53 protein-coding genes, 1 pseudogene, 2 riboswitches and 1 other annotated feature (1 of these 57 running past the window's edge) are annotated in these 57671 nt (G+C 36.0%); of the genes and pseudogenes, 30 read left to right on the top strand and 24 right to left on the bottom strand.

All coding sequences use genetic code 11. The features are described 5' to 3' along the window. Positions 1-12: the 3' end of a lactate/malate family dehydrogenase gene (locus EDD71_RS06305; RefSeq protein ID WP_133627903.1), read on the top strand. 1233 nt of this gene lie to the left of the window's left edge; the window shows 12 of its 1245 coding nt (coding positions 1234-1245); its start codon lies beyond the left edge, outside the window; the stop codon is at positions 10-12. A 107-nt stretch (positions 13-119) separates the two neighbouring features. Here EDD71_RS06305 and zwf read toward each other — a convergent pair whose 3' ends face one another. The 4 genes from zwf to queG form a co-directional block, all read right to left on the bottom strand. After that, positions 120-1601, bottom strand: a complete 1482-nt coding sequence (zwf, locus tag EDD71_RS06300; protein ID WP_133627902.1) for a glucose-6-phosphate dehydrogenase — start codon at positions 1599-1601, stop codon at positions 120-122. A gap of 232 nt (positions 1602-1833) precedes the next feature. Further along, complete coding sequence (locus tag EDD71_RS06295) at positions 1834-1977, bottom strand: NAD(P)-binding domain-containing protein (protein ID WP_207669295.1); 144 nt, start codon at positions 1975-1977, stop codon at positions 1834-1836. Positions 1978-2212: 235 nt separating this feature from the next. Next, positions 2213-2413 (bottom strand): DUF4250 domain-containing protein, encoded by a 201-nt coding sequence (locus EDD71_RS06290; protein ID WP_133627901.1) that lies wholly within the window; start codon positions 2411-2413, stop codon positions 2213-2215. A 187-nt stretch (positions 2414-2600) separates the two neighbouring features. Then, entirely contained in the window at positions 2601-3500 is a 900-nt protein-coding gene (gene queG / locus EDD71_RS06285; RefSeq protein WP_133627900.1) for a tRNA epoxyqueuosine(34) reductase QueG, read from the bottom strand. A gap of 223 nt (positions 3501-3723) precedes the next feature. Between queG and pulA the strand changes: the two genes are divergently transcribed. Beyond that, on the top strand, positions 3724-5865 hold the full coding sequence (pulA, locus tag EDD71_RS06280) for a type I pullulanase (RefSeq protein ID WP_133627899.1): 2142 nt from the start codon (positions 3724-3726) through the stop codon (positions 5863-5865). A gap of 30 nt (positions 5866-5895) precedes the next feature. Here the strand turns inward: pulA and EDD71_RS06275 are convergent. Then, positions 5896-6462: pseudogene (locus EDD71_RS06275) on the bottom strand (nicotinamide-nucleotide amidohydrolase family protein); the annotation flags it as partial. Positions 6463-6541: 79 nt separating this feature from the next. Between EDD71_RS06275 and EDD71_RS06270 the strand changes: the two are divergent. Next, positions 6542-7222, top strand: a complete 681-nt coding sequence (locus EDD71_RS06270; RefSeq protein WP_166636362.1) for a manganese efflux pump — start codon at positions 6542-6544, stop codon at positions 7220-7222. Between the two features lie 47 nt (positions 7223-7269). Here the strand turns inward: EDD71_RS06270 and EDD71_RS06265 are convergent, their stop codons facing one another. Next, the gene (locus tag EDD71_RS06265) at positions 7270-7584 is read right to left on the bottom strand and encodes a nucleoside triphosphate pyrophosphohydrolase (RefSeq protein ID WP_133627896.1); all 315 of its coding nucleotides are present in this window, start codon (positions 7582-7584) and stop codon (positions 7270-7272) included. A gap of 245 nt (positions 7585-7829) precedes the next feature. Here EDD71_RS06265 and EDD71_RS06260 point away from each other — a divergent pair, with 245 nt between their 5' ends. The 6 genes from EDD71_RS06260 to perR all read left to right on the top strand — a co-directional run bounded on the left by EDD71_RS06260 (position 7830) and on the right by perR (position 14870). After that, positions 7830-8984 carry an aminotransferase class V-fold PLP-dependent enzyme gene (locus tag EDD71_RS06260; RefSeq protein ID WP_133627895.1) on the top strand — a complete coding sequence of 385 codons (1155 nt, stop codon included), beginning with the start codon at positions 7830-7832 and terminating at the stop codon, positions 8982-8984. A 172-nt stretch (positions 8985-9156) separates the two neighbouring features. Next, positions 9157-9741, top strand: coding sequence for a glycerol-3-phosphate 1-O-acyltransferase PlsY (gene plsY, locus EDD71_RS06255; protein WP_133627894.1), 585 nt, complete (start codon positions 9157-9159; stop codon positions 9739-9741). A gap of 47 nt (positions 9742-9788) precedes the next feature. Further along, positions 9789-10014, top strand: a binding site (T-box leader). A gap of 62 nt (positions 10015-10076) precedes the next feature. Further along, a complete protein-coding gene (gene argS / locus EDD71_RS06250) occupies positions 10077-11765 on the top strand; it encodes an arginine--tRNA ligase (protein ID WP_133627893.1) in 1689 nt (562 codons plus the stop codon). A 170-nt stretch (positions 11766-11935) separates the two neighbouring features. Further along, positions 11936-12751: a GTP diphosphokinase gene (yjbM, locus tag EDD71_RS06245; protein ID WP_133627892.1), complete on the top strand. Its 816-nt coding sequence runs from the start codon at positions 11936-11938 to the stop codon at positions 12749-12751. Positions 12752-12963: 212 nt separating this feature from the next. Then, positions 12964-14385, top strand: a complete 1422-nt coding sequence (locus EDD71_RS06240; protein ID WP_133627891.1) for a zinc-binding metallopeptidase family protein — start codon at positions 12964-12966, stop codon at positions 14383-14385. A gap of 65 nt (positions 14386-14450) precedes the next feature. Beyond that, entirely contained in the window at positions 14451-14870 is a 420-nt protein-coding gene (gene perR, locus EDD71_RS06235; RefSeq protein ID WP_133627890.1) for a transcriptional regulator PerR, read from the top strand. Between the two features lie 17 nt (positions 14871-14887). On the opposite strand, the gene EDD71_RS06230 is transcribed toward perR, so the two are convergent. Further along, positions 14888-16141, bottom strand: a complete 1254-nt coding sequence (locus EDD71_RS06230; RefSeq protein ID WP_166636361.1) for an ABC transporter substrate-binding protein — start codon at positions 16139-16141, stop codon at positions 14888-14890. Between the two features lie 195 nt (positions 16142-16336). Between EDD71_RS06230 and EDD71_RS06225 the strand changes: the two genes are divergently transcribed. The 5 genes from EDD71_RS06225 (at position 16337) to EDD71_RS06205 (ending at position 20660) form a co-directional block, all read left to right on the top strand. Further along, on the top strand, positions 16337-17227 hold the full coding sequence (locus EDD71_RS06225) for a hypothetical protein (RefSeq protein WP_133627888.1): 891 nt from the start codon (positions 16337-16339) through the stop codon (positions 17225-17227). Between the two features lie 41 nt (positions 17228-17268). Further along, the gene (locus EDD71_RS06220; protein ID WP_133627887.1) at positions 17269-17940 is read left to right on the top strand and encodes a hypothetical protein; all 672 of its coding nucleotides are present in this window, start codon (positions 17269-17271) and stop codon (positions 17938-17940) included. A gap of 669 nt (positions 17941-18609) precedes the next feature. Then, complete coding sequence (locus EDD71_RS06215) at positions 18610-18978, top strand: DUF7670 domain-containing protein (protein WP_133627886.1); 369 nt, start codon at positions 18610-18612, stop codon at positions 18976-18978. Between the two features lie 199 nt (positions 18979-19177). Beyond that, the gene (locus EDD71_RS06210; protein ID WP_133627885.1) at positions 19178-19915 is read left to right on the top strand and encodes an NAD-dependent protein deacylase; all 738 of its coding nucleotides are present in this window, start codon (positions 19178-19180) and stop codon (positions 19913-19915) included. Between the two features lie 154 nt (positions 19916-20069). Beyond that, positions 20070-20660 carry a DUF4397 domain-containing protein gene (locus tag EDD71_RS06205; RefSeq protein ID WP_243116415.1) on the top strand — a complete coding sequence of 197 codons (591 nt, stop codon included), beginning with the start codon at positions 20070-20072 and terminating at the stop codon, positions 20658-20660. A gap of 47 nt (positions 20661-20707) precedes the next feature. Here EDD71_RS06205 and EDD71_RS06200 read toward each other — a convergent pair whose 3' ends face one another. Beyond that, complete coding sequence (locus EDD71_RS06200) at positions 20708-21883, bottom strand: aminotransferase class I/II-fold pyridoxal phosphate-dependent enzyme (RefSeq protein ID WP_133627883.1); 1176 nt, start codon at positions 21881-21883, stop codon at positions 20708-20710. Positions 21884-22106: 223 nt separating this feature from the next. Between EDD71_RS06200 and EDD71_RS06195 the strand changes: the two genes are divergently transcribed. The 3 genes from EDD71_RS06195 (at position 22107) to EDD71_RS06185 (ending at position 26015) form a co-directional block, all read left to right on the top strand. Beyond that, positions 22107-22943: an SDR family oxidoreductase gene (locus EDD71_RS06195; RefSeq protein ID WP_166636360.1), complete on the top strand. Its 837-nt coding sequence runs from the start codon at positions 22107-22109 to the stop codon at positions 22941-22943. 387 nt (positions 22944-23330) lie between these two features. Further along, positions 23331-25604 (top strand): ABC transporter permease subunit, encoded by a 2274-nt coding sequence (locus EDD71_RS06190; protein WP_133627881.1) that lies wholly within the window; start codon positions 23331-23333, stop codon positions 25602-25604. Positions 25605-25748: 144 nt separating this feature from the next. Then, positions 25749-26015: a DUF3243 domain-containing protein gene (locus tag EDD71_RS06185; RefSeq protein ID WP_133627880.1), complete on the top strand. Its 267-nt coding sequence runs from the start codon at positions 25749-25751 to the stop codon at positions 26013-26015. Between the two features lie 36 nt (positions 26016-26051). Here EDD71_RS06185 and EDD71_RS06180 read toward each other — a convergent pair whose 3' ends face one another. The 7 genes from EDD71_RS06180 to EDD71_RS06150 all read right to left on the bottom strand — a co-directional run bounded on the left by EDD71_RS06180 (position 26052) and on the right by EDD71_RS06150 (position 32153). Beyond that, positions 26052-26879 (bottom strand): RnfABCDGE type electron transport complex subunit B, encoded by an 828-nt coding sequence (locus tag EDD71_RS06180; protein ID WP_133627879.1) that lies wholly within the window; start codon positions 26877-26879, stop codon positions 26052-26054. Between the two features lie 12 nt (positions 26880-26891). Further along, entirely contained in the window at positions 26892-27470 is a 579-nt protein-coding gene (rsxA, locus tag EDD71_RS06175) for an electron transport complex subunit RsxA (protein ID WP_133627878.1), read from the bottom strand. 56 nt (positions 27471-27526) lie between these two features. Next, positions 27527-28177: an electron transport complex subunit RsxE gene (gene rsxE / locus EDD71_RS06170; protein ID WP_133627877.1), complete on the bottom strand. Its 651-nt coding sequence runs from the start codon at positions 28175-28177 to the stop codon at positions 27527-27529. Next, positions 28177-28749 carry an RnfABCDGE type electron transport complex subunit G gene (locus EDD71_RS06165; protein WP_423244802.1) on the bottom strand — a complete coding sequence of 191 codons (573 nt, stop codon included), beginning with the start codon at positions 28747-28749 and terminating at the stop codon, positions 28177-28179. The genes rsxE and EDD71_RS06165 overlap by 1 nt, the downstream gene beginning before the upstream one ends. Next, positions 28749-29681 (bottom strand): RnfABCDGE type electron transport complex subunit D, encoded by a 933-nt coding sequence (locus EDD71_RS06160; RefSeq protein ID WP_133627875.1) that lies wholly within the window; start codon positions 29679-29681, stop codon positions 28749-28751. The genes EDD71_RS06165 and EDD71_RS06160 overlap by 1 nt, the downstream gene beginning before the upstream one ends. Positions 29682-29692: 11 nt before the next feature. After that, positions 29693-31015 (bottom strand): electron transport complex subunit RsxC, encoded by a 1323-nt coding sequence (rsxC, locus tag EDD71_RS06155; protein ID WP_133627874.1) that lies wholly within the window; start codon positions 31013-31015, stop codon positions 29693-29695. A 517-nt stretch (positions 31016-31532) separates the two neighbouring features. Then, positions 31533-32153 carry an SOS response-associated peptidase gene (locus EDD71_RS06150; protein ID WP_133627873.1) on the bottom strand — a complete coding sequence of 207 codons (621 nt, stop codon included), beginning with the start codon at positions 32151-32153 and terminating at the stop codon, positions 31533-31535. A gap of 233 nt (positions 32154-32386) precedes the next feature. Between EDD71_RS06150 and EDD71_RS06145 the strand changes: the two genes are divergently transcribed. After that, positions 32387-32965, top strand: coding sequence for a protein kinase (locus EDD71_RS06145; RefSeq protein WP_133627872.1), 579 nt, complete (start codon positions 32387-32389; stop codon positions 32963-32965). A gap of 344 nt (positions 32966-33309) precedes the next feature. On the opposite strand, the gene EDD71_RS15255 is transcribed toward EDD71_RS06145, so the two are convergent. Beyond that, positions 33310-33477, bottom strand: a complete 168-nt coding sequence (locus tag EDD71_RS15255; RefSeq protein ID WP_166636359.1) for a hypothetical protein — start codon at positions 33475-33477, stop codon at positions 33310-33312. A 222-nt stretch (positions 33478-33699) separates the two neighbouring features. Continuing rightward, a riboswitch (Lysine riboswitch) is annotated at positions 33700-33872 on the top strand. A gap of 78 nt (positions 33873-33950) precedes the next feature. Between EDD71_RS15255 and EDD71_RS06140 the strand changes: the two genes are divergently transcribed. Together EDD71_RS06140 and lysA are read left to right on the top strand one after the other, a co-directional pair. Next, complete coding sequence (locus tag EDD71_RS06140; protein ID WP_133627871.1) at positions 33951-35150, top strand: aspartate kinase; 1200 nt, start codon at positions 33951-33953, stop codon at positions 35148-35150. Positions 35151-35168: 18 nt separating this feature from the next. Beyond that, positions 35169-36467 (top strand): diaminopimelate decarboxylase, encoded by a 1299-nt coding sequence (lysA, locus tag EDD71_RS06135; RefSeq protein ID WP_133627870.1) that lies wholly within the window; start codon positions 35169-35171, stop codon positions 36465-36467. A 45-nt stretch (positions 36468-36512) separates the two neighbouring features. Here lysA and EDD71_RS06130 read toward each other — a convergent pair whose 3' ends face one another. Continuing rightward, the gene (locus EDD71_RS06130; RefSeq protein ID WP_133627965.1) at positions 36513-36743 is read right to left on the bottom strand and encodes a DUF3892 domain-containing protein; all 231 of its coding nucleotides are present in this window, start codon (positions 36741-36743) and stop codon (positions 36513-36515) included. Positions 36744-36993: 250 nt separating this feature from the next. Here EDD71_RS06130 and EDD71_RS06125 point away from each other — a divergent pair, with 250 nt between their 5' ends. From EDD71_RS06125 to queF, 4 genes are all read left to right on the top strand, one after another. Beyond that, the gene (locus EDD71_RS06125) at positions 36994-38103 is read left to right on the top strand and encodes a DUF3810 domain-containing protein (protein WP_133627869.1); all 1110 of its coding nucleotides are present in this window, start codon (positions 36994-36996) and stop codon (positions 38101-38103) included. A 115-nt stretch (positions 38104-38218) separates the two neighbouring features. Next, positions 38219-38343, top strand: a riboswitch (cyclic di-AMP (ydaO/yuaA leader). Between the two features lies 1 nt (position 38344). After that, entirely contained in the window at positions 38345-39115 is a 771-nt protein-coding gene (locus EDD71_RS06120; protein WP_133627868.1) for a cell wall hydrolase, read from the top strand. 317 nt (positions 39116-39432) lie between these two features. Beyond that, a complete protein-coding gene (locus tag EDD71_RS06115; RefSeq protein ID WP_133627867.1) occupies positions 39433-39945 on the top strand; it encodes a QueT transporter family protein in 513 nt (170 codons plus the stop codon). A 25-nt stretch (positions 39946-39970) separates the two neighbouring features. Then, positions 39971-40468: a preQ(1) synthase gene (gene queF, locus EDD71_RS06110; RefSeq protein WP_133627866.1), complete on the top strand. Its 498-nt coding sequence runs from the start codon at positions 39971-39973 to the stop codon at positions 40466-40468. A 29-nt stretch (positions 40469-40497) separates the two neighbouring features. Here the strand turns inward: queF and EDD71_RS06105 are convergent, their stop codons facing one another. Both EDD71_RS06105 and EDD71_RS06100 read right to left on the bottom strand, forming a co-directional pair. Further along, positions 40498-41361, bottom strand: coding sequence for a 2-oxoacid:ferredoxin oxidoreductase subunit beta (locus tag EDD71_RS06105; RefSeq protein WP_133627865.1), 864 nt, complete (start codon positions 41359-41361; stop codon positions 40498-40500). After that, a complete protein-coding gene (locus EDD71_RS06100) occupies positions 41362-43041 on the bottom strand; it encodes a 2-oxoacid:acceptor oxidoreductase subunit alpha (protein WP_133627864.1) in 1680 nt (559 codons plus the stop codon). 275 nt (positions 43042-43316) lie between these two features. On the opposite strand from EDD71_RS06100, the gene EDD71_RS06095 reads away from it, so the two are divergent. Both EDD71_RS06095 and pdaA read left to right on the top strand, forming a co-directional pair. Continuing rightward, positions 43317-43811, top strand: a complete 495-nt coding sequence (locus EDD71_RS06095; protein ID WP_133627863.1) for a dihydrofolate reductase — start codon at positions 43317-43319, stop codon at positions 43809-43811. Between the two features lie 185 nt (positions 43812-43996). After that, positions 43997-44914, top strand: coding sequence for a delta-lactam-biosynthetic de-N-acetylase (gene pdaA, locus EDD71_RS06090; RefSeq protein ID WP_207669294.1), 918 nt, complete (start codon positions 43997-43999; stop codon positions 44912-44914). A gap of 142 nt (positions 44915-45056) precedes the next feature. Here pdaA and EDD71_RS06085 read toward each other — a convergent pair whose 3' ends face one another. Then, positions 45057-46577: an ArnT family glycosyltransferase gene (locus EDD71_RS06085; RefSeq protein WP_166636358.1), complete on the bottom strand. Its 1521-nt coding sequence runs from the start codon at positions 46575-46577 to the stop codon at positions 45057-45059. Positions 46578-47269: 692 nt separating this feature from the next. Here EDD71_RS06085 and adhE point away from each other — a divergent pair. Then, a complete protein-coding gene (adhE, locus tag EDD71_RS06080; RefSeq protein ID WP_133627861.1) occupies positions 47270-49882 on the top strand; it encodes a bifunctional acetaldehyde-CoA/alcohol dehydrogenase in 2613 nt (870 codons plus the stop codon). Between the two features lie 55 nt (positions 49883-49937). Here the strand turns inward: adhE and EDD71_RS06075 are convergent, their stop codons facing one another. Both EDD71_RS06075 and EDD71_RS06070 read right to left on the bottom strand, forming a co-directional pair. After that, complete coding sequence (locus EDD71_RS06075; protein WP_133627860.1) at positions 49938-50807, bottom strand: tRNA 2-thiocytidine biosynthesis TtcA family protein; 870 nt, start codon at positions 50805-50807, stop codon at positions 49938-49940. An 86-nt stretch (positions 50808-50893) separates the two neighbouring features. Continuing rightward, positions 50894-52264 (bottom strand): MATE family efflux transporter, encoded by a 1371-nt coding sequence (locus EDD71_RS06070; protein ID WP_133627859.1) that lies wholly within the window; start codon positions 52262-52264, stop codon positions 50894-50896. 348 nt (positions 52265-52612) lie between these two features. Here EDD71_RS06070 and greA point away from each other — a divergent pair, with 348 nt between their 5' ends. From greA to aspD, 3 genes are all read left to right on the top strand, one after another. Continuing rightward, a complete protein-coding gene (greA, locus tag EDD71_RS06065; RefSeq protein ID WP_479724194.1) occupies positions 52613-53089 on the top strand; it encodes a transcription elongation factor GreA in 477 nt (158 codons plus the stop codon). A gap of 179 nt (positions 53090-53268) precedes the next feature. Then, positions 53269-53583 carry a hypothetical protein gene (locus tag EDD71_RS06060; protein WP_133627857.1) on the top strand — a complete coding sequence of 105 codons (315 nt, stop codon included), beginning with the start codon at positions 53269-53271 and terminating at the stop codon, positions 53581-53583. A gap of 44 nt (positions 53584-53627) precedes the next feature. Beyond that, on the top strand, positions 53628-55283 hold the full coding sequence (gene aspD / locus EDD71_RS06055) for an aspartate 4-decarboxylase (RefSeq protein ID WP_133627856.1): 1656 nt from the start codon (positions 53628-53630) through the stop codon (positions 55281-55283). A gap of 179 nt (positions 55284-55462) precedes the next feature. Here the strand turns inward: aspD and EDD71_RS06050 are convergent, their stop codons facing one another. Continuing rightward, a complete protein-coding gene (locus EDD71_RS06050) occupies positions 55463-56818 on the bottom strand; it encodes a DUF711 family protein (protein ID WP_479724195.1) in 1356 nt (451 codons plus the stop codon). Between the two features lie 15 nt (positions 56819-56833). Beyond that, on the bottom strand, positions 56834-57103 hold the full coding sequence (locus EDD71_RS06045) for an ACT domain-containing protein (RefSeq protein WP_133627854.1): 270 nt from the start codon (positions 57101-57103) through the stop codon (positions 56834-56836). Between the last annotated feature and the right edge of the window lie 568 nt (positions 57104-57671).

The raw sequence follows: 57671 nt of genomic DNA, 5'->3' as shown, positions 1-57671 counted from the left end.
GGTATTTTATGAATGAAATTTCCTCTAAACCGTATAATATGGAAGCTTCATCCCTTAATATCGTTTGTGCATAATTTATAAAAAATATGGTAACCTTATAAAAGTTACCATATTTTAAATTAAATATTTTTAAAGCTAACTTCCCCAATGTTCCACCATTTCCTATTATCTCTGGCTAAAAGCTCATCTGCCTCCTTAGGTCCCCATTTTCCTGATTCATACTTTGAAATCTCGGTATTCTCGTCATTCCATACCTGTGCAATATTATCAACAAACCTCCAGGAATGCTCCACTTCGTCCCATCTAGTAAATAGAGTGGAATCTCCCCTCATCACATCATATAGAAGCCTTTCATATGCCTCTGGTGAGTTGCTTCCTGCGTGGCAGTTTTGGCAGAAATCCATCTGTACAGGTACAATTATGTTTGAAGTACCAGGACGTTTTGCATTAAACTGTAAAAATATCCCCTCCTGGGGCTGAACTTTAATAACCAGCAGATTAGGCTCCATTATGCCATATTCTTTAAAGTAAAGTATTTCCGGCAGTGGCTTAAATTGAATGACTATCTCAGTGGATTTAGCCGGCATTCTCTTACCCGTTCTAATATAAAATGGAACACCGCTCCATCTAAAATTCTCGACATAGGTTTTAAGGGCTATAAAAGTTTCTGTTTTAGAATCCGGACTTACTCTCTCCTCTTCTCTGTATCCAGGAACCCCTCTTCCTTCAATTTTTCCCGGACCATATTGCCCCCTTACAACGTTTTTCTTTACAAGTTCTGGAGTTAGGACTTGAAGGGACCTCAAAACCTTTACCTTTTCATCCCTTATGGACTCAGTTTCAAGGTTAACAGGAGGTTCCATAGCTGTTAGCGTTAAAAGCTGAAGCATATGATTTTGAACCATATCCCTTAATGCTCCGGCTTTTTCATAATATCCTCCTCTGTTTTCAACCCCTACCATCTCACTTGATGATATCTGAATATTATCTATAAACCTGTTATTCCATATAGGCTCAAAGAATGCATTGGCAAATCTAATAACCATAATGTTTTGAAGCATCTCTTTACCAAGATAGTGATCGATTCTATAGATATCCTTTTCTGCAAATGCTTCATTTATCTTTTGATTTAGAAACTGTGCTGATTTTAAATCCCTTCCAAAGGGCTTTTCTATAACTACCCTTCTCCATGAATTGCTATTGTCAGCCATGCAGTGTTTATGAAGCTTTCCTACAATTGTTTCAAAACTTTCCGGAGCAACGGCAAGATAATAAACTCTGTTTCCATTTGTATTATACTTCTTATCCAATTCATTTAAAAAATCATTAAGCCTGATGTAACCATCATCATCTGAAAAATCCTGTCTGTGGTAGTATATTCTTTCAGAAAGCTCCTTCCATTTTTCATCATCCATTTTAAATCTGGAAAAGGATTTCACCGATTCATATATTTCGTTTCGATATGTTTCAGTTGTTTTTTCTCTTCTTCCAACGGATATCACCGCAAAATTATCCGGAAGTATGCCTTCATACTTTAAGTTATAAAGTGCAGGTATAAGTTTTCTGTGTGTTAAGTCCCCTGTTCCACCAAAAATAACCATAACACATGATAAATTTAGATTAGTACTCAACAATATCACCCTCAATCTACGCCAAGCAGCTTATTTAGTTTCAACAGCATGACCATCGAACTCATTTCTAAGAGCATCAACCACTTTCCCTGAGAAAGTTTCTTCCTGTTCTGATTAGTTTACCATTACATCTATAGGCTTTACCGCAGGAATCATAAGCCATATAGCTTATTTTTCAAATTTTTGAACAAGCTCTTCTACGTTATATGCTACTATTAGCCCCCTTTTCAGCTTTCTTCATCTTTTCCGGCGATCTATTGTAAGCTACTACAATATGCCCATGGTCTCGCATATTAAATCCAAGGCTGAAACCCATACGTCCAAGACCAATGAGTCCAATTTTCATTATTACCATTTCCTCCTAAAAATATTTTAAATATAGTTTTCCTATTAAATATTATGTGTATTCCATTTTATTCGCTAAATGCAAATATTTTTCATTTAATGTTATTTATCATTATATATCCTATTATATCTTAAGTAAAGAAATAAATGTATCAATTTTAGCTAATTTTACTAATTTATCTTAAAATATATAGTAATATAATGAACGAACACAACGGAATAATTCGATACATATACTATGCATCTTCACTAATAAATTGATTGGTAGTTCTATTATACCTGTACCCTATTTTATGGAGTTTCTCCACCAAATCATCAGCATCTACACCAAATTCCTCGCATAGAAGTTCAAGACTGTCAAACTCATCTCTAAGCTTCATGTTAAGCCAGCTAAGCAATATATACGAATCCATAGCAAGAATTGTTTCTCTATCCATTTAATCAACATCTCCTTTTTCCAAATATAACAGCACTACGAAAAAATTATAAATATGATATGTATATATTGAATATACAATTACCATATATCTCTAGTCAACCGGCTTATACAAATAAGAATTTCATTTTATACATCAGGTTCAAGTGGAATGAAATAGTTAAAAACCCGGAAATCCGGGTTTTTAACTATTTATCATCCATTAAATATTCAAAATTCCTTACAATAATAGTTCTGCCTCTCCAGCTAAATGCCCTGTCTCCATATCTTCTTTTAAACTCTTTATTAGAAATAGAATTTAATTCATCATAGTTGAGCTTATAAATTAAATCCTTTTTAAACTCTTCCATGTTTGTATGTTCCTTATTCATGTTATGAGGACAAACCTTCTGGCATATGTCACATCCAAATACAGAATGTCCATTGTTTCTTATACACCCCTTTTCCTCCTCTGAGAGCTCCCCCTTCTTCTGGGTTAGATAGGATACACATCTTCTCGGATCAATCTCAAACCCACCGAGGATTGCTCCTCCAGGACAATTTCTAATACAACTCCCGCATTGTATGCAGGTCCTGTCATGAGGAGTATCAAACTCAAATTCGTAGTCTACCATTAAATAACCAATAAATACGTAGGAACCATATTTATCATTTATTATATGTGTGTTTATTCCCCAAAAGCCAAGCCCGGCAAGGTACGCTAGATATCTATCTACAAGTGGACCTGTATCAACAAAAGCCATATAGTTAAAACCTTCTATGTTTTCTCTAAGAAATTCTCCGATATTTATCAACTTTTCCTTTACAATTAAATGGTAGTCCCTGGCGTATGTATAATTCGATATATTGGTATCGTTGGAATACCCTACATAATACGGGAATAAACATACAATTATAGATTTAACATCCGGCATTGTAATTTCAGGGTATATCCTCTTTTTAAGCTCCTTCTCCTCAAAGCCGGTATAAAACCCCTTGTTGATCCTGTCCTCTAATATCTTTTGAAGTTCCAAGTATGGACCAGGCGATGCAATGCCAACATACTCAATTCCTATACTTTTGCAGAAATTCTTAAGTTTTTCCTTCACCCTTCTCTCCCCATTCGATAAATTAATCCTTTTTTTATTATCTCCATATTAAGTCCTATATATGAAGCTTGCATTTGTTATATTTATAAGTATAATAAAAAAATCAAATATATGGAATAAATTTAGAGCTACACATAAAGTTTTGAGAAGAATAACAATTATCTTTCTATGGGCATATTTAATATAATAGGCTTATATTATTGGTAATTTGAGGTGGATATAGATGAGGATTTTATGGGCTTCAGTGTTAGATTTTAAGCATATAAATGTCCATTTTGATCATTTAGGAGTAGATTTGTCAGAGATTAAAGTAATGAATGGAAGTAATTACTTAAAGGTAGATAGTTTTACTATTTATGGTAACTATATGGATTTTACTTTAAAGGATGAAATCAACATCAAAGATGAATGTTTCATATGCCTGAATGGAAACTGTGTTAAAGCATCCTATAACCCATTGTATAAAAGCAAAACCTTCAATGATAGATATTATTATGATGGCAAACTTGGTGCTTTATACAGCAGGGAGCGCACTGTTTTTAAAGTTTGGTCCCCTGCGGCCTCATCTGTGACGCTTCTACTTTACAAAAATGGCGATCCATCAATACCTGAGGAACCCACAAGAATACCTTTAAAGGAAACCTCAGGTTTATGGAGCATAAGTGTAAATGGAGATTTAAAAAACATGTTCTATACCTATGAAGTGAAAGTTTACGGTAGAATAAACGAAGCAGTGGATCCATATTCGAAGTCTTGTGGAATAAATGGACTAAGGGGTGCAATAGTAGATTTGCTGGAAACCAACCCTGACGGCTGGCAGCAGGATAGATCTCCATATTTTAAAAATTATACCGATGCAATCATATATGAGGCGAGTATAAGGGATATGACTATGCACCCTGACAGCGGCGTACTCAACAAGGGCAAATATCTAGGCCTTACTGAGAAAAACACTGCTTCAAGCGGAGGCGTTTCCACAGCTTTAAGCCATATAAAGGAACTTGGAGTTACACATGTACAATTTATGCCCATATTTGATTTCAGCTATAAGAGCATTGATGAAGTGAATCCTCATTTAAAATATAATTGGGGATATGATCCGCAGAACTGCAATGTGCCTGAGGGAAGCTACTCCACTAACCCCTATGATCCGATATGCAGAATCAAAGAATTAAAACAGCTTATTTATCTCCTCCATAAGGAGGGAATATGTGTAAATATGGACGTTGTATATAACCATATGTATGACAGCATTAATAATAACTTTGAAAAAATTTTTCCTGGATATTATTTTCGTTTTAATGAAAAAAATGAGCTGTTTAACGGAAGCGGATGCGGTAACGATACAGCATCTGAACACAAGATGATGCAAAAGTTCATAGTTGATTCTGTATTATATTGGGCACAGGAGTATCATATAGATGGGTTCAGGTTTGATTTAATGGGGCTTCACGATATAGAAACTATGAATAAAATTAGGGATAAATTGAATACCCTTGAAAGGCCAATAATGCTTTACGGGGAAGGCTGGAATTTAAATACAGGCTTACAGGATGAGGATAAAGCAACCCACTACAATTCATACAGGCTTCCCGGAATAGGATTTTTTAACGACAGCATAAGGGATTCCATAAGAGGAGGAGTATTTAATGCCTCAGAAAAAGGATTTGTAAGTGGAAGGCCTGGCCTAGAAAGCAGAATAAAAGTATCGGTTGTTGGCTGCATTTTTTATAGCGATGATATAAAAGGATTATACACTTCGCCTGTTCAGTCGATTAATTATGTATCTGCCCACGATAACAACACCCTTTGGGATAAGCTTGAAAAATGTGCAGGAGAGTTCAGCCTGGAAGACAAAAAGGCAATGCAGAAACTGTCAAATGCCATAGTATTAACAAGCCAGGGAATCCCCTTCATACATTCAGGAGCAGAGTTTTGCAGGACTAAATACGGTGTAGAAAACAGCTACAACTCTCCTGACAATATCAATTGGATGGACTGGAATAGAAAGCTGGAATTTCTGGATGTTTTTGAATATTATAAAGGGCTTATAGAAATCAGAAAAAATCATCCTGCCTTCAGACTGTCTTCTCCAGAAGCTATTAGAGAGAATGTATCTTTTATCGATAATGTACCACCTAATGTTGTGGCTTTCATGATAAATGGCGATAATGCAGGTGACACATGGAAAAAAATATTTGTCATTTATAATGGAAACATGAATTCTGTATCAATACCTGCTCCAGATGGAATTTGGCATCTTGCCGCCAATAAAAACCAGGCCGGCAATAGGTCAATTAAAGCCATAACAGAAGGCATGATTGAAGTTGAAGGAATAAGCATGAACCTTTTATTTACACTGTAAAACGTCCTCCTGAAATTACAGGAGGACGTTTTACCTTTTTCCTGTATATTCAATCAATTCCCTTCTGAGCCAATCAAGAGCCTGCACAACCGTTCTGTTTCTAATATACTGCCTATCCCCTCCTACAATCCTAAGTTCCTTTGTCTTAACCATACCCTTTAAATACAGTCCAAGATACACAAGTCCAACTGGTTTTTCCTCAGTTCCTCCCGAAGGGCCTGCAATTCCCGTTACTGACATACCTATGTCTGTCCCTGCAGCTTTAGCAATGCCTTCTGCCATCTCGGCTGCCGTCTTACTGCTCACCGCCCCATACTTTTTAAGTGTTTCCTCTTTTACATTAAGCCTTTTCATTTTGGACTCGTTGCTGTATGTTATTACTCCTTCCAGATAAACTGAAGATATCCCAGGGTAATTTATGAGCCTTCCTGCCAAAAGTCCGCCTGTACAGGATTCAGCAGTCGAAATTGTAAGTCCTGAATCTATCAGCATTTTACCAACAACATCTTCAAGAGTTGTTTCATCGATACCGTAAACATGCTCTCCAAGCAAAAGCTCAGTACCAACAGAAAGTATTTCAGCCTTCATATTAATCCTCCCGTACACGTTAAATTACAAATAAATTATATACCCTGTTGCTTATATGGTAAAACAAAATTTATGCCAATACCCGAATGTGTCATTTCACATCGCTAAGACATATTCTATTATAGATTTTAAAACAGGGGTGATACTTGTGGATTTTCTAAATCTTATTCTAGTTGCTATAGCTGTCAGCATTGATGGATTCTGGGGCGGGTTTGCATTTGGCCTTAGAAAAATTAAAATAACTCCTATCTCACTTATAATAATATCATCATGGTCGGTACTATGCACTCTGATTGCAATGGTTATAGGATATAACCTTAAAAACATTATATCCATCAAAGCTGCAAAATATATAGGTGCTGCTCTCCTATTTTTATTAGGTCTTTTCACTTTCATATCTGAATATAAAGAGTCTAGAAACAGAAGTAATATCAATAATGGCAATATAAAATTTAAGATAAAAGATTTAATAAAAGTATTAGGGGACCCTATCCTTGCAGATTTCGATAAAAAAAATGATATAAAACCTATAGAAGGCTCTATACTTGGCCTTGCTGTTGCGATGGATGCATCAATTGCAGCCTTTACCCTTTCACTTATGGGCTTTAATCCTTTTATAACTCCGTTTTTATTTGGATTGACCCATTTCATTCTAATAGGTCTTGGAAACATACTTGCAAGGCAAAATCTGATTAAAACAATTGGCGAAAAAATTTCCATACTTCCAGGCATGATACTGATAATCCTTGCACTGCTTCGTCTTGTCTAAAGAAAGAGCTGTGGCAGAAGTATCCATATACTCCTGCCACAGCTCTCCTATTCATCAACATATTCAAGGAATATACCCTTTTGAAATCCTCCCTTTTCTATAAGTTTTTTTCTTCTAAATTCCTCAAATTCAAAAAGGCTGATTCCCTTTGATTTTAAGATTCCATATATAACTTCTATTATATCCACAAGTTCTTCTATGCTGCCGCTTTTCTTATATTCCTCAAGCTCCTCGCAGAGCTTTTCATTTAACGATTTTAAGAGTCTGTCACCGGATAATATCTTTGTTTTATACTGTTTACCCTCCGCTTCAATGATATTAGGAATCCTGTCCCTTATTATCTTATAGTATTCTTTTCTCATCGACATCACTCCATATAGATAGTTTTAAAAATGTAATGCGGTATTATACAGAAATATTTTTTTCAATATTTGGATATTCATTTTTAATATTAAGGACTTTGCCATAAATCCCACACCCGGTATAATAAAAAACACAAATAGTGCTGAAATTCTCAACCTATTTTTAAAATAGATTATATTATATTGTACATAATTATACAACATACCATTATAATATTTGATATAATGATTACGGAGGGAAAAGTATGAAAAGAGTTTATTTAGATAATGCTGCAACTTCATATCCTAAAGCACCGGGAGTTGCACAGGCTGTTTATAATTACATAGAAAACATCGGCGGAAACGTCGGAAGAGGGACTTATAAAAATGCATATTCTGCAGGCCAGATGGTTTATGAAACCAGAGAACTAATATGTAATTTATTTAACTTCGACAATCCTCTGAATTGTGTTTTTACTTCCAATATAACTCAAAGCCTTAATATACTATTAAAAGGTTTTTTAAAAAATGGTGATCACGTAATAGTATCATCAATGGAACATAACGCAGTTATGAGGCCGCTCAATTCATTAAAAAAATCAGGTGTTGAATTTGACAGGATCATATGCCGCCAGGATGGAACATTAAATCCTGAGGATATTAAAGAAAAAATTAAGCCCAACACAAAGCTTGTTGTAATGACACATGCCTCAAACGTCTGCGGCACTATCCTCCCGGTTGAAGAGGTAGGAAAAATATGCAGAAGGCATAACATACATTTTATTCTGGATTCCGCCCAGAGCGCCGGGTTCCTTGATGTTGATTTTAAAAAATTGAATCTTAGTGCGCTGGCATTCACAGGACACAAGGGCCTTCTCGGTCCTCAGGGAATAGGTGGATTTCTTATAGACAGCGACTTTGTAAAAGAAGTATCAACTTTAAGTGAAGGAGGTACCGGCAGCCTGTCAGAATCGGAGCTTCAACCTGACTATATGCCAGACAAATTCGAATCCGGTACACTAAATATTCCTGGCATTTATGGACTAAATGCCGCACTTAAATATTTAAGCAGCACTGGTATTCAAAATATAAGAAAAATTGAACAGGAGCTTACTGAAGAATTTATAAAGGAAGTTTTAAACATAAAGGGCGTTAAACTCATAGGCCTTCGGGGCATAGAAGGTAGGACTTCTGTAGTTTCTCTTGATTTTGTAGGAAACGATAATGCCGAGGCGTCCTATATTCTTGATAACGAGTTTGGAATAATGACAAGGGTGGGGCTCCACTGCGCACCAAGCGCCCATAAAACACTGGGAACATTTCCAGAGGGCACAGTAAGGTTCAGTTTTGGACACTTTAATACAATGGATGAAGTAAAATATACTGTTGAAAGTATATATAAAACAATAAAAATGCTTTAGCATAGTATTTTTATTGATATTTTAAAGTTAAAATAAATAATATATGTTATATAACGTTATAAGCGATTAAAATATCCTTAAAAATACTTAATAAAAAATATTATTTAGACAAAAATACTATTTTATTTTAAAATAATAATATATATATGTTTTAAATTGAAGGAGAGGGAATATGCAGATAATATTTTTTATCATAATTTCTTACATTGTTGGCTCTATTCCTACAGCGCTCATAATAGGTTTGAAATTCTTCAATAAGGACATCAGAAACTATGGTTCTAAAAATTTAGGAGGAACCAATGCCGGAAGAGTGCTTGGTAAAACAGTGGGAATTGTTGTTTCAGCAATCGATGTTGCCAAGGTATTTGTGCCTGCTTACATAGCCAAAAGATATATAGGAATCAATGGTGCTGCAATAGCTGGTTTCTTTGGAATGATTGGGCACTGCTACCCTCTGTTCGCTCAATTTAAAGGCGGCAAGGCAGTATCATCCTTCTTCGGAATAGTTCTTGCTATAAATTTAACTATAGCAGCGATCCTCGCAACGCTATGGTTTATTCTAAGATATATAACAAATTATGTTTCTGTTGCTTCCATGATATCAGGCTTTGTGGCTTCATTTATGTTTCTTTTTACCTATGGCTTTTCAATACCATTTTATGTGCTCTTTATGAGTGCGATATTCGTTGTTTACAGACACAAATCAAACATTGAAAGGCTTATAAAAGGTACTGAAAATAAGTTCAGAAACAAATGATGTTGATTTTTATTTCTTCATATTGTATAATAACTAAAAATAAATATTGAAATTCTATGACGAGGACAAGTAGCTAAAGGATTTCCCTCCAGCGAGCAGGGTCTGGTGGAAGCCTGCAGGGATATTTTAGTGAATAGAACCTCTGAGAAGCCGCTGGAACATGTTTGGTTTTAGTTTACCATTCATAAGTATAGCGTGCCCCTTATACAGGGTTATAAATTTGAGTGAGCCATAGGCTAACTAGAGTGGTACCGCGGAATTTCCGTCTCTTGCTTTGTAGAGACGGTTTTTTTATTTACAATAGAGTAATATTATTCTAAATAGGAGGGGTAGATATGGATTTTAAAACTTTAATAAGCAACCGTATAAGTGAAAAGGTTAACATTCCAGTCAAAGATATTGAAAAAATGATTGAAATTCCTCCAAAACCTGAAATGGGTGATTTTGCCTTTCCATGCTTTCAGCTTGCAAAAACAATGAGAAAGGCGCCTAATCTTATTGCTCAGGAACTTAAAAACTCCATAGACAGTCAGGGCTTTGAGAAAATTGAAACTGTTGGTGCATACCTTAACTTTTTTGTTGATAAAGGTATTCTAAGTAGCAGCACTATTGAGAAAATATTAAGTGAAGGTAAAAGCTACGGAAACTCCAATATTGGAGAAGGCAAAAATGTTATAGTGGAATTTTCTTCACCCAACATTGCAAAGCCTTTCCATGTTGGTCATCTTTGCTCTACCGCAATTGGCAACGCTCTTTACAAAATTATATCCTCCCAGGGCTATAATACTATAGCTATTAACCACCTTGGCGACTGGGGTACTCAATTTGGAAAGCTTATAGCTGCCTTTAAGTGGGTTGATGAAGAAGCCCTTGAAAAGGAACCTATTAAAGAACTTCTCAGAATTTATGTTAAATTTCATGAGGAAGCGGAAAAGGATCCATCACTTGAGGACCTTGGAAGGCTTCACTTTAAACGTCTTGAAGACGGATGCGAGGAGGAAACTTCTCTCTGGCAGAAGATAAAGGATGTAAGCCTGAAGGAATTTAACCGAATATATGATATGCTAAATGTAAAGTTTGACTCCTTTGCAGGCGAGAGCTTCTATTCGGATAAGATGGATGAAGTTGTTGAAATTCTTGAGGACAAGGGTCTGTTAACTGAAAGCAAAGGTGCACTCGTAGTAAACTTGGATGAATACAACATGCCTCCATGCATTATTAAAAAATCCGATGGCGCAACGATATACGCAACAAGGGATTTGGCCGCAGCAATTTATAGAAAAAGAACCTATGACTTTTACAAAAATATATACGTTGTAGGTTCTGATCAATCACTTCATTTTAGGCAAATATTTGCGACCTTAAAGCTTGCAGGCTTCGACTGGGCTGATGACTGCGTTCATGTAGCCTTCGGACTCGTTAAATTTGCAGACAAGAAGCTTTCAACTCGAAAAGGAGACGTTATTTTCCTTGAGGACCTCCTTAACGAAGGCATTTCCCGTGCAAGGGCAGCTATTGAAGAAAAAAATCCAAGCCTCGAGAATAAGGAAGATGTTGCAAAAAAAGTTGGCATAGGTGCGGTTATTTTTACTTATCTTAAGAATAATCGAGAAAGGGATATAGTATTTAACTGGGATGACATATTAAGCTTCGATGGGGAAACAGGGCCTTACATTCAATACAGCTATGCACGTGGTAGAAGCATTCTTGGAAAAGCCACTGGCTTTAGCGGCACCCCTGATTACAACAAATTAAATTCAAAAGAGGAATTTGAACTTGTAAAACTTCTCGGAGGTTTAAATGATGCTATACTTTCAGCTATTGACAAATATGAACCTTCAATACTTTCAAGATATATTATAGATGTTGCAAAGGCTTTCAATAAGTTCTACAACCTCTATCCTATAATAAGCTGTGAGGATGTGGGGTTAAAGGCTGCAAGATTAAAACTGGTTGAATCAACAACTATTGTTATCAAAAAAGTCCTTTCACTTCTTGGAATTGACGTTGTTGAGAAAATGTAGTGTTAGGAATGGTCCAGAAAAAAATTCTGGACCATTCCTTTTAGTAAAATTGGTATAACAAGTTACATCGGAAACTGGATATGATAATGCCGAATCGATTACCTTTATTTAATATTTCCTTAAATGAAAAAATTTGATACAATATACTAAGGAAAGGAGCGTGGGGGAGTATGCTAGTTAAAGATTGGAAAGAATTTTTAATCCCTTACGAACAGGCCGTTGAGGAGCTTAAAATCAAATTTAAAAGCATAAGAAAACAATATAGAAGCAAAAACGAATACAGCCCAATTGAATTTGTTACTGGAAGAGTAAAGGAGATTTCGAGTATTCTTGAAAAGGCTAAAAAACTCGACATCCCATTGAATAAGGTTGCCAACGACATGGAGGATATTGCAGGAATAAGAATAATGTGCCAATTCGTTGAGGATATTTATAAGGTTGCACAGATAATACACCAACGCGACGGTAAAGATTTAAAAATTGTATATGAAAAGGACTATGTAAAAAACAATAAGGAAAGTGGTTATAGAAGCTATCATATAATAATTAAATATCCTGTACAAACAGCTTCAGGTGAGGTTGAGGTACTTGCGGAAATTCAGATAAGGACTCTTGCAATGAACTTCTGGGCAACAATAGAACATTCTTTAAACTATAAGTATAAACAGGACATTCCAGAACATATAAAGGAAAGGCTAAAGAGAGCTGCTGAATTAGCTTTCCTCCTGGATGAAGAGATGTCGGAGATAAAGGAAGAAATAATTGAGGCCCAAAAGCTTTTTGAGGTTAAGTCAAATATTATATCCGATATTCTTGATAACATTATTGCTTTATATTCCCTTGGAAAAATATCTGAATCCAGCGATATTCAGGATAAATTTAACAAATTGCTTGAGGGTGCAAATATAACTGAACTTAAAGCCCTGCTGGATGAATCAAATGAAAAGGTTCAACAGTACAGGCTACAGCTTTTCCAGCTTGACTGATAAATATGAATTAAAGAAATAAAGAGAATTATTTATGCAAAAATCAGAAGGAGCTATACCTTCTGATTTTTTCTTGACTTCTTTTAAATCTTTAAAATTTTCATACATTAAAAATTAAACTTACATATTTTGTTAGCGAGAAATAAAACGCATATCATTGCTGTAGTTAATAACTTGAATTTTTTGTATAATTATATGGGGAGATGATTTAAATGCAGCAATACAGAGACAAATTTTTCTATATTTTATTAATAGTAGTAATAGTTTTTATAATTTTATTTTCTAATCTTGGTCAAAACTTTAAAAACGATATAACATCCTCGAATAACATAATTAATCACATAGACACCTTTAAAAATGCCTGGGATAATAACAAGCAGTATCAGGGATATTTAGATGCATCCAGGGATTACATAATGAGTTTTTTTGCTGACTATAACATTAAGCCTCTAAAAGATTCTGATTATATAGAAGAATGGTCGTCAAACCTTCCTTCCTTCAAATATCCTTCAAGCCTCGAAGTATTATCTAAATCTAAATATGGGCGTATAGTAAAAAGCTATAAATACGGTGAAGACTTCTTTGAAGATTTTAGAGGGTCAATTAAACCCGGGATTTTCACAGCCAGCGGTGTTTATATTAAGTCCCTAGACTCTGAAACTAATTTATCAGATAAAATACTGCTGTTTGATGGATATGCCAACAAGTCACCAGATGAAATTATAAATATTGATTCAAAAATTAGGTCGCTTGGTGCCGCTGCCGTTATATCACCTTCATATTCCAACGAATTAAAATCACAGTCAGGGCTATATGATGATAAAAGCAGCTTAGTAGATGGAAATTTAATAAAGTTAATCGTCTCCCAACAGACTTTTAACGAGCTAAAAAAATTCAGTAAAGATAATTATATTATTAAAATCAAATCTGGTGGCGAAATAAAACCAACTAAACTTAGAAACATATATGGATTTATAAAAGGAAAAAACTCAAGCTATAAACCTTTGATTCTTGTTTCTTTTTATGACGGCATTTACAATACTCCGGGATACAACAATCTTGAATTTGAAAGATATGTAACTGCTCCTTCCGTTCTTCTGGATACCATAAGAGCAGTAAAATACCAGAGGACTAAAGTTCCAGACAGATCTATTGTATTTGCTTTTATCTCAGGTTATATGTATAATAAACAGGGACTTGAACGACTATTCAGCAGAAACTTGGAAGGTGATATATTAATACTCGATGGTCTTGGTTCCGGGGATACAAATTTTATTTCCTACAGCAAGCCTTCAAAATATCTTGGTGATTCAGTTGAATATTATCTGCATAAAAACAATTTTAAAGTAACTTCCAAAAGCGTTATAAACAGCTCTGGTTTTAACTTTTTATATCTGACAACCAGTAGTTTAAAAGGAAGTGTAATGGATTATCAGCGTCTTTATCGTTCTGGGAAATTTCTTCTATCCCTTACTGGTGGAGAATGTTACAACATAGATTTTCTTTCCGGAAATATTGCAGCATTCAGATCATTTAAGCGATTTATAAAGGATAATTCCGTAATTCTATCCCTGTTTACAATGATCTTTCTTATTTTCATTGTTTTCAAGGATTCTAATAAAAAATATCATTGACAATTTTTATTAACTCCAATAAACTGTTAGTAAATAATAATTATCTCTTTAAGGATGGTGTTCATATGGAACAATTGAACTCATTGTTCAAAGAAAAAAGCTTAAAAGTAACTCCTCAGCGATATGCCATTTATAAGTATTTAAAATCCACTAAATCTCATCCATCAGCAGAAACTATATATGAAGATCTTAAAGTAAATTATCCTACCATGAGCCTTGCTACTGTATATAAAACCTTAAGAACACTTATTGAAATCGGTCTTGTTAAGGAAATAAATGTAGGTGAAGATAATTTTAGATATGATGCTAATGTGGATACACATCCACATTTAATATGTAGATCATGCAGTAGAGTGGATGATATAGAGAACTATAATTTCACCTTCATTAACGAGGAAGCTCAAAAGTTAACCGATTATATAATTGAAGACAGCAAGCTGTTCTTCTATGGGATTTGTCCTGAATGTCAAAAGGAAGGAAGATGATCTTCCTTCCTTTTTGTTTACTGCTGAAAAGTTAATTTTAAAACTCTACTCCATCCCTCAGAAGGATTTACCCTACCCTCCTGAATATCCTGAAGCACCCTTGTAAGGCTGTCACCCATTTTTCTGTCCATGTTATCTATTATCATTACTGAATCATCATTAGTCATTTCAAGATGGGTCATTATCTGGTTTTTCAATTCTTTATCCCTATTATTTGCTGAAATTAGTGGTGATATATATCCCTTTTCAATAAAGGCCTTCTGACCCTGTTCACTTAAAAGGAATTCAATAAAATCCTGAGCTTCCTTTGAATGTTTGGCATTATTTGGTATAACAAGTATCTGTCCAGCAGTTGCACTATACCTTGAGACAGGATTGTTGACAAAATCAACCTCCGTTTGAAAAACCTTATAATTAAAATTTGCAGGTTTTTTTTCTTCTATTGCCAGAGTTGCCCATGAACCGGCAGGGAGTATAGCCGCTTTACCCTTTACAAAATCATCTATGCTGGCAGCATAATTTATGTCTGCACTCTCCTTTGGGATACAGGATGCAACAATTTTGCCATATATTTTAAAGGCCTCATCAATTCCCGGAAGCTTTTTAAAAGATGCTGCATCGGAACCATAGTATGAAGTAAGGTCCTTTACACCAGTTGTTTGAGCAGTTATCATACCGAAAAGCGTTGATAACGTCCATCCATCCATTGCACCAATGCTAATTGGTATAACATTGTTCTTCTTAAGTATACTGCATGCACTTATTAACTCATCCAGGGTCTTAGGTTCCTTAATACCATATTTATTAAAAATATCGGGATTATAAAACCACTCTATAGTCATTGGCAAATCTCCAATACCGTAGATCTTTCCATTGTATTTTCCATAGGCGGTACTTATTTTATAAAGCTTATCATTCAAACCTTTTTCATCAACAAAACTGGTTATGTCCCTTATAAGCCCGGACTTAGCGTATTCAATAAGCTGCTGCCTTGTAACACCTATTAAACTGAAATCTCCTTCTTTAGTAAGTGCCTCCTTTATCTTCTCATCATCGCCAAAGTCAGTTATAACTTCAACTTTAACATTCTTATTGTTTTTTTCATACTCTCTGGCCAGGGTTTTATAAATCTCTCCCTGCTCGTTAGAGGAATAAAAAGTGGCCAGTTTTATGGTTGTCATCTGCTTTTTATTATCAGCACTACTGCAGCCATAAAGACCCATTGATATAAACAAAATTAATACGAGCCAAAACGATATGTGCTTTTTCATAAATCTCCCTCCATCTTCCAGCATAACTAACATTTTAATTATATACTTTTTTATTTTATTCTTCACTATTTTTATACAAATATCCGGAATTTTAGGATAGCAAACCGTCGCAATAAATTCCTAAAAACTAATTAATTTTATTTTCCCACAAATATTTTTTTATAATGCAACATATAATTTAGTGGAGGTGAAACAATGAAGTTAAGAATATACATCATAAAAAAGCAACAGCTAATCTGGACTGCAATCATTCTCGCAATTGTTATTATTGCTGCTATACTACTGATAAGTCTGAAAACGAAAGATACTATGAACGTTATAAACAAAACAAAATCACAGAAGGTTGATATCAACAATGATGGTAAAATGGATACAATAATTACTAAAATCGATGAAAAGACTAAAGAATACTCTGTTGATATTATCATGAAAGATGGGCGCAGCTATTCTCTGGTTCCTGACGATAAAGAAATTCCTACCTTTGGGTTCTATTCAGACGAATGGCCCATGATAGTAGAAGCAAGGGACATAAACAGTGATAATAAGCCAGAGATTATCCTCCAATCGTCTGATTCTAATGGACCCTTACTCCACGTTTACAAGTATGAAAATGATAAAATTTCCAGGATTTTTTCAGGAAGATATTCAATTTTTGGTAATATTAAAAATCCCGTTGACAACAGCGATATAATAATTTTGGGTTCCAAAGAGAAGGACAGTATAAAGTATACTTATTATAATTCAAGATTCAATTTAATAACCCCAGCTTCTTCACTAACTCTTGGTAGAGAGGCTTTAGCATCCTTTATAGATTTTGTAGAGGCAAAGGATCAGACGGCCTTTAAATCTAACGTAGACGATAAATATCTTTCAAAGGTTTTAAAAGGTACATTCCTTGATTCTAAACTAAGGGAAGTTAAATATACTAAATATACAATTCCCTCCCAATGCACATATTTCGTTAGAACGAACATATCAAACGGAAATGAAAAGGATATTGGTATGTACCTTGTAACTATGAATCTAACAAAATTTGATAATAAATCCCCAGAATATACAATTACAAATATATCTAGAACGAAATAAATATATAAAAATTGCAAATACTATCCTGAGGAGGTCTTCCTATGCAGAAAGTATTTGCAGTTTTTATATTGGCGATCCTTTTGACGAGTTGCAGCAAATCAAACCTTATTGAAAAAGATGATCATAAAGAAGTGTATAAAGAAAATCTTTTATATAGAGTTCCAGGAGATTTTGACGGTGACGAAAAAAACGAAAACTTTTATGTGTTCTATGACAAAACAGGTATACCAATGCTCAAAGTAATTGATGATGATAGCAAAAACTATGTAATAAAGTTAAACAAGAGATTTAATAACTGTACCACATATGCAGTGGATATCGACATGGATAATCGTGAAGAAATTTTACTTTACACTATTGACGACTGCATCAAAAAAGTTTATGCTTTCTCTTTTAATGACGGGTTCCTCTACGAATTGCTATCACCTGAAATATTTTCAGAAGCGGTTGAGTTTAAGCAAACTAAAAGAGGATATGTTATAGAATGTGGAAATCTTCGTAAAGAAATTGAAACAAGCGATAAGCTGTACTTAAATTTTTATTCTACCGATTTTGACTATTCAGGATCAAACATATATTTCATTAGCGAAGGTTCCATAACATCAAGCGAAAACTGTACCCTTTTCATACTTACAATAATATACAAAATTGATAGTTCTGGAAAAATCGATTTCATGGATATCAAAATTTCATCATTAGATACAAATCCATAGAATAAATAAAGAGGATGTATTAAAGGCTTTTAAATATGCAGCATAGTATAAAAAGCAATCAAAGCCTCCATCTTTTTAAACATCCTCTTTTTTATATGCTTAACCTGTTGTGCCGATTTATCCTTGAACTTTCGTGACTTAAGCAAGGCGAGTTTAACGAAAGTTCTTGATTTTTCAAATACCGAGCTTTAGAACCTCTGTGTGCAAGCGTAGTTCTGAGAATAATATATTTTTTATCGCAGCGCCTACCTGTAGATATTTTGTGCCTTTATTCCAATGGGCTTTTCAAAATAGCACAAGGGATTAAATTATCTATTTAAAATAAAAGGAGGTTCGAATTTCCGACTCCTGCCAGAAATTCGAACCCTAAGGGGGATGGGGGGTTCTGTTTATGGAAACTTCCGTTTCCATCTCAAGGTGGGTTCCTTGAGCTTCCATTATGTAATATCTCCACTTCTAACTAAGTTTATACAACAACATCAAAAAATTCTTTCGACATATTTTTTCATTATAATATTTCTGCATAATCTATCTCTTGTATTATATAAATCCCTGTCATCCCTCTAAATAATTAGTAAATACAAGTAAGAATTTATCGAAACTTATTTCTTGATATTGTTAATATTTTCCTTATAATTTTAATTAATATATTCATAAGGGTGAGTGAAAATGAAGATTATACATGTTTTGTCGAAATATTCTTCTAAAAATATTTGCTTCTATTTTGTACATATTCCTGTACTGCTTTGGACTGCACTCGGCGTATCAATATGCTATTTAACATCAGGAAGCTGGTACAACTATACCGCTGTTTTAACACCTCCTTCAGTTGTAATGGCAAGCTACTTGGTTGCGTCAAAAAAGCCATTCAAAGGAGGTATTCTTTTAATTTCTGAAGGAATAATAATATCTTATTATTGTTTAAAATATCTAACTACAACCCAAAATCTATTAATGAATCTCATTTTTACTTTTCCTATCGTTTTATCAGGAATAACATATATTGTCTACTGGTTTAGACACGAAGTATTTGCATAGTTAAATTTTTACTTTATAAGCATTTAATTATTTTTATTTTTCCCTCTCTGTAATATAATATATAAGGAGATCCGATTCTATCGCCCTGGGAGTTATACCCGAGGTTTTTTAATCAGTTTCTTACAAAGCTTTATTCTTTGCTAACCTTAAACTGAAAAAAGCAGTATTTATACTTCAATAGTATAAACGGGGTGTTAATATGAATTTATACAGGAGCATAGCACAGGCTATAAAAATCGGAAAATACGTAGTATTTTTTGGAGGAGCTGGGGTTTCAACAGAATGCGGAATACCTGACTTCAGAAGCAGCAATGGCATATACAGCAGGAAATTCCATTATGATCCTGAAACGATTCTGAGTCGTTCTTTCTTTTATCAAAAGCCCAATATATTCTATAGTTTCTTAAGGGAAAATATCCTAAAATATATGGACGTTAAACCCAATAAGGGCCATATCATACTTGCTGAGCTTGAAAGGGCTGGCAAATTAAAGACAATAATAACCCAAAACATAGACGGCCTTCATCAGAAAGCAGGTTCCAACAAAGTTCTAGAACTTCACGGTTCGCTTTACAGGTTCTATTGTACAAAATGTTTCAAAGCCTATAGTTATAATGATATAAAAGATTTTGAAAATGTTCCACTGTGTTGCTGTGGAGGTATAATAAGGCCTGATATAGTTCTTTATGAGGAACCCCTGGATCAGGATGTTCTTTCAAAATCTAAGGAACACATTATGAGGGCTGATGTATTATTAGTAGCCGGTTCAAGCCTTGTAGTTTATCCTGCGGCCGGCCTCTTAAAATATTTTAAAGGTGATAAATTCATTATCATAAATAAGAGCAGCACACCCTTTGATGATCAAGCTGATATTATCATTCACGGTCCATTCGCTGAAACGATGGAAAAGATTATGAATGAATTGATGGCAATTTAGATAATTATCGTCAAACTTATTCACAAATTAAAAATCCACTTCATATAATGATTTTAAAGTAATGTTTGAAAGGTGCTGTAAAGTGTATTATGATCAATATCCATATCAAAATACTTATTGCGATTATTTCAGAGAACAAAAAAATGTTTCCTATATGAGGTTGCTCCATGCTTCGCCTGACGCTCCTCATATAGATGCTTATTTAAACGATAAACTCATTGCTTCAAATCTGGCATTCAAGGGTTTTACGCAATATCTTCCCGTGACTGCCGGAACATATAATATTAAAATATTTCCGACAGGAAAGAGAGATAATCCTGTAATTAATACTCGCCTTAACATAAAAGCCAGATCCTCTTTTACTGTTGCAGTCGGAGGCAAACTTTCCAATATAAATTTATATATAATACCTGAAGTTCCACCAAAGGCAATACCGGGAAAAGTCTTTATACGTTTTGCCCACCTTTCTCCTGATACACCAAATGTAGACATAACCCTGCCAGACGGAACCAGGCTATTTAAAAATGTGGAGTTTAAAGAATATACAAAGTATATTGCAGTTGATGAAGGAACCTATACTCTTCAAGCCAGACCTTCCGGAAGCAATAAACCGCTGCTTCATGTTCCAAATATAAGGCTAAAGCCAAATAGGTACTACACCATATATGCAGTTGGTTTTACCGGAGGTAATCCTCCTCTTCAAGCTTTGATAGCACTGGATGGCATATCGTATTTAAAATTATAAAAAAACGGGCTATTCTCTCCTAACGAGTGAATAGCTCCTTTTTTGCACTAATTGCGGCTGAAGACTCTCTTAAAGGCTTCAAGGGCATAATCTAACTGCTCCTTAGTATGTGTTGCTGTGTAACTCGTTCTAAGAAGAGCCTCTCCCTTATTTACTGCAGGGGATATAACAGGGTTCACATAAACACCCTCATCCAGTAAATCCCTGGCTATCTTGAAGGTTCTATAATCATCATAGGTCATAACAGGAATTATAGGAGTTTGAGAATTTCCAATCGGTATACCTATCGATTTAAATCCTTCCCTCATATAATCAGCAACTTCCCACAGCCTCTTGATTCTTTCTGGCTCTGATTCCATTATGTTTAATGCTTCGAGGGCAGCTGCAGCATTTGCAGGAGGAATTGATGCACTGAATATAAATGGCCTTGAAACATGTTTCACATAATGTATAACTTCTTCCTTTGCTGCAATAAAACCTCCAAGACTGGCAAGTGACTTACTAAAAGTGCTCATTATAATATCCACTTCATCTTCAAGGCCGAAATACTCTGCTGTTCCTCTTCCATGCTTTCCTAAAACTCCAAACCCATGTGCATCATCGATCATAATTCTCGCCCCATACTTTTTAGCAAGCCTTACTATTTCAGGTAAGTTGGCAATATCACCTTCCATACTGAACACTCCGTCAAACACTATAAGCTTACCGCACTTATCTGGTATTGACTTAAGTATTCTCTCAAGATCAACCATGTCGTTGTGCCTGTATTTAACATTCTTTGCAAAACTGAGCCTGCATCCATCAACAAGGCTGGCGTGGTTTCCTCTATCAGAAATGATATAATCGTTTCTGCCTGCAATAGCAGATATTATCCCAAGATTTGTCTGAAAGCCTGTACTAAAAGTTAATGCAGCTTCCTTCTTTACAAATTTTGCAAGACGTTTCTCAAGTTCATTATGTAGTGTTAGGGTACCGTTTAAGAATCTTGAACCGGAGCAGCCAGAACCAAACTTTTCAACAGCCTTTATTGCAGCTCGCTTTACTCTTTCATCTGAAGTAAGTCCCAGATAATTGTTGGAACCAAGCATTATCGTTCTTTTACCATTCATAATAACTTCAGTGTCCTGTCCGCTATCAAGGGCATGGAAATAGGGATAAACTCCAGCCTCCATCACTTTTTTTGCATCAGTATAATTGAAACATTTCTCGAAAATATCACTCATGAGACCATCACTCCCTGATAAAATATAGTAAAATAAGTGCAAAATTTAATGTAAAATAAAATATATAATATATCTTATCATTCTTTAATTCATAAATAAAGAAAAGTTTGCAAAGTTTCATTATTATTTTGTTAATTTTTTACTTTAATCTATAATTGTAAGATTGCATGGTACTTTTTTACATTGTATAATATATTTGATTTGTTTATTTGGGGGGATGTTAATGAAAAAAATATATGGAGACGTCGTTCTTATAACAGGTGCTTCCTCCGGTATAGGTAAAGCAACTGCTGAATTTCTGGCAAAACATGGATATAAGGTTTATGGCACATCAAGGAAGGCATACTTTGAAACTGAAGAACAAGTTGCTGCAACCTCTGATAGCAGCGGTTTTATTAAAATGATTCCTCTTGATGTTTGCTCTGACGATTCCGTTAAAAAGGCTGTAAGTTATGTATATGAAAAGGAAGGCCATATAGATATACTTATTAACAACGCAGGCTTTGGGATAGCTGGCTCCGTTGAGGACACCTCACCCGAAGAGGCCTTTGCACAGTTTAATACTAACTTTTTTGGAACGCACAGGATGTTAAGAGCCGTTTTGCCAATAATGCGAAAACAGGGTAAAGGACTTATAATTAATGTTAGTTCAGTTGCAGGAGTTTTTCCAATACCATTTCAATCAATGTATAGTGCAAGCAAATACGCAGTTGAATCCATGACTGAGGCTCTTAGAATGGAACTTAAGCCCTTTGGTATTAAAGTTTCTATGGTGGAGCCTGGAGATACAAGAACAGGGTTCACAGACCAAAGGCTTTATGCAAAGGACGCTCAAAATTCAGTCTACAAGAAATATTTTACTAAATCCGTAACATCCATGGAAAAATCAGAAAGAAATGGACCCGGCCCACACGTAGTTGTTAAGGAGATAGCAAGAATAATAAACAGCAAAAATCCTCCTATACGTGTAACCTCAGGTTTTTCCTACAAGCTGTTTGTGTTTTTAAAAAGGTTTTTTCCACCAAGGTTTATACAATTTGTAATATCAAAAATGTATTAATCATCCAAGCCCTCCCACAAGAGGGCTTGGTACTTTTTGTCACCGACGAGACTGAAGTGACCCGTTTAGAACATATCTATAAAATTGTAAACATCTCGAAGGATGAAAAAAATATTTATATCCGTGTTTTAAGTGACAATCCCCCGGAAAACTATGATTTCAAACAGAAGGCCCCTACTTTGGAGGATGTGTATCTCTATCGTTTTAACGATGAGAGCACTTTGTTATAAAAATGATAAGATATGAATTTCTAAAGTTATATTCACAAAAATCTATATTGGAATTTTTTCTCTGCTAATCCTGTTCAACGGGTTTTGGGTTTACAATAATACCACCCACGCCACACTGGGCTTTTCTCCCACTGTATACAAACAGGTATACCAGGATTTGACAGGACACTCAAACGAAGAAAAACTCGAAAAGTTGCAGGCCCGCTACGATGTACTACAAGTGCTTACCGCAATCGCCAATATCAAGGATTTGACTGAAAAGAGGAATCATGAAATTGCACAGCACTATCTTGAAGAATACAGAGATAAAATTCCAAATTATATTAAGCTTTATGAAAGTGGAAACTACCTTACATATTCCGGAGATCTTTACTCAGAACGCCAGATCATAGGTACGGTACTTAATGAAGTAAGCTCGGCGCTGAATTACGACCAATACCTGCGCAGCATAGATGAAAGGGCAGCTGTCTTGTCCGGTTCTTCTCTGTTTGCAAAACCAGGTACCTTTTCCTATCGAAATATAAAGTTAACCCCTGCCGCATTTGCTCCCCTCAAAGGAAATGTGCTGCAGGCGGATATCTCTAACGGTGTAATTACGGATACCCAGTCCCATACGACGGATATCATTGCGGTATTGCTGATTCCTCTAACCTGCATGTCCCTAATTATGCCGGAAAAAGAAAACGGCCTGTATTCACTGATTAAACCAACGGTGAAGGGGCAAAAGCAAACCATTTTCACCAAAATATCGGCTGCATTCCTATTATGCATTTTGATTGAAGCACTGCTTTACGGCACAAACTTTATAATTGCAGGTTATCTGTTTGGCTTTGGTAATACAGAAAGGCTAATCCAGTCGGTTACAGGACTTATCGGATGTCCCTTTGTGTTTACTGACATGCAGTATTTTGTAGTTTATCTACTTACAAAGCTGGCTGCATATTTCTTAACATCACTGCTGATTCTATTTTTATGCGTCAGGCTAAAAAAGTCCTCCACTGTTTACGCAGGTGCCAGTATCATATTTGGTGCAAACTTCGCCCTCTATCTTTCCATAGATGCGCAGTCTCAGTTAAGTTTTTTTAAAAGGATTAATCTGGTGCCATTTTTGCTGGTTACGCCGATTTATAGAGAATACATCAATATCAATTTTTTCTCCTATCCGGTAAATATTATACCTGTAACCTGGATGACCTTCGGTTTGTCCCTTTTATCCCTGTGTGTGCTTACCATGGTATTTTTCTGCAGGCGTACATCTAACAGCTCAAGGCAAAAAACGTTTGCTCAATTTATGGCAAGCAGGATTAGGTTATGGAACAGATATCCTGTAAACCTGCTTGGAAACGAATTATATAAGCAGCTTATGGAAAATAAAGTCCTGATTATTTTATTAATTTTTGCTTTAATACAGGGGTATTCCTACTCACTAATGCAATACAACCCTTCTCTGGATGAACAGTTTTATAAGCAATATATGAAGGTTTTGAATGGTGAATTGACTATAGAAAAGATGGAATACCTGAAGCAGGAGCAGGAGAAGTTTGACAAAGCCGCAGAGGGATTAAGGAAGCTTGGAGAAAACTACGCAGCAGGTGAAATTAATAATGCCCAGTACACTGTTCAAAGCCAATACTATCAAGAAATACTCCAAAAGCAGAAGGCTTTTTCACGGGTGAAAGAGCAGGCGGATTATATAATAGAACAACGCAAAAACAGCAAAAATCCATATTTTATATATGATACGGGATTTGGCCTGCTTTCCACCGCCGGGGGAAACAGGATGGACTTAATGAGTTCCATCAAAATTTGCCTGGTCCTTATAGTCTGTATTTCGTCCATTTTTGCCAATGAGTATTCCACAGGTACAATTGATCTGCTTCATGTATGCAAAAATGGACGGGGGAAAACCTTTGCTTCAAAACTGCTAACAGGGCTTATTATAATGCTTATATTATATTTTCTTACCTATTTCCCTGATTTTTATTTTATCCTTAGCAACTATGGTATCGGAGGTATGAATGCACCAGCATGCAGTTTACAAAATCTCTCGGCATTACCTCAAAATATATCGGTCTTGCAGTACTTTATTCTGATTTACACAGTCCGGTTGTTTGCAGCCTTTATAATCATGCTATTTATTATTGCCGTTTCCCTGGGGATAAAAAATAGTTTTTATACTATGGCAACTGCCACTGCAGTTGCAGTTATCCCTATTATGATTTGCCTTTTCGGCAGCGCTGCTTTTGAGAAAATACCTTTTACGTCCCTGCTGATTGCAAACATATTGTTTCAGGGGAATTCTATTTTAATTTACAACCTTTGTTTTTCCATACCTTTGAGTATATTTTTACTCGCTATTTCCTACAGGAAATTCTGTGGCATCCATACTGCCACAGCCAAATATCATGAATTAAGCAATATTAGCTCCTAAGCAAATATTGTTTTTCAGTTGTTCATTAAAATTAAAAGTTAATCTAAGGAATGGAATTTGGAGGTTGATTCCAATGGGCCTTTCAGAGTAGCATAACAAGCTAAATTATGCAAAAAATAAAACTATCTAAAGGAGGTGTGTTTATTGGATTTAAATAACTTCGAAACTTTGAAAGATTGGGAAAAGTGGAAGAAAACCTTAAGAACGGCCGTAAATATAGGAGAAGCAGCTGGGCTTTCTAAAAAAACTATAGATAACATTGCATACAGGGTGGGCAATTTTCTATCTACAGCAGTTGATCCTGAAAACAGGGAGGAAAGGGTCTTACAGGAGCTGTGGAAAGCAGGCAACGACGACGACCGGAAGACACTTGCAAAGTTAATAGTTAAAATGATTGAAACTGATAAATAGAAAGAGATGCGGGATTTCCCGACATCTCTTTTTTCGCTACACAGCCACTTTCTGATCACTTTCACTTACAATAAGCTTAATGGCCTTTGTTGGACATTTCTGCACACAAGCCTGGCACTGAGTACACTTTTCATAGTTTACCTTTGCCAGGTTATTTGCAAAATCAATGGCACCAAACTGGCAGGCCCTTTCGCACATTCTGCACCCTATACATCCTACGCTGCAGTTCTGTCTAACCTCTTTACCTGGATCTAATGAATTGCACTGTACACGAACCTTCTTTGCCACAGGAACAATATTTATCAACCCTTTAGGACATACATTGACACACCTTCCGCAGCTTGTGCACTTTTCTTCATCTACTACAGCTACTCCATTTTCAACCCTTAGTGCACCGAATTCGCATACCTTTACACAGTCACCAAGTCCGAGGCACCCATATGAACAGGTTTTTGGCCCTCCCCCTGGAATGGCTGCTGCATCGCGGCAATTCTGTACTCCATAATATTTGTATTTTTCTTTAGTCACATTGCAGTTTCCATTGCATTTTACAAAGGCAACCTTTTTTTCGACTGCTTCCACCTTAAGGCCAAGAATTTCTCCGATCCTTTCCGCTACAGGTGCACCTCCAACTGCACAGGAATTAGGAGGTGCCGCACCATCCACAACAGCCTGGGCGTAAGCATCACATCCTGCATAACCACAGGCACCGCAATTTGCACCAGGAAGGCACTCACGTATGTTTGTAACTCTTGGATCGACTTCAACTGCAAACTTTTTTGAAGCATATCCCAACAGAACACCGAAAGTTACACCAAGCCCACCTAAACTAAGCACCGGTTTAATTATATCCATTGAATTCATATTAATCCCCCTCTAGCTTAATAATCCCTGGAAACCTAGAAATGCTATTGACATCAAGCCAGCAGTAATTAGAGTAAGCGGAAACCCTTTCATTGCAGCAGGTATTCCTTCGTTTTCCTCTATTCTTTCTCTTATTCCAGCAAGAAGCGTTATGGCAAACAAGTAACCAAGGGCTGCACTAAATCCGTTAACAACTGATTCAATCATATTGTAGTTTTCATTCATATTTATTATTACAGCACCAAGTATAGCACAGTTGGTTGTTATAAGTGGAAGATAAATTCCAAGGGCATTATATAACCCAGGGCTCGTCTTTTTAATCACCATTTCAACGAACTGCACCAGAGCAGCTATTACTAATATAAACGCTATATTATATAAGTATTGTATTCCCAGAGGCTTTAATATAAAACTAAGTACTATATATGAAATGAAGGATGCCAGCGTCATAACAAAGGTTACTGCCATTCCCATTCCAAATGCTGTTTCAGTTTTCTTGGAAACACCAAGAAATGAACACATACCAAGGAATCTGGACATAACAAAGTTGTTTATAAATATGGCGCTGATCATAATGGTTAATATTCGCATTTCATTCACCTCTCTTAAAATTAATATAATGATAATAATCCACTACTTTGAAGTAATTACTGCTCAATAGTGCAGTGGTTAGCACTCTTCTTTACTATCCTATTCTTTCTATCAGCAACTTTCATTTTTCTGTAATTAAATAATCCCATTATTATACCTAATGCAAAAAACGCTCCCGGTGCAAGGACCATTATTAAAGCAGGTTGATAGGATGATGGCATTACCTGTACGCCAAATAACTTGCCAGCCCCCAGTATCTCCCTGACACTACCAAGTAATAAAAGCGCAAGTGCAAATCCAAGTCCTATTCCAAGACCATCAAATATGGATGGATAAACTGGATTTTTAGAAGCATAGGCCTCAGCTCTACCAAGTATTACACAGTTAACAACTATAAGCGGAATAAATATACCCAGTGCTTGATATAATCCTGGCACAAAGCCCTTCAATATAAACTCAACCAGAGTTACAAGGCTTGCAATTATCACTATGTATGCCGGTATACGTATTTTATCGGGAATAACCTTTCTTAGAAGGGATATTAACAGGTTTGAGAAAATCAATACACCAGTAGTTGCCAAACCCATTCCAAGCCCATTTTCCGCGCTGGTTGTAACAGCCAGGGTAGGGCACATAGCCAGAACCTGTACGAAAATCGTGTTTTCTTTTACAATACCGTTATACAACCTTTCAGCTGCCCTGTTCATTATTTAGCTCCCCCCTTAAGCTCAGAATTATAGAATTTTATGACCTCATTAACTCCACCTGTAACTGCCCTTGAAGTTATGGTTGCTCCTGTAATTGCCTGGATTTCGTTATCCTGTGAAGGATCTTTTTTAACAACTTCCAGAGCTTTGTCTATGGGCTTATTCTTAAACTGTCCTGAAAACTTCTCCCCTGGAGCATTTGCACCAAGCCCCGGCGTTTCTGAATGTGATAATATTTTGATGCCTGCAACCTTACCTTTATTGGATATTCCGACCATCATCTCAATTTTTCCTCCGTATCCCTTTGGTGCAACTTTTACTACATATCCTGCAACATCCTTTCCTTTTGCACCCTCATACACCTCAGTAACTAAAGGATATTTTTCAAGATTAACATCTATTTTATTGAAATTATCTGCATCCGAAAGTATCTGTTTCATGGCTTCGTTATTGGCTTTCACAGTCTGCTGCGCTATAGGTTCTTTGGTGATTACATAGGCACCACCAAGGAAAAATCCTGCAATTCCCGCTATAAGAAGCAATATAAAACCCAGTTTTAAATTCTCCTTCATCATTTCACCTCCCCAAATGGCTTAGGAACTGTAAATTTATCTATCAATGGAACAGCAAGGTTCATCAATAAAATTGAGTATGAAACGCCCTCTGGATAACCTCCATATATACGGATAATAGTAGTGATAAATCCACAACCTATACCCATAATTATTTTTCCTTTTTGAGTAATCGGTGAACTTGAATAATCCGTCGCCATAAAGAAGGCACCAAGCAACAATCCACCTGCAAAAATCTCATACAATGGGTTTCCAGTCATAAAACCATTTCTTCCGAAAATCCAAGTTAATATAAATACTGTACCAATATATATAACCGGAATTTCCCATGTAATCACCCTCTTAAAGAGGAGATATAGTCCTCCAATTATAAGTGCTATAGCTGATGTTTCTCCAATAGTACCTCCAACATGTCCAATAATAACATCCCATAAAGGTGGAAGTGTTCCTGTTCCTTCCTTCAAAATACCAAGCGGAGTAGCTGACGCGACACCATCTACAGTCCAGCTCGTCATTTGAACCGGCCAGGATGCCAGTAAGAAAGCCCTTGCTGCAAGCGCCGGATTCATGAAGTTTTGTCCTAATCCTCCAAAAAGCTGCTTTACAATTATAATTGCAAAGAATCCTCCAACAACAGGAATCCATAATGGTGCTGCCACTGGAAGGTTAAAAGCAAGAAGCATTCCTGTTACTGCTGCGCTGTAGTCATTTATGGTAATTTTTTTGTTTGTTAACTTCTGCCATAGGGCCTCGGCACCTACACAGGATGCTATAGAAATAATTATCATTAGTAATGCTCTTAATTTAAAGAAGTATACTCCTGCAACAGCTGCTGGCAGCAGTGCTATAATTACATCCCTCATTATTCCTTTAATCGAATCCTTCGATCGAATATGTGGAGATGAGGATACGGTATATACCATATTTTCCATATAAGTCCCTCCTATTTTGTTTTCTTCTTATTTGCAAGCACAGTACGTTTTGCCGTACGTATTGACTGCACCAGGTGACGCTTTGATGGACAAACAAATGAGCAACTTCCACATTCAATACAATCAAGTCCATGGTATTTTTCAAATGCCTCATAATCACCCTTAAGTGCCAGTGAGTTTAGCATAGTTGGAAGTAAATTCATCGGGCATGCTTGTATACATTTACCGCAGCGGATGCAGTTCATTTCCTCCGGCAACACTGCTTCTTCCCTGGTAAGGCATAATATAGCAGAGGTTCCTTTAGTAACCGGCACATCGAGGGTATGAATAGCAATTCCCATCATGGGCCCACCGGAAATTATTTTAATAGGCTCTTCCTTAAACCCTCCTGCTGCTTCTATAAGCTCTCTATAGGTAGTTCCAATTCTTACGTTGAAATTCTTTGGGTTATTTATTGCCCCACCCGTAACAGTAACTATTCGTCTCATAACTGGTCTTCCTCTGAGAACTGCCCTTTCAATTGCAACTGCAGTCTCTATGTTTTGCACTATGCATCCAACATCAGCCGGAAGTTTCCCTGAGGGTACCTGTCTCCTTGTAATTGCATAAATCAACTGTTTTTCTCCACCCTGCGGATACTTCGTCTTAAGCACCTTAACTTCTATATTTGCTTCATCCTTTACAGCCCTTTTCACAGCTTCAATGGCTGCGGGCTTATTATCTTCTATTCCTATGTATCCCTTTGCTCCCGGGAACATGTGAAGAATTATCTTAAGCCCATCAACTACCCTTTGAGTTTCCTCAAGCATAACACGATAGTCCGAGGTCAGATAAGGCTCGCATTCAGCCCCGTTTATAATAATAGTATCTATCTTCTTATCAGGAGGAGGTGAAAGCTTTACATGGGTTGGGAAAGTTGCTCCTCCCATGCCAACCACGCCTGCTTCCTGTATTATCTTAAGTAGTTCTTCCTTTGACAGACTCCTGTAATCCTGTTTTGGAACAAGGCTTTCATGTTTTTCATAAAGGCCGTCATTTTCTACAATTATTGAAAGCACTTTACTTCCATTCGGATGAGGCATTGGTGCAATATCTTTTACGAGCCCTGAAACACTGCTGTGTATAGGAGCTGTAACAAATCCCTTTCCTTCTCCTATTTTTTGTCCAAGCAGCACCCTTTCGCCTTTTTTCACCAGGGGTTCACATGGAGCTCCTATATGCTGAACCATAGGAAAAACTAAAAGTCCCTTTGGAAGCAAGTATTCAATCTTATTGTTTTCGGTTAAGTGTTTTCCATGTGGTGGATGAACACCTCTTTTAAAGGTAAGTGCCATTTTATATATCCTCCCATCCTAGAAATGTATATTATAATATAAAATAATAATCGATATAAATTGTCATTTAATAATAATTTTTAGATGATTTTGGTGATCATTTATTAAATATTTCACAAGAAACTTTAGAATAAAATGGTAAGACCTCTTTTCTGACAATTTCATTCTAGCACTTGTTTCAGGCATCTACAAGCAATGATAATATATTAGCAATTTTTTAAAAAGCTAAATACAAAAACAAATAAGTTAGGATTAATTAAATGCTCTATTAAACCCTTGAAAAATCAACCCTGATGCATAGAATATAACTATCGTTCGAAATCACTTTCTATATTTAATATATATTTAGAATATTTTTAATATTATTTATTCTTTTTTGGTCAATAATTAAAGGTTGTAATACGTTAGTATCTTAACAATATATTTATCGGTACACACCATTATTTGTTATAAATCAGTACTATTATTTTCATTTGAAAATACATTTTAAGCTTTTAAGCTGATCGATGATATAAAATTAAAACATACTCAGCTGCTCATTGTTGAAAGATCCATCAAAACAAGGTTCTATCAGAAGTTGAGAATTAAAAGGGCTTAAAAGCTTCATTATGTCCTCAATTTTACTTTTGTTATTTATCCATACATCCTCCCATTTCTTATCAATTATTAGAGGCATTCTGTGATGAATATCCGACATATCTTTATTAGCTTCCGTTGTAATTATTACAAATCCTTCGTAAAACCCCAGATTCTTATCATGAAACATATTATAAATTCCTGCAAGGGAAAACATTTCTTTATTCTTCAAAGAAATTCTATATTTAACTTTTCTATTTCTTTCATTTTTCCATTCATAAAATGCACTGCAGGGTATCAAACACCTTCTTCGGTAAAATGAATTTTTAAAAGTATTTTTTATAGCAAGGGATTCAGCTCTTGCATTTATGATTTTCCTGTTATTTACCATAAATCCCCAGGTGTATTTCCTAAGCTCCATTCCTGAATTGTCAACTATTACTGGAGCTTTGCAGCCTGGATATATGTCCCCCTTGAGAAGCTCATCAATAAACACTCTTTTTATATTATAACTTTCAAGCATATCTCTGATTTCATTATCAAGCAAATATCTTCCACACATTTTTCCACCTTATCCATTCTTTTTATTTTATTATAACATTCACCATTTACGTTTAAAACGGTAACTTATTTTTACTGAGCCAATATATTAGTATTATGGATAATTATTAAGCAAATCCAAACACTTTCAAACAAGCTTTACAGATTAACATTTCATATTTTTATTAAGGCTGTGCTTAATAATTTATAGAGAATTTAATGCTTTATACTATTTTATTGAAAGGATGGCTTTTTATGAAAGATAAATGTACCAGAAATCTGGAATATGAAAATAATTATGGCTTGAATTTAAATCAATGCAAACTTTTAGGTATGGGAAATCATGGTAAAGTTTATCTGATCGCTTCTGACAGAGTTATCAAAGTTTGTAAAGACAGTAAAAGTTGCATATACGAATCTTTTATATTAACTCGTACCAATGGCAGTAAATATTTTCCAAAAATTTATGATTATGATGAACACTTTATAATTAGAGAGTACGTAGATGGTGAACCTCTTAATTCCTACATAAAGAAAAATGGATTGAACAATGATTTAATCAATAAAATAATTTGCCTTGCAGAAGAGTTTTATTCATTGGGATTCACTAAAATTGACATAAGGTGCAGGGATATTATGGTTCGCAGGGATGAGTCATTGATGGTAATTGACCCTAAAGGAAGTTATACAAGAAATGTAAGCTATCCCAGGCACCTTATGAAGGGTTTAAATAAACTGGGGGTTCTTGAAGATTTTATCGATTTTCTAAAGGAACATCGCTTTGAATTGTTTAAAGAGTGGATTCAAAATTTCTCCAGCAGCCAGCCAGATTAAAACCACCTTCTCCGGAAAAGGAAAAATGAAATACACATTATTGCAATAATAGGGATTGAATATACTGTTAGAGTGATAATTACAAATATGATTAACAAGATTAAGCACAATTTAATCATATAATAAAATTTGCCGCATCTGGCAAGAACTCCGAAGATTATTATCAACCCTATAAGAAAAAAAATAACAAATGTCATATCATCACTTCCTTCTCCGAATAAATGTTTTCAATTTCATATTATGTCTTATGAAATTAAAAAGGGCCTGTATTCGTAACTTATTTTGAATACAGGTCCCTGATTTTTATTTCAGTGCAAAAATATCTTCAAAAGCTAATTTTATCGTTATAAATGTGAACCATTATCGCTATTTCTTAAAGCTCTTGCCTTTGCATGAATTTTAGCATCATTACCCATCTCCATATAGCCATGTGTGGAGTTTCTGCTGTCATTGCTGTTATCTATCATAGACTGAGCTTTTGCCCTCATTCTAAATCCATGTTTCTTTGCCATTGAAACACCTCCTATAAATATCATACCTAAATTCACAGTTATTTATTCTGCTAGAACCAATGTGAAAAGCAGTTTTTAAATGCTAACCTGCTGTAATAGGAATTTGAAAGAAAATCGATATTTAACTTTTTAGTTATTTTTAGCAAAAATTTTTAAAAGTAATTAGTTGAATTAATAAGCTATTCATGGTAGAATACACTTAATTTAATATCATAAAAGTTTACCTATGGTAGAGGCGCTGTTAGTTAATAGTACTTATCCGTAGCCGGCGGGCAATGATGGTTAAGGAAAGGAACTGCAGCCGAAGGAAATCGTTCGGCGGAATGGTTTCCTGGTTCTGCATAGAATATATGCAGGACTGTCACTATTTCAAATAGTGGAGAGCTACAAAGGTACACGGTTTGTCTGTATGCATTTTATTATACAGCAAAGGTGTTCCTTTGCTGTATTTATTTTTTTAAGGAGTGATTCATATGGGTATAGTTGTTCAAAAATACGGTGGTAGTTCTGTTGCAACTATAGAAAAGATTAAAAAGGTTGCTGAAACAGTTGGTAAAAGAAAAGAAAGTGGAGACAGTGTCGTTGTAGTAGTATCTGCAATGGGAGATACTACTGATGATTTAATTGAACTGGCAAACCAGATAACAGAATATCCTGATAAAAGGGAACTTGATGCCCTTCTTTCAACGGGCGAAATGATATCTGCTTCCCTTCTCGCCATGGCCCTCAAATCCATGGGATATGACGCAATAAGTTATACAGCTTATCAGATTGGTATGAGAACTACCGGACAGCATGGCAAGTCTCTCATAGAAGACATCGATGGGGAAAAACTAAGAAAGAGCCTTACTGAGGGTAAAATAGTGGTGGTTGCTGGTTTTCAAGGAGTAAATGATGAAGGTGATATAACCACCCTCGGAAGGGGCGGCTCTGATACCTCAGCGGTAGCCATTGCAGTAAAGCTGGATGCACAATGCGAAATATACACAGATGTCGATGGAATATACAGTGTTGATCCAAGATTGTATAAGAATGCTAAAAAACTGTCTGAAATTGACTACGAAGAAATGCTGGAACTTTCAAGCCTTGGTGCCCAGGTTATGCATTCGAGATCCATAGAGCTTGCACAAAAATATAATATTCCCGTATATGTTGGACTGAGTACCAGCAATATAAAGGGTACATTAATTAGGGAGGTAACAAACATGAACATGGAAAGCAAACCAATAACAGGCCTGGCAACAAGCGATGATGATGTTGCAATAACAGTAAAAAATATCCCCTACAATATAAATTCAATTTCAAATCTATTTGGAAAAATATCGTCAAAAAGAATTAATATAGATATGATAAGCCAGACTGCCCCAATAGATGGTATTGTCAATATTTCCTTTACAATACCAAAGGGTGACTTAAATGAATGTATGAGCATTTTATCAGAAATTACTGATAAAGACAACTTATCAATAGATGAGGATATAACCAAGTTTTCTATAGTGGGCATAGGAATGAAAACAACCTCCGGTGTAGCTGGAAGAATGTTTAAACTCTTTGCAGAAAATAATATTGAAGTAAAACTTATAACTACTTCTGAAATTAGGATTACCTGTGCAATAAAAACTCAAGATAAACTGAGAGCTGTTAAGATTATCGCGGAGGAATTTGGCCTGTGAAGCGTTTGGAGGGATTTTATGAGACTTTTCGGAACTATGAAAATAAAAAATAATGAACTATATATAGGCGGTATTAGCACAGTTGAACTAGCAGATAAATATGGAACTCCACTTTATGTTCTTGATGAAAAGTTGATAAGGGATAACTGCCGCAGATACATGGAAAGTTTTAAGAAGAATAATCCCAATAACAAAGTTATTTATGCAGGAAAGGCTTTTTTAACAATTGCCATGTGCCAGATTATAAACGAAGAAGGTTTATGCCTTGATGTTGTATCCGGCGGTGAATTATATACTGCTTATAAAAGTGGTTTCCCCATTGAAAAAGTATATTTTCACGGCAACAATAAAACTCCCGATGAAATAGAAATGGCAATAGAGCTTGGTGTAGGAACCTTTGTAGCAGATAATTTCTATGAAATAGATAAAATAAATGAAATTGCTAAAAGAAAAGGTACAATCCAAAGACTTCTTCTAAGGATAACTCCTGGAATTGAAGCCCATACGCACAGCTATATAAAAACCGGGCAACTTGATTCAAAGTTTGGCTTTACCATATTAAACAATAAAACTTTAACTGCAGTAAAAAGGGTAATGTCCCTTTCTAACGTAGAACTGGGAGGCCTTCACTGTCACATAGGTTCACAAATTTTCGATATTGAACCTTATCTTGATGAGGTAGATATAATGCTTTCCCTGATCAAAGGCATTAAGGAAGAGCTCGGATATGAAATTAATGAACTCAATTTGGGAGGAGGCTTTGGGATTTATTATCGTGAAGGCGATGATCCCAACTCCATTGAGGACTTTTGTTCTTCTATTTTAAAAAGAGCACAGGAGACCTCCAAAGAATTAAATATTCCTCTTCCTTCACTATCCATTGAACCTGGAAGATCTATAGTTGGAAATGCAGGTACCACCCTTTATACAGTAGGTTCCATCAAGCAAATCCCCGGTATCAAAAAATATGTAGCCGTGGATGGAGGGATGACTGATAACATAAGACCTTCACTTTACAATGCAGAATATGAATGCATAGTCGCAAATCGTATAGAAGGCGAACGTAGAGAGGTTGTAACGATCTCAGGAAAATGCTGCGAATCAGGAGATATACTTATAAAAGATATAGAACTTCCTGAAAGCAACAGCGGAGATATTCTTGCAGTCCTATCAACAGGAGCTTATTGTTATTCCATGTCAAGCAATTACAATAAAATTCCAAGGGCAGCTGTAGTCCTTGTAAAGGATGGGAAGTCAAAGGTAATTTGCAGAAGAGAAACATACGAAGATTTGATAAACCGTGAAATTGCTTTATAAAACGAATCAGCATATCGGATAGGCCGATATGCTGATTCGTTTTATTTAAAACACAGGCAAATTATCCATGTTATCATTTACTTCTCCATTTGGATTACTCCTTAAATATTCCCTTCCATTTTTAGCCCTTCCAACATTTACTCCCTCGATAATCCCATCCTTAGCCATCATTATCGCTTCATTTATGGAATAAACATTGCCATTATCCAGCATAACATCTGTAATGTCACCATCAGGATTCTTTTTAACCTTGATTATTTTTGATTTATCTCCCATACATATCCCTCCTGCATTTAGTATTTTACATTTTGCTTCTGTTATTCGTAAATGAGCAATCTCAGATTCGATATCGACTATAGAAAAGGTGTTTTTCAAAAACTTGGACTTTTGTTTTGACACATTCTCACTCATAAAATAATATATTATTATAACTTGTTGCGCTGATTTTTTTGCAAGCGTAGTTGTAAGCAGAATATATTTTTTTATCTCCATATTATAATATCTTTAAAGAAAGCTGGTATGTGATATGTGTAAAAAAAGATACATAAACAAACTTCTATTAGTGTTACTTTTGCCTGCGGCTGTAATTTTTTCATATTCTGTATCGAAATACCCTGGTCTGGTAGAGAAGCTTTATTCTACGGGAACTTATAGATTTATTGGAAGACCCTTAAGCCAAATTACAGGAATATTTCCCTTTTCTCTTGCAGAGGTTATTATTATCCTTCTAACTATATACATCTTATATAGAATATTTTATTTAATATACAGATTAATTAAAGTACCCCATGGAAAGGGAAAAATACTGAAGACTTTTATAATTAATACATCAGCTTCTATAAGCATCACATATTTTTCATTTATAGTTCTCTGGGGGCTTAACTACCACCGCAAACCATTTTCACAAATTATCAATATGCCCGTGTCTCCTCCTAATGTCAATGAACTTGAAGGGCTTTGCCTGGATCTCATAGAACGTGCCAATAAACTGCGCAGCCTTGTAAATGAAAACACAGAGGGTGTTATGAAATTATCTTACAACAGTGTCCAGGCTTTTAATGAAGCATATAAAGGCTATGATGAAGCTTCTATAATATATCCCGTTATTGGTGGAAAATACGGAAGGCCTAAGGGAGTTTTTCTTTCAAGGCTAATGTCATATACCGGTATTTCAGGGGTGTATTTTCCCTTTACCGGAGAAGCAAATGTAAATACCAATATACCAAATTCAATTCTCCCTGCTGCTATATGCCATGAAATGGCTCATCAAAGGGGGTTTGCAAGGGAAGACGAAGCAAATTACATTGCATATTTAACTAGCACAATGAATCCTGATGTACAATTCCAATATTCAGGTACATTGTTTGCATTGGTATACAGTATGAATGCCCTGGCACAACAGGATTTAAAAGCCTTTAGCAGATTAAAATCAATGTACAGCGATGGCGTTAGGAGAGATTTACTATACATAAACAAATTCTGGGGACGATATGAAGGTCCTATAGACAGGGTAACATCTAAAATTAACAACACTTATCTAAAGTCAAACCTTCAGGGGGAAGGCATATACAGCTATAACAGGATGGTAAACCTATTAGTTGCGGAATACCGCCTTAAAGTTTCAGATAAGAAATAGAAATCATTATCCATTTAAATTTATTTCGTAACCATCATATTACTCTCTTAGCTCTGTATACCTTCGCTGCCATATACTTTATATAGACTTGCTTATAATCTCATGTTAAAATGCATATTGAAAAAAGCCGAATCTCCAGTAGGAGTACGGGGGACTAAACTTTTGGGGTGAATCTCATTATGAGTAGGGTACCTCTACCCGAACCCGTCAACTAACCTCGGAGGCGATGGAGGTGTTTAACATGTTCAAATCAAAGAAACTAAAAACCTTTCTATTTGCCCTATCTACTACAATGGCTCTAACTATCTTTACAAAGCATAATGCTTTTGCAGCAGCCTATAAAGTAACATCAGGCGATTCACTATTCAAAATAAGCAGGTTATTTAATACAACTGCTTCAGAAATAAAATCAACAAATGACCTTGGAAGCGATGTAATATATCCAGGACAGGTATTAAATGTGCCTGCTGAAACTTACACAGTAAAAAGCGGAGATACGCTTTTCTTAATCTCTAAGAGGTTTGGCATATCCCTTGACGCATTAAGAAAGGCAAACAACAAATGGGACAACCTGATATATCCTGGACAAAAGCTTATCCTTCCAAAGGGAAATGTGGTATCGTCCCAGCCAAAGGCTGTAATACCATACACACAGGATGATTTAGATCTCCTTGCAAGGCTTATACAGGCAGAAGCCGAGAATCAGCCTTACAGTGCAAAGGTTGCAGTAGGAGCCGTAGTTGTAAATAGGGTACAAAGTTCACAGTTTCCAAACACAATAAGGGAAGTTATATATCAAAGAATAAATGGATACTATCAATTCACTCCTGTTTTAAATGGAACAATTAATAATCCTGCATCGGCAGAATCAAGAAGAGCTGCCTGCGAAGCACTTAATGGTGCAGACCCAACTAATGGTGCTTTATTCTACTTTGACGATAGTGCTACAAACCAGTGGTTGTGGTCCAAGCCCCTGGCAGCACGAATAGACAGAATGGTATTTGTTTACTAATAAAAAATCAAGGCTGTCGGAACCGACAGCCTTGATTTTTTATTAACATTATATAATTATTTTCCATTGCTTTTAACCGTAAAATGTAATATAATAAATGTAAAACTTAATAAGACAGTTCGAAACCATCCTGTCTATAAACAAAACTACGGGCAAATGATTACTGAGGTAGTCTGTTATGTGGCGCGTATGCGCCTTTTTTATTTGAAACATTTTACGTTTAAAACAGCAGACTATCCTTAACCAGTTTTTGTTTATAGGGCAGTTGTGCCCTTTTTTATTTGAATTTTAAAAGCATTAACAAAAGGAGGTTTATCATGCAGATGAAATCAAATTTTACATTTGACAAGGATTTATCCTATACTTGGAAAATAACTATTTCAGGGGTTGTGATGGCACTTTATATTATATTAATGTATATTACTCAAGGCTTCGCCTTTGGACAATATCAGATAAGAATAGCAACTTCACTATATGCTCTCAGTGCCATTTACCCTTTTCTAATCATTCCAATGGGAATAAGCAACCTGCTAAGTAATGCACTGATGGGTGGTCTCGGAATTTTAGATATGGCTGGTGGTTTAATTGTGGGAATTATTACGACCACTGCTGTCTATATAATCAAAAGATTAAATCTAAACGACTTGTTTATTGCTTTACCAATAATATTCGGTCCAGGGTTAATTGTACCTATATGGCTTTCTACAATATTGAACATACCATACAAGTTGCTGGCAATAAGCCTTTGTATAGGGCAAATTATACCAGGAATAGTCGGCGTCATACTAGTAAAACAATTAAGATACAAGCTGCAACATAACTCTCTATAATATATTGCAAGAAGGAGGAAATTCTATGAGTGGAAGGACAGACAAAGAGCTTGAAGGCGTAACTTTGTTAGGTGAAAAGGGCACAAAATATAAATATGATTATGACCCCTCTGTACTTGAAACGTTTGTTAATAAACATCAGGACAACGATTACTTTGTAAAATTCAACTGTCCTGAATTTACAAGTCTCTGCCCAAAAACGGGTCAGCCTGACTTTGCCACTATTTATATATCCTATGTACCCGATAAGCTTATGGTAGAAAGCAAATCATTAAAGCTCTACCTCTTTAGTTTTAGAAATCATGGAGATTTTCATGAAGACTGTGTTAATATCATTATGAAGGATTTAATTAAGCTTCTGGCTCCAAAATATATAGAGGTATGGGGCAAATTTACCCCAAGAGGGGGAATTTCTATAGATCCTTATTGTAATTACGGCAAAGAAGGAACTAAATGGAAAGAGGTTGCAGAAAAAAGACTGTTTTATCATGATATGTATCCTGAAAGAATAGACAATAGATAAAATAAGGTCAGCGAAATGCTGACCTTATTTTACATGAATTCTTCTATGAATTTTTCTGCATCCTGAGGATTCCAAACCCTATCTATAACATTTTCGTTATCTCTTATAACAGGGTGAAGTTCCTCAAAAATAGGTTTATTGTATTCTCTGTAGATTACCCCAACAGGAATTCCATCATCGCCGAACTCAAGCGCCTTTTGGAAAGCTAAAACCTTATTCGTTGGATCATAGGACTCATCAAGGCTGTACACTCTATCCATGTACCATTTAAAGGTATTTACCTTATTAAAGGATACACAGGGTTGAAGAATGTCTACAAGGGAATATCCTTTGTGCATTATTGCTTCTTTTAAAATCTTAATCATTCCTTCCCTATCTCCGGTGAAAGTTCTAGCTACAAAGGTTGCTCCTGATGCAATTGCAAGTGCAAGAGGATTTAATGGGTTCTGTATCACTCCTTCAAACTGCATTGTTGTTTTCTGCCCAAGGGCTGTTGTTGGAGAACCCTGACCCTTAGTCAAACCATATATCTGGTTATCGTAAACCAAATGTGTTATATCCATGTTTCTTCTTATAGCGTGTATAAAGTGATTTCCACCCTCTCCATAGGAATCACCGTCACCGCTTGTTACAATAACCTTCAGGTTTTTGTTTACCATCTTTATGCCCTGAGCAGGCGGCAGCGCCCTTCCATGCAAACCGTTAAAACCATTAGCCCTTATATAATGTGGCGTCTTTGCTGCCTGACCTATACCCGAAACGACCACAAGATCCTCCGGTCTTATTTCAAGCTCCGCTGTAGCACATTTAAGAGCGTCCAATATTGAAAAGTTTCCGCAACCAGGGCACCATGCGTTTTCATCATTTGTATTATAAAGCTTTATATCCAGCATTTAAAGCACCTCGCTTATTACTCTATTATATATTTCCTTTGGATCTATCTGCCTTCCATCATACTTTAATATGCTCTTATCCATTTTAATTCCCGTTTCCTGCATTATCAGTTTTGCAAGCTGCCCTGTATAGTTCTGTTCTACATTAACAAGGACTTTTGCCTCTTCAGCATATTTTCTTAAAAGTTTTTGAGGAAGCGGATAAATATCTCCAAAGGATAGCGCTCCAACCCTATATCCTTCATTATTTAGCATTTCAACAGCTTCTTTGAGAGGTCCGTAGGTGGATCCCCATCCAATCAGGACAACTTCAGGTTTCTCAACTCCAAAATACTCGGGTTCAATTATGTCCTCCTTCATAAGTTCCAGCTTTTTCATTCTTTTCTCCATCATCGCATTACGAACCTCAGCAGATTCAGTTATATGAGAATATTCTGTATGCTCGTCGCTGTCAACAAGCACAATCTGGCCTTCAACCTTTCCCGGTATTAGTCTTGGAGATATTCCATTTCCCGTTAACTTATACCTTCTGTACTCCTCTCCTTCTTCAAGAACTTCCTCGCCAGAAATATATCGCTCAATCTTAAGTCCATCAAGTTTAAACTTTGGAATAGTCATTCTGTAATCTGCGAGGTACTGATCCGTAAGGATCATAACCACCGTTTGATATTTATCAGCAAGGTTTAGCGCTCTAAAGGTCTGATAAAATGCATCCTCAGGATTTCTCAGTGCTATAACCATTCTGGGAAACTCTCCATGTGATGCCGTAAGCATAAAGGAAAGATCGCTCTGCTCAGTTCTTGTAGGCAATCCTGTTGCAGGACCTGGCCTCTGTGAATTTACCACAACAAGGGGAGTCTCAGTTATGCCTGCAAGCCCCAGGGCTTCCACCATGAGAGAGAAACCTCCTCCTGATGAACCTGTCATAGCTCTGGCTCCCGCATAGGAAGCACCTATTGCCATGTTTATGGCTGATATCTCATCCTCTACCTGTTCTACTACAATGCCTGCTTCAACCTGTTTTTTTGAAAGATACGTCATTATACTGGTTGCCGGAGTCATTGGATATGCCGAGTAAAATGATAATCCGCCCGCCAGCGCCCCAAGGGCAATAGCAGTATTACCGTTTATAAGTATATTATTACTTGTACAGCCTTCTGAAAGGCTAAGCCTTGATTCAAGAAGTTCGTAGCCTTTCTTTATGGCATCAAGGTTTTTTGTTTTAATTTCATCGCTGAATTTTTTAGGAAGTACTTTTTCAACACCCTCCAAGGATATATTAAAGTATTTAAGAGCTGCACCTGCAGCTACCATTCCAAAGGCCTTATAAAAACCTATCTCCTTCGTTGCTTTTGTAATTGGAAGTGAAATAACTCTTTCATTCTGATATGCTATAAGTTCATCCGCTATTATACTACCGGAAGCTTTTAATCTATCTCTGTGAAATTCAATGGTATTTTTATCAAGGGCAATGATAAGATCCAGTTCGGGATAATGTGAATATACAGGCTCATCGCCAAACCTTATCTGAATAAAGTTGTGTCCCCCTCTTACCCTTGACATGTAATCCTTATTGGAAAATACAAATAACCCCCTTGATTTAAGATGTTTTTCCAAAACATCGCTTATTGTATCCATTCCCTGGCCTGCCTGGCCGCCAATTAGAATATTATATTTCAACTTGAAACACCTCATCTTTAATTATTCAATATGTATTGTATCTTTATTATATATCGATAACTTATATTAATCAATAATAATTTTCATTTAATATAAATTTTCATTCTTTTTAAAGATTGATTATCTTTAATTATTATATTTCCCCGTTAATCCTTTGAAAATAATCCTTATGCATTCCATTATATATATTGTTTTTAACATGCTTCTTGAATGAATTTGAAGTATTATTATGATAAACTTAATGGTATAACGATTTGTGCAGGAGGTTTAAGCCAATGTTAAGCTTTGTAGTCGCAATGTCTTTAAATAACGTAATAGGCAGAAATAATAATCTGCCCTGGCATCTTCCCAATGATTTAAAGAGGTTTAAAGAAATCACATGTTCGAAAAGCAGAACAATGATTATGGGAAGGAGGACCTTTGAAGCACTTCCTGGTATTCTTCCCGGCAGGAAGCACATAATACTCACCAGGAATAAGTGCTATGAAATTGATGACGATAATGTTTATGTAATTCACGATATCGATGAACTAAACCCATACATAATAGATGAGGAAGAATTCTTCGTCATAGGTGGAGGGGATATATTTACAACCCTAATGCCATATGCAAAAAAAATGTATATAACCCTAATACATGATTTTTTTGAAGGTGATACTTATTTTCCTAAATATAATAGAAATGAATGGGATATCATAGAAAAACAGGAGGGCATAATGGATGAAAGAAATGTTTATAAACATACATTTTTAACTCTGATCAGGTTATAATTCATTTTTTCTTGCCATGAAATTATAAACTTCATATAGTTTCATGCCTTTACTTTTTTTGCATATATTTGTTCAAAGCATAATGCACATAATATTTATAGACATAGATCTTTTATATTTCTTCCTGATAATGCTTGTACTTCCTGTTTTAATATTTTATGAATTCCAGGAAGAGGTGCGATTAAATGAACAGGAAAACCATATGTATTTTTTTAATATCACTGATTATATTCAGCTCATTTTTATTGAAATACACAACCCATAAAAATACGAATGAATTAAACCTAAATAAATCTACTTCCTTTATTACCTTTATCAAAACTGCAGATAGACTGCAGGAGTTTAAATACGATGAAATCACAATGTTTTTTAAAAACTCCTTTTCTGCTAAAACTCCTGAGGGTTTAGACACAAAGGAATATAACTGGTACTTCAAACATATAGCTAACGGTACGCCCCCCGGGCCTCCTGATGAAACCAGGAATTTTCTTTCTAAATATGACAGCTTCTATCTCGGTGATACCTCAAAAAAAGTTATATATTTAACTTTTGATGAAGGATACGAAAATGGATACACTTCTCAAATTCTTGATGTGTTGAAAAAGCATAATATAAAAGCAGCTTTTTTCGTTGTTAAGCCGTATATAACCTCGAATCCGGATATAATTAGAAGAATGGTTGATGAAGGCCATCTTGTATGCAATCACAGTGCAAGGCATCCATCAATGGCCTCTTTGAAGAATCAGGAAAAATTTAATAAGGAATTGACTGATGTCGAAGAGGCCTTTGAAAAAGTTACGGGGCAAAAAATGCCTAAATACTTCAGACCTCCCATGGGAAAATACAGCGAATTATCCCTATACTATACTAAAAGCTTAGGGTATAAAACCATATTCTGGAGCTTTGCCTACGCGGATTGGGACCCTAATAATCAGCCTTCCAGGGAATTTGCCAGGAAGAGAATACTTGAAAGGACTCACAATGGCGCCATAATACTTCTCCACGCAGTTTCCAAAACTAATGCAGACATACTTGACAGTGTAATCGCTGAATGGAAGGCACAGGGATACGAAATAAGAAGCCTTGATGAGTTAGTTAAATAATCAAGCGGTAGAAGACGGGCCAGATCGATTTACAAACTTGCATGCATTTAAACGCAAGGAATTACATTATGGCCTATCTTCCACCTCTTCTCTAAGAATTTTCAGATTCTCGCCCAAATGCTTATTTCATATGAAAATCGATTTATTTACTTAGAATATATACCGAACTGCTTTCACCAACTATCTTAAGCCCCTCATCCATAATGATATCCTTAAAATACTGAATTTTAGGAACCATTATAAGCGCTTCCCTACTCCCATCACGTAAAAACGCATCCATTTTTCCATCTTCGGGAACAATATCCCAGTAAAGTTCAGCGGATAACATATCGCTTTGCTGCCAATTTTTAAACTCGCTTAATGGCCCAACGTTGATTTTGGCATATGGGCCATAATCCATATACATTCTTGATCCCCTAATATCTCTTCCAGGCTCGAAATATTCAAATGTAACACGATTTTTATCGTTCTTAAAAATAATAATGTGTTTATAAATCTCTGTTTGATAAATTATCGCTCCTTTTATAATGAATAATAATAGAACTATTTGGAGCAGAGTACTTCGTCTGGCTCCTCGCATCACTTCTCCACAAAGCCCGCCAATGGATATAGCTATGGCAGGATAGATTGGAAGTATATACCACCCTATTTTGGTACCAGCCTTTGTAAAAGTGATAAGTGGTATCGATGACCACAAAATCATCAATAGTACGTAGTTTTTTCTGCTGGCATTGAACCTATCTTTATAAATCAGCTTTGAATATAATATCATGTATCCAACAACACCAATTCCAAGTACCCAGAGCCAAATTGAATAAAAGCTTTTTAATGTGTCAAAATAATACCAGTGATCTCCGATATGTCCTTCAATCGTAGTTGCACTTCTTGTCAATAGGTCATAGGTTATCATGAGCTTTAAAAACGTAAACCCATCCCTTGTATATCTAATTGATGCCCACGATATTATGGGAGCAAATGCACTGCAAATTAACAAAGTCCATTCCTTTACCTTGAGTCGAAATAATGTTCTACTATATACAAGATGGATAAGGCCGATGATTACTATGTTTAATGCATGCCAGCTCTTCGTAAGAAAGGCCATAGAAAAAGAAAAGCCCGCCAGGTATAGCCATTTAATGTTTTTCTCTGATAAAATCATCGAAATCATCGACATTGAAAAGAACAGTACAAATAACGAATCCGCATCCCCCGTTCTTGCGCTATGTATTACTATATATTTAGGTGATGTAATTAAAACGATTGCCGTAATAAGTGATGCGAGCCTTCCATGCCTATATTTTACAAATAAAACCGAAATCAATATTGTGAAAAAAGCCGCAACAGCTGAAAATATCCTTAATCCCAGTGGGTTAAAGCCTGCTATTTTATAGCCGAGGGCTATAGCCCAGAAACTTAGCGGTGGTTTCAAATTCCAGTAATCATTTCTATATCCATAGGTGTTTACTATGAAATCTCTACGCTTTATCATTTCATATGCGCTTATACCATGTCTTGCTTCATCCCAGCTGTATATAGGCGTTTCTTTAAGACAAAAGAATAAATTGTATATTGCTAGTAATAAAATGCCTATTAGAAAAAAATAATAAAGCCTTTCGATGATATCTAATAACCTATTATAAAAATCTTTCCTTAAGCGATCCATTCCCCTATTTCCTCCTGCTGGCTTCAAAAGGATTTTACTGTTCTCCAATATACATAAATAATCTAAATCAATTTCTTTTTCATGCATTTATATGATATCCACTGAAAATATCTAATATACTTTTCCAGCTGCAGCAGTATATTTAATCCGCAGTTATGCGCACAAACGCACTCATGGCCATTTTTCTATTGAATCCTTTTTTAATAATTTCATCAGCGATTTTAAACCATCCTTACCTTTATAAGAGATTTATTATTATTCAAATAACTGATAAAACATTAGTTTGTTATATATCTATCAAAATAAAGCATCATTTGAATCAACGTAAATTACTGAGCTATCACAGATTTTAAATGTTACTTTCAGAGTTTCAAAGTTATTTTAAAGTTCCTTGATCATTTTCTATAATTTTTTTCGCAACTTTGTTAAATTTTTAATTTACAAAATGTAAAAACGATATTATAATAAGAAATGTAGAGAAGATATTTTAAAATATCCATCCAAAGCAATCTATATTTATTCACTATTTTATCGGTGAATATTTTATTTAAACATTTTTGTTAAATATTAAACAAAGTGATTGAAATTTTATGAAGAAACAGGATGTTATTAAAACATAATAATTTGATAATCTTTATTTATAATATCCTGTGAGCCCCTTTAGTAAATAATATATAAGAGAGGTGTATTAAATGAAAGTAACAAATGCAGAAGAACTAAGATTAAAGCTTGAGGAGGTTAGAAAAGCCCAAAAAATATTCGCCTCCTACACCCAGGAACAGGTAGATGAAATATTTAGACAGGCTGCTATGGCTGCTAACAATGCAAGAATTAAGCTTGCAAAGATGGCTGTTGAAGAAACAGGAATGGGAATTGTAGAAGACAAAGTTATTAAAAACCACTTTGCCTCAGAATATATATACAATAAATATAAGGATGAAAAGACCTGCGGAGTTATTGACAGAGATGAATCCTTCGGCATAATGAGGGTTGCAGAACCTATAGGAGTTATCGCTGCAATAGTACCAACTACCAACCCGACATCCACTGCAATATTTAAAGCATTAATCGCTTTAAAAACAAGAAACGGTGTGATTTTCTCACCCCATCCAAGGGCTAAAAAATCAACTATAGCAGCAGCTAAAATCGTACTTGATGCTGCAGTTAAGGCCGGTGCCCCTGAGGGAATAATAGGATGGATTGATGAACCAACGGTTGAACTTTCACAGATCGTTATGAAGGAAGCTGATATGATACTTGCCACAGGCGGCCCCGGAATGGTAAGAGCTGCTTATTCCTCAGGAAAACCCGCAATAGGAGTAGGTGCTGGAAATACGCCTGCAATAATAGATGAAACAGCACATATTAAAATGGCAGTAAGCTCCATACTTCTTTCAAAGACATTTGACAACGGAGTTATATGTGCTTCAGAACAGTCAGTAATTGTAATGGAACAAATATATGACGAAGTTAAGCGTGAGTTTGAGGAAAGAGGAGCATACTTCCTAAAGGGAGAGGAAATCGACAAGGTTAGAAAGATAATACTTGTTAATGGTTCAATAAATGCAAATATAGTTGGACAGCCTGCCCACAAAATAGCTGAAATGGCTGGAGTTAAAGTTCCTGAAACAGCAAAGGTATTAATCGGAGAAGTTGAATCCGTTGAACTCGATGAACCATTCTCACACGAAAAACTTTCACCTGTGCTCGCTATGTATAAGGCTAAAACCTTCGATGAGGCACTTCAGAAAGCTGCAAGGCTTGTGGAACTTGGCGGATTTGGGCATACATCAGTTCTATATACCGACCAGGTAAAATCAAGGGATAGAATTGAAAAATTTGGTGCGACTATGAAGACAGGAAGAACAATAATCAATATGCCTTCGTCCCAAGGTGCAATAGGAGATATCTATAACTTCAGGCTTGCTCCTTCGCTAACACTCGGATGTGGTACATGGGGTGGAAACTCTGTATCTGAAAACGTTGGAGTTAAGCATCTTTTAAACATCAAGAGTGTTGCTGAAAGGAGAGAAAATATGCTTTGGTTCAGAGTTCCTGAAAAGATATACTTCAAATACGGCTGCCTGCCTGTAGCATTAAAGGAATTAAAGGATATGGGCAAGAAGAGGGCATTCATCGTTACTGACAAAGTTCTGTATAATTTAGGATTTATCGATACAGTTACAAAGACCCTTGATGAAATAGGAATTGAATATAGCGTGTTCTTTGACGTTGAACCAGACCCAACACTTGCAACTGCAAGAAAGGGTGCAGCACAAATGAAAAGCCTCAATCCGGATGTAATAATTGCAGTTGGTGGAGGCTCACCTATGGATGCTGCAAAGATTATGTGGGTACTTTATGAGCATCCGGAAGTAAGGTTTGAAGACCTTGCAATGAGATTTATGGATATTAGAAAGAGAGTTTACCAGTTCCCAAAGATGGGCGAAAAGGCTATGATGGTTTCAATCCCAACTTCTTCCGGAACAGGTTCAGAGGTTACTCCATTTGCTGTTATAACCGATGAAAAGACGGGAATTAAATATCCTCTTGCAGACTATGAGTTAACTCCTGATATGGCAATAGTAGATGCAGAACTTATGCTCAATATGCCAAAGGGACTTACAGCAGCATCTGGTATAGACGCCCTAACTCATGCAATAGAAGCCTATGTTTCGGTACTTGCATCAGAGTATACTAACGGACTTGCCCTTGAAGCGATAAGACTTATATTCAAATATCTACCACAGGCATATAATGATGGTCCAAACAACATCAAAGCAAGGGAAAAGATGGCCCACGCTGCAACTATGGCTGGTATGGCCTTTGCAAATGCATTCCTCGGCGTATGCCACTCAATGGCCCACAAGCTTGGAGCAATGCATCATGTACCACACGGAGTTGCCAACGGCCTTCTAATTAACGAAGTAATAAGATTTAATGCAGTTGATAACCCAAGAAAGCAAACTGCATTCCCACAGTATAAATATCCAAACGCCAAGTTCAGATATGCAAGGATTGCTGACTACCTGAACCTTGGCGGAAATACCGAAGATGAAAAGATTGAACTCCTTATAAAGGCAATCGACGACTTAAAGAACCAGGTTAACATGCCAAAAACGATAAGTGAAGCTGGTGTTTCAAGAGAGAAATTCTACGCAACCCTTGATGAAATGTGCGAACAGGCCTTCGACGACCAGTGCACAGGTGCCAACCCAAGATATCCGTTAATAAGCGAAATCAAGCAGATGTATATAAACGCTTTCGAAGGAATTTCAAAGGAAACTGAAGAAAATAATAAATAATAAACATTAAAAAGCAGCGGCATAAAATCTATGTCGCTGCTTTTTAATATGATTCTCACTCCTCGTCATAAAAATCAAGGTAAGTATAGTTTTTCCCATCCTTTTGCCATCCTAAAATGGAGTTCATATTAACATTTTGAGCTGCTGTAAATATGGATTTGTCCGCTTCCTTATAGAAATTCTCCTTTAAGTTCTCAATTAATTCCTTTATTTCATATCTCTTGTTGGCAGTCCTTTTGGCCGCCACCATACATGCACAGTTTAAAGGCCATATACCGTTTTCCTGAGTAAAGCTTGCAATATGGCGCTCCTCAATATAATATAGCGGCCTTATAAGCTCAAGTCCTTTAAAGTTTGTTGATTTTAATTTTGGAAGCATTGTTTTAAAGCATCCAGTATATATAAGATTTAACATAGTTGTTTCAATAACGTCATTAAAGTGATGGCCTAATGCAAGTTTGTTACATCCAAGCTCCCGGGCCTTTGAGTAAAGGGCTCCTCTCCTCATCCTTGCACACATGTAACAGGGATAGTCGTTTGCAATCCTATCTGCAATTTCAAATATACCTGATTCAAAAATGTGTACAGGTATATTCAAGTACCTGCAGTTATCAATCAAAAGATCCCTAATACTTGGATGATATCCCGGGTCCATAGCAATAAACTCCACTTCGAAATTAAACTTTCTATGGCGCTTCAGCTCCTGAAATAGCTTTGCCATTAACAGACTATCCTTGCCACCTGATATGGCCACTGCAATTTTGTCTCCCTCTTCCACCAGTTTATAATCGTTTATTGCCTTAACAAATTTGGACCATATATGTTTTCTATATTTTTTGATTATACTTCTTTCTATTTCCTCCAGAGGTTTTCTTTCGCTGAAAGGTATCAGTACCTCACATCCACTTCCAGCCACGTTGCTCATTCTATCGCCTCCTTAGTACTACGAACAATATTATAACAGCTTTATCCCTGCTTGTCTTTAGAAAGCAATATCCAGTCCCTTTGTTTTTACACGCTCCTTATCACAACGTGGTCTTTCCACTTTCCATTTTTCAACCTTTTATAATACAATATTCCACGAACAAGCCAGTCAATGTACATGCCCATCCATACCCCAATTAATCCAAGCTTTAATGGAATTCCTAAAAAGTATCCCAGTGTAATTCTAAACAGCCACATTCCAATTACTGCTGTAACCATTGTATAGGTAGCATCCCCTGCACCTTTCAATCCTGCCGGCAAAACAAAGGATACGGACCAAAGTGGCATAAATATTGCATTAATTCTTATAATATCTGCAGTTAATTGTACTATGTCAGCATTTTTGTTATAAAGCATTGCAATTTGGTTTGCAAATGGAACCGATAATACCCCAATTATTGCCAGACATATGGTAGAAAGCTTTGTCATATATGACAATACTCTACCCGACTCCTCTGTGTTTCCTCTTCCCATATATTGCCCTACAAGTGCAGTCGCAGCAATGCTTAGTGCATTCCCTGGAATATTTAACATTGAAATTATGGATCCTGCTATAGCATTAGAAGCTATGGATACTGTACCCATGCCTACTATATAAATCTGCGTTATCAGTTTTCCACCATTAAAAAGAAGGGATTCCACACTTGCCGGAACTCCTATACCAAAAATAGATTTTAGCAACTCCTTATCCATTTTGAATTTGAAAATACCCTTAAGCTTTAACGATGCCGACCCTCTTAGGAGAACAAGCATAACAATAAGAGCACCAATTGTCCTTGCAGCTGCAATTCCAAGGGCTGCACCTTCTATTCCAAGCCCCTTAATATAAATATTAATAAAATTATTTTTTATGTTAATTCCATAAATCAAAAGATAGCTTAAAATAACGTTCATAATGTTCATAACTATCGTTATTGTCATTGGAGTCTTAGAGTCACCTGCCCCCCGGAGAACTCCATTTGCAACAAGGCTTATTGATATGGCTGGATAGGTGAGAAGCGTTATTGCAAGATAGATAAAGGCGTCGTTTATGACTTCCTTTTCTGCTGAGCCATAAAGTATGGATATAAGAGGCTCCCTAAAAACCCATGTAATAATTGTAATTGCAAGTGATATGGCTAAACTTGAATAAAGCGCCTGTTTTGTAGCTTCGTTTGCCTTTTTAACGTTTCTCTGCCCTGTATACTGCGCTACAACGACCGTACCTCCAACAGCCAGGGCTGAGAAGAACGCAATAAAAATATTATTAATGGAGTCCACCATTCCAATTGCCGATACTGCTTCCTTTCCAATGTGCCCTGCCATCATCGTGTTTATCGTTCCCATAGACATTACAAACATCTGTTCAACGAGAATAGGAACAGTTAATTTTAATACATCCTCTCGAATAGTTTTCATATTAGTATCCCCCTTACTGCATATAGAATACAAATTTTGCTTCAACAGTTTCGTCTAACTATTGAAAATATATAATATGGATATTTTTACAAAAACCGCAACACCATCAAATAAGATATAGAAATGCACATTATTTGTATATTCTATATTAATATCCATTATCCTTCGAAAATTAATTATTTTTTATAAAGATAAACAAGCAAATTTTAAATATTTTACTTTGTCCCATTTTATGAACTTATCTTCCATAGCTTCATAATACTGATATATAATGTTAATATAAAAACAAATAACATATTATCAATATAAATGTTATTATAATATTATACTAAATTTATAAAAAGAAGGGTGATTAAATTGCATAATTACCTTACCGAAGAAGCGATTAACAAGCTTAAAGAAGAAATTGAATATCGCAAAGTCGTTGTAAGGCATAAAATACTCGAGGATATTAAAGAGGCAAGGGCCCATGGAGATCTAAGCGAAAACTTTGAATACAAAGCAGCCAAAAGGGAAAGGGCTAAAAATGAGAGCAGAATACGTTATCTTGAAAGAATGATAAGAACCGCCAAAATCATAAAGGATACCACCTCTGAAGATGAAGTTGGAATTGGAAAATCAGTCTCTGTTAGATTTCTGGAGGACAATGAAGTAGATGAGTTTAAAATCGTCACAACCATAGAAGCAGATCCATTAAACAACATGATAAGCATAGAATCTCCCCTTGGAAAAGCCATATATAAGCACAAAGTAGGAGATGAAGTAATGGTTGAATCTCCACAGGGAAGATATGCTGTCAGAATAGAAAAAATTACAGTTGAATAATTCACAAAACAACACCTTCTGGTAATCGGAAGGTGTTGTTTTGATTTTATGCTATTTTTAAACTGGTAAAGTCCTTTACCTCAAGCATCCTAAAATCCATCGTCTTTATCCTTTCCATAAAGTATATGTATATTAAAACGGAGCTATAATATATATAATGCTAAAACAAGTGGAAGGTGATGAAATTGAATCTTTCAACCCGCATAGTTTGTCCAGCATGCAACGACAGCAGCTTTACTGCAAAATATGAAGCTACTTATTTATATTCCTATTCAATTGATTCTAATGCTCCGGGCCTTAAAAACGATGAAGAGTTCCTTCCATTTTTATTTGACAATCGAAAACTCCTTGAGTCCAGACAGTATATAGAATGTAATGTTTGTGGCTCTAGATACCTCTGCTCCTTTAACGAAGGCAACAGGGGGGTTGACCTTATAATTTTGCAGAAGGCTATACGTTCATATTATGTTTCAAATCCTGAATTTTTAGGATAAAGATTGTTTAAAACCATCTAACTACCAAGGGAGGACAAAATAATATGGATTTCTACAATATCCAGCGTGAAGAATTGGAAAATGTATATGGAAAAATTAGCCCTTTTGAATTTAAAAATAGGCTGATTCACCTCGCAGAAGGACAGGGGAAAAAAAGCGCGCATGTCTTACTGGATGCTGGAAGAGGTAACCCAAACTGGACAGCAGCAACTCCCCGTGAAGCCTTTTTCACCTTCGGACAGTTTGCTGTAGAGGAAGCTCGAAGAGTATGGAATGAAGGGGATCTGGCTGGTATGCCGAGAAGGGGAGGAATTGCCAGCCGCTTTAAGAGCTACGCTGCAAGACACAGCGATGCTTCTGGAATAGAACTACTTGAAAAAATAATAGATTACGGTATAACCAACCTGGGCTTTGATCCAGATGCCTGGGTACATGAACTGGCAGACGGCATCATTGGTGATAATTATCCTGTCCCAGACAGGATGCTTCCACACATTGAAATGGTTGTCCATGAATATCTTGTTCAGGAAATGTGTTATAACAGGCCTCCTGTGGGCAAATTTAACATATTTGCAGTGGAAGGTGCCACTGCTGCAATGTGCTACATATTCGATTCCCTTATCGCAAATGAATTATTATCCAGGGGGGATAGGATAGCGCTGATGACTCCTATCTTCACTCCATACCTTGAAATTCCTCTTCTACCCAGATATAACTTTGAAGTAATAAAAATAAGAGCCAATGAAATGACAGAAGACGGCACCCACACCTGGCAGTATCCAGAGTCTGAACTTGAAAAGCTTCGTGATACAACAATAAAAGCTCTGTTTGTTGTAAACCCCAGCAATCCACCTTCCGTTGCAATTAAGCCTGAATCGGTCAGGCAACTAATCAATATCGTAGAGGATTATAATCCAAACCTTATGATTATTTCCGATGATGTATATGGTACCTTTGTAGACAACTTTCGCTCTTTAATGGCTGACCTACCATTTAATACGATTGGAGTTTATTCATTTTCAAAATATTTTGGAGTAACGGGCTGGCGACTTGGGACAATTGCCCTTCATGAAAACAACGTGTTTGACAAATTGCTTAAGGAATTGCCCGAGAACATCAAGGAAGAGCTGAGACAGCGATATGCAGCCCTTTCAACTAATCCTGATGACATACCATTTATCGATAGAATTGTTGCTGACAGCCGTCAGGTTGCGTTAAATCACACAGCGGGTTTATCAACACCCCAGCAGGTACAGATGGCCTTTTTCTGTGCATTTGCCCTTCTTGATAAAGAAAACAGATACAAAGAGTTAACTAAAAATATTTGCAGGCGGCGTCAAAAGTTATTTTTCGACAGTCTTGGATTGGATCTGCGAAAGGATCCTTATGACGCAGCTTATTATACTGAGTTTGATTTACTGGAATGGGCATGTCACTATTACGGTGAAGAATTCGCTAGATATCTTAAGGAACATCACAAACCCGTAGACATCCTCTATCGTCTGGCACAGGAATCATCAATTGTTCTCTTAAGTGGTGGCGGATTCTCCGGGCCAGAATGGTCAATTAGAATATCGCTTGCAAATCTCAATGATGAGGCATACTCTATAATTGGTAAAGTTCTCCATAAGGTACTTGAGGAGTATGTTTCGTTATGGAGGGAATCATCAAGACTTGGCTTGCAAAAATCTTCTCAATAGAGGTTTTATTCATGAAAAATTTCGGGGTACCTGCATACGGTGCCCCCTGATATAAAAGATATAGTATGAGAACACTGAATTTTTGATAGAAAAATAATTAAACCTTCCTGCCATTAGTAAATTTTCTTATAAATCTACTAAACGCAAGAAGGTTTTTCTTTTTTCTTCTTCAAAAGATATTAATTCTTAAAGCTGTGGATAGGTGCAGGAATTCTTCCTCCCCTTTTTATAAAATCGCAGCTGGAAAATCTGCTTACCTGCATAATAGGCGCTCTACCTAATAATCCACCAAACTCTACAACTTCACCAACCTTTTTACCCGGTACCGGAATAATACGTACGGCAGTAGTCTTGTTATTCATCACGCCGATGGCACATTCATCAGCAATGATAGCTGAGATAGTTTCTGCAGGAGTATCTCCTGGAATTGCAATCATGTCTAACCCTACCGAACAAACACAGGTCATAGCTTCTAATTTATCTATATTTAAAGCTCCCCTCTCTACAGCTTCAATCATGCCTGCATCTTCGCTTACAGGAATAAACGCACCACTTAATCCCCCTACATGGTATGAAGCCATGACTCCACCCTTTTTTACGGCATCATTTAATAATGCTAAGGCGGCTGTAGTTCCATGTGCTCCACAGCTTTCAAGTCCCATTTCTTCAAGAATGTAAGCTACACTGTCCCCAACAGCCGGCGTAGGCGCAAGAGATAGGTCAACAATTCCAAAGGGAACATTCAATCTTTTAGATGCCTCCCGGGCTACAAGTTGACCCATTCTGGTAATTTTAAATGCAGTTCTTTTAATGGTTTCAGCCACCGTATCAAAATCTGCTCCTTTTACACGTTCAAGCGCAGCTTTTACAGCCCCAGGCCCACTTACCCCAACATTAATTACACATTCCGGCTCTCCCACTCCATGAAAAGCTCCCGCCATAAAAGGATTGTCCTCCGGCGCATTTGCAAAAACTACTAGTTTAGCACAACCCAAACCATCCCGATCCGCAGTAAGTTCAGCAGTTTTCTTGATAACTTCCCCCATTTGTCTTACTGCGTCCATGTTTATGCCAACTTTAGAAGTTGCTACATTTACTGAAGAACATACTCTTTCCGTGATATTTAACGCCTCTGGAATAGAAGCAATTAGCTTACCATCGCCGATTGTATATCCTTTGTGTACTAAAGCAGAAAATCCACCAATAAAATTTACTCCAGTGGTCTTAGCTGCCTTATCTAAAGCTACGGCAAATTTAACATAGTCCTCTTCATCCGATGATTCAGCAATCATTGAAATAGGGGTTACCGAGATTCTCTTGTTAATGATAGGGATACCATATTCCATTTCAATCTCTTCCCCCACCTTCACCAAGTTTTCAGCATATCGGGTAATTTTATCATATATTTTCCGCCTTGCCTTTTCTCCATCGGAGTCGCAGCAGTCACGAAGAGAAATTCCCATAGTAATCGTCCGAATATCAAGTTTTTCTTCTTCTATCATTCTAATTGTTTCTATTATTTCATTAGAATTTATCATTGCAAATACCTCCTATATCTGGTGCATAGCTTTAAAGATATCTTCATGTTGTACCTTGATGGATACCCCTAAAGATTCTTCTTTTTTATCCAGTTTTTCATTTAATTCGCTCAACGATACATTCATATAAGTTAAATCCACAAGCATAATCATTGTAAAATAATCCTGTAGAATGGTTTGGCTAATATCAAGAATATTTACATTGCATTCTGCAAGTATAGTACTTATTCCTGCAATAATTCCTATTTTGTCTTTTCCAATTACAGTTATAACAGCTCTCATTTTGCGTTCCTCCTAAATATTTTAAGTTTTATTTGCAGACTTTCTCCTTCGGTACTCATGAAGAGTCTCTCCAGAGGATCGCCAATAAGGGCTATCCCCATAATATGGTACCTGAAAAATTAACCTCTTCAATGAATAGATAAATCTACCTCTTTCTCGCTATCTTCATCAAACTGTCAAGTTTTAAATAATACTTTATATCTTACCAATTTTCTTGAGTTTATTCAAGTATCCTTAATCCGTAACAGAGATTTCGCATCTAATTTCCAGTAAAGCTTTTTTCTTTATAGGAAATTAGATTTTTTCTATTTTATTGAAATTTTGGAAGGGAAAAAGGCCGTAGGCCATGTATATAGATACACCTTCCCCCTCCCCATCATAATGAAAAGCTGTATTTCCAATTTTATTATCGACTATGCGGTGTTAAAAATTGGATTAATCCAATTCATAATTATCAACATTTCATCTTTCAAATCTTCTATTATATTTATCTGCAAAAGCCTTTTTTCTCTGAATCCTCGAATGTTTCTAAAAAAGTATAATTGGGTTAAGTTAAAGGCTATTATCA

This window comes from Fonticella tunisiensis, from assembly GCF_004364155.1.
Classification (GTDB): domain Bacteria; phylum Bacillota; class Clostridia; order Clostridiales; family Caloramatoraceae; genus Fonticella; species Fonticella tunisiensis.
This window is presented reverse-complemented; position numbering and strand designations above follow the sequence as displayed.

What these genes read in the sequence shown, in the direction of transcription:
- perR (WP_133627890.1), top strand. Translation starts at nt 14,451, where the DNA reads ATGGAACAATTGAACTCATTGTTCAAAGAAAAAAGCTTAAAAGTAACT.
- EDD71_RS06140 (WP_133627871.1), top strand. Translation starts at nt 33,951, where the DNA reads ATGGGTATAGTTGTTCAAAAATACGGTGGTAGTTCTGTTGCAACTATA.
- EDD71_RS06215 (WP_133627886.1), top strand. Translation starts at nt 18,610, where the DNA reads ATGAAGATTATACATGTTTTGTCGAAATATTCTTCTAAAAATATTTGC.
- EDD71_RS06045 (WP_133627854.1), bottom strand. Translation starts at nt 57,103, where the DNA reads ATGAGAGCTGTTATAACTGTAATTGGAAAAGACAAAATAGGAATTATT.
- pdaA (WP_207669294.1), top strand. Translation starts at nt 43,997, where the DNA reads ATGAACAGGAAAACCATATGTATTTTTTTAATATCACTGATTATATTC.
- EDD71_RS06220 (WP_133627887.1), top strand. Translation starts at nt 17,269, where the DNA reads ATGCAGAAAGTATTTGCAGTTTTTATATTGGCGATCCTTTTGACGAGT.
- EDD71_RS06075 (WP_133627860.1), bottom strand. Translation starts at nt 50,807, where the DNA reads ATGAGCAACGTGGCTGGAAGTGGATGTGAGGTACTGATACCTTTCAGC.
- EDD71_RS06265 (WP_133627896.1), bottom strand. Translation starts at nt 7,584, where the DNA reads ATGAGAAAAGAATACTATAAGATAATAAGGGACAGGATTCCTAATATC.
- EDD71_RS06295 (WP_207669295.1), bottom strand. Translation starts at nt 1,977, where the DNA reads ATGAAAATTGGACTCATTGGTCTTGGACGTATGGGTTTCAGCCTTGGA.
- rsxC (WP_133627874.1), bottom strand. Translation starts at nt 31,015, where the DNA reads ATGGCACTTACCTTTAAAAGAGGTGTTCATCCACCACATGGAAAACAC.
- queF (WP_133627866.1), top strand. Translation starts at nt 39,971, where the DNA reads ATGAGTGGAAGGACAGACAAAGAGCTTGAAGGCGTAACTTTGTTAGGT.
- EDD71_RS06200 (WP_133627883.1), bottom strand. Translation starts at nt 21,883, where the DNA reads ATGAGTGATATTTTCGAGAAATGTTTCAATTATACTGATGCAAAAAAA.
- EDD71_RS06225 (WP_133627888.1), top strand. Translation starts at nt 16,337, where the DNA reads ATGAAGTTAAGAATATACATCATAAAAAAGCAACAGCTAATCTGGACT.
- EDD71_RS06085 (WP_166636358.1), bottom strand. Translation starts at nt 46,577, where the DNA reads ATGGATCGCTTAAGGAAAGATTTTTATAATAGGTTATTAGATATCATC.
- EDD71_RS06230 (WP_166636361.1), bottom strand. Translation starts at nt 16,141, where the DNA reads ATGAAAAAGCACATATCGTTTTGGCTCGTATTAATTTTGTTTATATCA.
- adhE (WP_133627861.1), top strand. Translation starts at nt 47,270, where the DNA reads ATGAAAGTAACAAATGCAGAAGAACTAAGATTAAAGCTTGAGGAGGTT.
- EDD71_RS06070 (WP_133627859.1), bottom strand. Translation starts at nt 52,264, where the DNA reads ATGAAAACTATTCGAGAGGATGTATTAAAATTAACTGTTCCTATTCTC.
- lysA (WP_133627870.1), top strand. Translation starts at nt 35,169, where the DNA reads ATGAGACTTTTCGGAACTATGAAAATAAAAAATAATGAACTATATATA.
- yjbM (WP_133627892.1), top strand. Translation starts at nt 11,936, where the DNA reads ATGCTAGTTAAAGATTGGAAAGAATTTTTAATCCCTTACGAACAGGCC.
- EDD71_RS06205 (WP_243116415.1), top strand. Translation starts at nt 20,070, where the DNA reads ATGAGGTTGCTCCATGCTTCGCCTGACGCTCCTCATATAGATGCTTAT.
- EDD71_RS06115 (WP_133627867.1), top strand. Translation starts at nt 39,433, where the DNA reads ATGCAGATGAAATCAAATTTTACATTTGACAAGGATTTATCCTATACT.
- EDD71_RS06195 (WP_166636360.1), top strand. Translation starts at nt 22,107, where the DNA reads ATGAAAAAAATATATGGAGACGTCGTTCTTATAACAGGTGCTTCCTCC.
- EDD71_RS06105 (WP_133627865.1), bottom strand. Translation starts at nt 41,361, where the DNA reads ATGCTGGATATAAAGCTTTATAATACAAATGATGAAAACGCATGGTGC.
- EDD71_RS06060 (WP_133627857.1), top strand. Translation starts at nt 53,269, where the DNA reads ATGAAATTGAATCTTTCAACCCGCATAGTTTGTCCAGCATGCAACGAC.
- rsxA (WP_133627878.1), bottom strand. Translation starts at nt 27,470, where the DNA reads ATGCGAATATTAACCATTATGATCAGCGCCATATTTATAAACAACTTT.
- aspD (WP_133627856.1), top strand. Translation starts at nt 53,628, where the DNA reads ATGGATTTCTACAATATCCAGCGTGAAGAATTGGAAAATGTATATGGA.
- zwf (WP_133627902.1), bottom strand. Translation starts at nt 1,601, where the DNA reads ATGGTTATTTTTGGTGGAACAGGGGACTTAACACACAGAAAACTTATA.
- EDD71_RS06290 (WP_133627901.1), bottom strand. Translation starts at nt 2,413, where the DNA reads ATGGATAGAGAAACAATTCTTGCTATGGATTCGTATATATTGCTTAGC.
- pulA (WP_133627899.1), top strand. Translation starts at nt 3,724, where the DNA reads ATGAGGATTTTATGGGCTTCAGTGTTAGATTTTAAGCATATAAATGTC.
- EDD71_RS06240 (WP_133627891.1), top strand. Translation starts at nt 12,964, where the DNA reads ATGCAGCAATACAGAGACAAATTTTTCTATATTTTATTAATAGTAGTA.
- EDD71_RS06120 (WP_133627868.1), top strand. Translation starts at nt 38,345, where the DNA reads ATGTTCAAATCAAAGAAACTAAAAACCTTTCTATTTGCCCTATCTACT.
- EDD71_RS06165 (WP_423244802.1), bottom strand. Translation starts at nt 28,749, where the DNA reads ATGAAGGAGAATTTAAAACTGGGTTTTATATTGCTTCTTATAGCGGGA.
- EDD71_RS06150 (WP_133627873.1), bottom strand. Translation starts at nt 32,153, where the DNA reads ATGTGTGGAAGATATTTGCTTGATAATGAAATCAGAGATATGCTTGAA.
- EDD71_RS06095 (WP_133627863.1), top strand. Translation starts at nt 43,317, where the DNA reads ATGTTAAGCTTTGTAGTCGCAATGTCTTTAAATAACGTAATAGGCAGA.
- EDD71_RS06160 (WP_133627875.1), bottom strand. Translation starts at nt 29,681, where the DNA reads ATGGAAAATATGGTATATACCGTATCCTCATCTCCACATATTCGATCG.
- EDD71_RS15255 (WP_166636359.1), bottom strand. Translation starts at nt 33,477, where the DNA reads ATGGCAAAGAAACATGGATTTAGAATGAGGGCAAAAGCTCAGTCTATG.
- EDD71_RS06180 (WP_133627879.1), bottom strand. Translation starts at nt 26,879, where the DNA reads ATGAATTCAATGGATATAATTAAACCGGTGCTTAGTTTAGGTGGGCTT.
- EDD71_RS06125 (WP_133627869.1), top strand. Translation starts at nt 36,994, where the DNA reads ATGTGTAAAAAAAGATACATAAACAAACTTCTATTAGTGTTACTTTTG.
- plsY (WP_133627894.1), top strand. Translation starts at nt 9,157, where the DNA reads ATGCAGATAATATTTTTTATCATAATTTCTTACATTGTTGGCTCTATT.
- EDD71_RS06210 (WP_133627885.1), top strand. Translation starts at nt 19,178, where the DNA reads ATGAATTTATACAGGAGCATAGCACAGGCTATAAAAATCGGAAAATAC.
- rsxE (WP_133627877.1), bottom strand. Translation starts at nt 28,177, where the DNA reads ATGAACAGGGCAGCTGAAAGGTTGTATAACGGTATTGTAAAAGAAAAC.
- EDD71_RS06130 (WP_133627965.1), bottom strand. Translation starts at nt 36,743, where the DNA reads ATGGGAGATAAATCAAAAATAATCAAGGTTAAAAAGAATCCTGATGGT.
- EDD71_RS06145 (WP_133627872.1), top strand. Translation starts at nt 32,387, where the DNA reads ATGAAAGATAAATGTACCAGAAATCTGGAATATGAAAATAATTATGGC.
- argS (WP_133627893.1), top strand. Translation starts at nt 10,077, where the DNA reads ATGGATTTTAAAACTTTAATAAGCAACCGTATAAGTGAAAAGGTTAAC.
- EDD71_RS06260 (WP_133627895.1), top strand. Translation starts at nt 7,830, where the DNA reads ATGAAAAGAGTTTATTTAGATAATGCTGCAACTTCATATCCTAAAGCA.